Source organism: Pseudomonas sp. Fl5BN2, assembly GCF_009908205.1.
Lineage (GTDB): Bacteria > Pseudomonadota > Gammaproteobacteria > Pseudomonadales > Pseudomonadaceae > Aquipseudomonas.
Genome location: NZ_JAAARL010000006.1, coordinates 223,597 through 279,917, shown reverse-complemented (window position 1 = coordinate 279,917; position 56,321 = coordinate 223,597). Strand labels below are relative to the sequence as shown.

The window sequence follows — 56,321 nt, the reverse complement described above, 5'->3', positions numbered from 1 at the left end:
GCGCAATCACCAGCTGGTTGCCGGGATGAATCTTGGCGATCTGTTCGGTGGCGATGCGGATGTTGGCGCGTTGGTTGTCCGCGGTCATGGGTTCACCACGGCGGAGCAGGGCGTTACCGCCCAGTGCAACGACGATACGCATAATGCAGTCCTTCTAGAGGATCCGTAGCCGCCGGCTTGCCAGTGAGTCGGCCGATGCGGACCATTAACTGGTCCGCAGGCTCGTTGATCGCTGGCTAGCCAACTTCTACAGGTGGCAGGTTAGAGGTCGGCCAGGGTCGAAACCAGGATCGCCTTGATGGTGTGCATGCGGTTTTCCGCTTGCTCGAAGGCGATGCAGGCTGGCGACTCGAACACGTCGTCGGTGACTTCAATGCCGTTGGCCAGGTGCGGATACTGCTCGGCGATCTGCTTGCCGACCTTGGTATCGCTGTTGTGGAACGCCGGCAGGCAATGCATGAACTTGGTCCGTGGGTTGCCGGTGGCTTTCATCAGTTGCGCGTTGACCTGGTACGGCAGCAGTTGCTCGATGCGTTCGGCCCAGGCTTCCACTGGCTCGCCCATGGAGACCCAGACGTCGGTGTGGATGAAGTCCACGCCCTTGACGGCAGCTTTCGGGTCTTCGGTGAGGGTGATGCGGGCACCGCTTTCCTCTGCGTATTTCTTGCAGCGCTGCACCAGGTCGTCATGGGGCCACAGGGCTTTGGGTGCGCAGATGCGTACGTCCATGCCGAGCTTGGCGCCCACCAGCAGCAGCGAGTTGCCCATGTTGTTGCGGGCGTCGCCCAGGTAGGCGTAGCTGATCTCATGGATTGGCTTGTCGGCGTGCTCACGCATGGTCAGTACGTCGGCGATCATTTGTGTCGGGTGGTATTCGTCGGTCAGGCCGTTGAACACCGGGACTCCGGCGAACTTCGCCAGTTCTTCGACGATTTCCTGCTTGAAGCCACGGTATTCGATAGCGTCGTACATGCGCCCCAGCACTCGGGCGGTGTCCTTCATGCTTTCCTTGTGGCCGATCTGCGACGAGTTGGGGTCGATGTAGGTGACGTTGGCACCCTGGTCATAGGCCGCCACTTCGAACGCACAGCGGGTGCGGGTCGAGGTCTTTTCGAAGATCAGGGCGATGTTGTTGCCTTTGAGGTGCTGCTGCTCGGTGCCGGTGTACTTGGCGCGCTTGAGGTCGCGGGACAGGTCCAGCAGGTAGCGCAGTTCGCGTGGAGTGTGGTGTTCCAGGCTCAGCAGGTTACGGTTGTGAATATTGAAAGCCATGATGGATCTCCTTTGATTTCGGTCGTCCACTTGTCGAGGCCCTTTGTGGGGGCAACGACAAGCTGCCATTGCGGATAAGGGGCGCTTAGTAGTCGATTGGGTCGCGGATGATCGGGCAAGTCATGCAGTGGCCGCCGCCACGGCCCCGGCCCAGTTCGCCAGCACTGATGGTGATGACTTCGACGCCGGCCTTGCGTAGCAAGGTGTTGGTGTAGGTATTGCGGTCGTAGCCGATAACCACGCCTGGCTCCACTGCCACCACATTGTTGCCGTCGTCCCATTGCTCGCGTTCGGCGGCGAAGCTGTTGCCACCGGTTTCCACCACGCGCAGGGCCTTGAGGTTGAGGGCCGCGGCAACGGTGTCGAGGAAGCTGGTTTTTTCCTGCTGGATATCGATGCCGCCCGGCTTGCTTTCGTCAGGACGCAGGGTGAAGGCGACGATCTGGTTCACCACTTCCGGGAAGATTGTTACCAGGTCGCGGTCGCAGAAGCTGAACACGGTATCGAGGTGCATTGCTGCGCGGGATTTCGGCAGGCCAGCGACGATCACGCGCTCCACCGCCTTGTGCTTGAACAGGTTCAATGCGAGCTGGCCGATGGCCTGGCGGGATGAGCGTTCGCCCATGCCGATCAGTACCACGCCGTTGCCGATAGGCATCACGTCGCCGCCTTCCAGGGTGGCGTTGCCGTGTTCCTGGTCCGGGTCGCCGTACCAGATCTGGAAGTCGGCGTTGGTGAACTCGGGGTGGAATTTGTAGATGGCGGTGGTCAGCAGGGTTTCCTGACGTCGCGCCGGCCAGTACATCGGGTTCAGGGTCACACCGCCGTAGATCCAGCAGGTGGTGTCGCGGGTGAACTGGGTGTTGGGCAGCGGTGGCAGGATGAAGCTGGAGTGGCCGAGGAAGTCGCGGAACATCTCGATGGTCTTGCCGCCGAAACTGCTTGGCAGGTCGTCGGCCGAAACACCGCCGATGAGGAATTCGGCGACCTTGCGTGGCTCCAGGCTGCGCAGCCAAGAGCCGACTTCGTTGACCAGGCCCAGGCCAACCTGGTTGGCGGTAACCTTGCGCTCCAGGATCCAGTCCAGGGCTTCGGGCATGGCGACGATGTCGGTCAGCAGGTTGTGCATCTCCAGCACATCGATGTCCCGCTCACGCATTTTGGTGACAAAGTCGAAGTGGTCGCGTTTGGCTTGGGCCACCCACAACACATCGTCGAACAGCAGTTCATCGCAGTTGTTCGGGGTCAGCCGCTGATGGGCCAGGCCTGGGGAGCAAACCATGACTTTGCGCAGTTTGCCGGCTTCGGAATGGACGCCGTACTTAACTTTTTCCGTGGTCATTACTGTGATCCTCCAGAGACAAAACAATCAGGGGTGTTGCAAAAAGCAGTGCTTACAGGGTCAGGAAGCCGTCGTAGAGTCCGTAGGCCGCCACTAGGGCGCCCATGACCACTGCGGCAAAAATCAGCTTCTCGACGTTGGTGAAAATCGGTTTGTGCAGTTCCATCTTGGCCTTGGCGAACAGCACCGCGCCGGGGGCGTAGAGCAGAGCCGAGAGCAGCAGGTACTTGACCCCGCCGGCGTACAGCAGCCAGATCGCGTAGAGCAGGGCGATGCTGCCGATGACCAGGTCCTTCTTGCGTTCGGCCAGGGCCTGCTCGTAGCTTTCGCCGCGCACCGCCAGCAGTACCGCGTAGGCCGCCGACCACAGGTAGGGCACCAGGATCATCGAGGTGGCGAGGTAGATCAGCGACAGGTAGGTGCTGGCCGAGAACAGGGTGATGATCAGGAAGATCTGCACCATGGCGTTGGTCAGCCACAAGGCATTGGCCGGTACATGGTTGGCGTTTTCCCGGCGCAGGAACTCCGGCATGGTGTGGTCCTTGGCGGCGGCGAACATGATCTCCGCGCACAGCAGCACCCACGACAGCAGCGCCCCCAGCAGCGAGATGATCAGGCCGACGCTGATCAGCACCGCGCCCCAGTGGCCTACCACGTGCTCCAGCACGGCGGCCATGGATGGGTTCTGCAGCTTGGCCAGTTCCGGCTGAGTCATGATCCCCAGGGACAGCACGTTCACCAGCACCAGGAACAGCAGCACGGTGATGAAGCCAATGACCGTGGCCTTACCTACGTCCGAGCGTTTTTCCGCCCGGGAGGAGAAGATGCTCGCGCCCTCGATGCCGATGAACACCCAGACGGTGACCAGCATCATGTTGCGTACCTGGTTCATCACGCTGCCCAGGTCGGGGTTTTTCACGCCCCAGATGTCGGCGGTGAAGATGTCCAGCTTGAAGGCGAACAGGGCGATCAGCACGAACAGCAGCAGCGGCACCACCTTGGCGACCGTGGTTACCAAGTTGATGAAGGCCGCTTCCTTGATCCCGCGCAAGACCAGGAAGTGCACGGCCCAGAGCAGTACCGAAGCGCCGATCACCGCAGCGGGGGTGTTGCCTTCACCGAAGATCGGGAAAAAGTAACCCAGGGTGCTGAACAGCAGGACGAAGTAGCCGACGTTGCCCAGCCAGGCACTGATCCAGTAGCCCCAAGCCGAGGAAAAACCCATGTAGTCGCCAAATCCGGCCTTGGCGTAGGCATAGACGCCACCGTCCAGGTCAGGCTTGCGGTTGGCCAGGGTTTGGAAGACGAAGGCCAGGGTCAACATGCCGACGGCAGTAATCGCCCAACCAATAAGAACAGCACCGACATCGGCACTGGCGGCCATGTTTTGCGGCAAGGAGAAGATCCCTCCGCCAATCATGGAACCCACTACCAAGGCGACTAATGCGCCGAGTCTTAGTTTACCGGGGGATTCAGACATTGCATGACTCCAATGCAGGAGGAGAGAGACGTCAGAGTAAATCTGCTTGCTATCAAAACAGCTGACTCAGATCAGTTCATTGCTACATTCCGTTGTGAATGAATGACTTAAGATTTATTGCGAGAGGTAGAATGCTGCCCCGAGAGGGCCATTCCAGAGGCGTTGCGATCTCCTTGTCAGTAGTGGTTCTCATTGACGACGCCGTTTGAAACTAGACCGTTTTCAAGAATGTGCAAACCCACGCGAGTGTTCAGTTAATTATTTGGTAGTGATGGCACTTAGTGCATGTTCCAAACAAAACAGTCGGTTATTCAGGGCCTTCTGGAGGGTGTCCAAAGACCTGATGCATAAATGATGAATAATTGACTGTTACTGTTAGACGTAAATTTGAAGAAGTTATTTAATTCCGTGTAGGTTTATCGCCAGATCGGCTCACTGATGCAGAGGTAGGGATGTCACAACCGGCGCAGAAGCTTCAACTCGGTGCACTGATTGCCCTGGTGGTGGGTTCCATGATTGGCGGAGGGATCTTCTCCTTGCCGCAAAACATGGCCGCCCGGGCCGATGCCGGGGCGGTGTTGATTGGCTGGGGGATCACTGCCATTGGCATGCTGACACTGGCCTTTGTTTTCCAGACCCTGGCCAACCGCAAGCCGGAGCTGGATTCCGGGGTCTATGCCTATGCCAAGGCCGGCTTTGGCGACTACATGGGTTTTTCCTCGGCCTGGGGCTACTGGATCAGTGCCTGGCTGGGCAACGTCGGCTACTTCGTCCTGCTGTTCAGCACCCTGGGTTACTTTTTCCCGGTGTTCGGCCAAGGCAACACCCCGGTGGCCATCGGCTGCGCCTCGTTGCTGCTCTGGGCGGTGCATTTCCTGGTGTTGCGCGGGATCAAGGAGGCGACCTTCATCAACCAATTGACCACGGTCGCGAAGATCGTGCCGCTGGTGATGTTCATCGTTATCGCCGCCGTGGCCTTCAAGGCGGACATCTTCACTCGTGATATCTGGGGCCGCAGTAATCCGAATTTTGGTGGGGTGATGGACCAGGTGCGCAACATGATGCTGGTCACGGTGTTCGTGTTCATTGGCATCGAGGGCGCCAGCGTCTACTCGGCCCGGGCGCAGAAGCGCGCGGACGTCGGGCGGGCCACGGTGATCGGCTTTCTCGGGGTGCTGGCGTTGCTGGTGCTGGTGAACGTGCTGTCCCTGGGGATCATGAGCCAGCCGGAACTGGCCAAGCTGCAGAACCCCTCCCTGGCGGCGGTGCTGGAACATATCGTTGGCCCCTGGGGCGCCTTGCTGATCAGCATCGGTCTGGCGGTTTCCCTATTGGGCGCCTTGCTGTCCTGGGCCTTGCTGTGCGCGGAAATCCTCTACGCCACTGCCCGGGACCGGACCATGCCGGCCTTCCTGAAGAAGGAAAACGTCAACCACGTGCCGGTCAATGCCTTGTGGCTGACCAACGTGATGATCCAGATATTCCTGCTGATCACCTTGTTTTCCGCCGGCACCTACACCAGCCTGATCTACCTGGCATCGTCGATGATCCTGGTGCCTTACCTGTGGTCGGCGGCCTATGCGGTGCTGCTCAGCGGCCGCGGGGAAACCTACGAGCAGGCGTCCCGGGAGCGGTTCAAGGACCTCTTGATTGCCGTCGTGGCCCTGAGCTACGCGATCTGGCTGCTGTACGCCGGCGGCTTGAAGTACTTGCTGTTGTCGGCCCTGCTCTACGCCCCCGGCGTGGTGTTGTTCGCCAAGGCCAAGCGTGAGCAGGGCGAACCGCTGTTCACCACGCTGGAGAAGCTGATCTTCACGGCGGTGATCATTGGCGCGTCGTTGGCGGCCTATGGCCTGTACAGCGGCTTGCTGGCGCTGTGAGTGACATGGCAAGCCAGCCCCTGCGGGTGTAGGAGCCGGCTTGCCGGCGAAAGCCGCCCCAGTGCACCCCCAGCACGAGCCTTACACCCGGAACTGGTCCATCAGTTTCATCTGCTGGGTGGCCAGGGCATTGAGCTGGCTGCTGACCTGAGCCGATTCGCTGGCTTGCTCGGTCAAGGTTTCGGTCACGCTGCGGATCGCCGAGACGTTGCGGTTGACCTCTTCGGCCACGGCGCTCTGTTGCTCCGCAGCGCTGGCGATCTGCAGGTTCATGTCGCTGATCACGGTGACCGCATCGCTGATCTTGCCCAGGGCCTGGACCGCTTGCTGGATCTGTCCGGCATTGTTTTGCGCCTGGCTCTGGCTGGCGTGCATGGTGGTCACCACAACGCGGGTGCCGGTCTGGATGCGTTCGATCACCACGCGGATCTCTTCCACCGAGTCCTGGGTACGCTTGGCCAGGTTGCGGACTTCATCGGCTACCACGGCGAAGCCGCGACCGCTTTCGCCGGCACGGGCCGCTTCGATGGCGGCGTTGAGGGCCAGCAGGTTGGTCTGTTCGGCAATGCTGCGGATCACTTCCAGCACCGAACCGATTTGCTCGCTGCTGACGGCCAGGGCCTCGACTTCGCCTACGGCCTTGCTGACTTCGTCGGCCAGCAGGCTGATGTCTTGGGTGCTGCGCTCGATGATGGTCATGCCCTCCTTGGCTGACTGGTCGGCGCCACGGGCCGCCTGGGCGGCGTTGGAGGCGCTGTTGGCAACGTCGTGGGCGGTGGCACTCATTTCGTTGGAGGCGGTGGCGACCTGGTCGATCTCGCGGAACTGCACCTGCATGCCTTCGCTGGTCTGACGGGCGATTTCCGAAGACTTGTCTGCGGTGCCGCGGGCCTCGATGATGCTCTGCTTGATTTGCGTGATGGTCGGTTGCAGCTTGTCGAGGAAGCGGTTGAACCAGCTGACCAGCTCGCCGAGTTCGTCTTTCTTGCTGTAGTTCAGGCGTTGGGTCAGGTCGCCGTCGCCGCTGGCGATGGCCTTGAGCATCTGTGCCACGCTGTTGATCGGCCGGGTCACGCCCGAGGCACTGAGCCAGATCAGCAGCAGGCCCAGCAGGCCGGCGCCGATGGCCACCAGCACGGTTTTCACGGTGCCACTGGTCTGGGCTTCATCCAGCAGGTTCTGCAGCTTTACCGAGTCCGCCAGCAGTGCCTGTTGCGGCAGGTCGATGGTCACGCCCCAGGGCTTGGCATCGGCAATCGGACTGAACGGGTAGACCGCACGGATCAAGTCGCCTTGTTGGAGGATTTTCGACTGGCTGCCAGCGAGCACTGCAAGGATGTCCTTGCCCTGGGTGCCGAGGGTTTCATTGATGTTCTTGCCGACCTGGCCGGCGTCAGCGCCGACGGCTGCCAGCAGGCCGCTGCCGGCGACGATCATCATGTGCCCGGCACCGCCGAACAGGTAGCGCTGGGATTCGCCGGCGGCGGCTTGCAGGGAGTCCAGGGCAATGTCGACGCCAATCACTCCGATCACTTTGCCGTCCACCAGCAATGGCAGGGAGATACTGGTCATCAGCACCTGTTTCTTGTCCTCGCCGATGGTGTCGGCATAGGGGTCGAGCAGGCAGATCCGGCGTGTGTCTCGGGGGCAGGTGTACCAGATGTTGTACGGAGTGCCGCTGAGGTTGAGGGTGGTCTTGGTCAGGTCCTCCTCGACCATCACGGTGTTCAGTTGCTGGCCACCGGAGCGGCTCCAGTAGGTGGCGAAGCGTCCGAGCTCATTGGAGACGCGGGCAGCGTCACTGGCGAACTCGCTGTCCTTGCCATCCAGGGCATTGGGTTCGTAGGCAAGCCAGATGCCGAGCACCTTGGGGTTGCGTTCGAAGGCGGTTTTCAGGCTGTGGTTGAGCTCTTCGCGCAGGGCCGAGGCATCCAGCCCGCGCTTGTTCGCCAGCTCCCGCAGATCGCGCACCTGGTCCGCCAGGGCGGTGATCACCAACTGGCTCTCGCCGAAGGTCTTCTGGATGCGCACGGCCTGGTCCGCAGCCTTGGCCTGCAGCAACTCCTCGACCCCGGCAGTCAGCATTCGCGTGCTGGAGGTGTTGACCAGCTGGTTGTTCTGCTGGCTCTGGTAGAGGTTCATGCCGACGATCAGTGCCACCACGCCCAACAGGCACAGTCCAGACAACAGTACGATTTTCAGGCGAATGGAGAGAGAGTCGAACATGGGGCGATCTCGCGAAAGGACGGATGGAAAGCGCGGAATCGGATGACTCCGCTCGCCAAGTCCATTCAGCGCTATGCCCGGAACATCGGCTTGGCCGGTCTTTGCGTGAGGTGTTGCCGACGAACGGTAGGTGTCGCTGGAAAAGACCCGCCTACGCCAGCCTGCCGGCTCCTACAGGGGTGGAGGGCAAGAGGCTTGTGGTAGAGCCTCGGGACGTGACCAGATCCACAGGTTGCCCAGGGTCATGCCGGCGATTGCGGCGTACATCGTCCAGTGGTGGTTGAGCAGGGTCAGCATCAAGCCGGCGCACAGCAGCATACTCACGGTGGCGCTGATCTTGGCCTTGCGGTTGATGATCCTGCCGTTGCGCCAGTTGCTCAGGATCGGGCCGAACAGGCGGTGGTTCTCCATCCAGGCACTGAGCCGAGGTGAGCTCTTGGTGGCGGCCCAGGCGGCCAGCAGGATGAATTCGGTGGTTGGCAGGCCGGGCACGACAATGGCGATCAGGCCTATGGCCAGGCTGACATAGGCCAGTACGCCGAACAGCAAGCGGGAAATTCTTGACGAGGAGGGAGGAGTGCGGGTCATGGCTTCGATGATGAGGTAACGCGCCTTATGGCTCAATCCGGAGTGCGGGCCGGCCGACAAAATACCGCTGCAGGCAGGGCGGCACTATACAGTGGCCAACCTGCCCGCAACTACGCCGGTCAGGCCGGTTGTGCTGCGCTGGAGTAAGCCTGTTCCAGCAGCACGGTGAAGCGGTTGAAGGCATCCAGGGCGCCTTTTTCTGCTGCGGCTTCTTCTTCGGCAGTGAACTCCAGACCGTCGAGGATGCGGGTGAAGGTTTTCCAGCCTTCGGCACGGCCACCGGCCGGCTCGCCCAGGTGACGGGCACCGAAGGTTTCGCTCATGCCCAGGTTCACGGCGCGCTTGATCAGGAACGCGGCACCGAGCTTGGAACCCTCGGAGACGAAGATCCAGCCCAGGGCTTGGGCCTTGCTCGGATTGCTGACTGCGCCCGTTACCGGTGCCGGGATGTCGGTTTCCAGATCGGCAAGGTCAGCCTTGGCCGCTTCGGCGCGGCAACGCTCGGCCAGGTCCGGGACGATCTTGATCAGTTCGGCATCGTTGTACAGGTCCACCAGTTCCGATTGGAACAGGTACTGGGCTACCACGAAGCGGGCGAAAGCACCTTGGGTTTCAAAAGGCGCGTGGGCCTTGACCAGAGCATCGAGCTTGGCATGCGGCTCATGGGTGATCTGGTTCAAACGCTGGGAACGCAGGTGATGACGCTGGGAGGAATCCTGAGAGGTCATGCAGATGTCCTTGAGAATGAGAGGCACTTAGTGACTAGACGAACAAGAAGACGCGACACAGTAAAAAATCCTCACTGCCCCGGATGAAAAAGAGCAGCGAGGAGCGGATGCATCAGATATCCCAGACCAGGTTGACCGAGAAGTTGCGACCCGGCTGGGTCAGGCGGTCGAGGTTGGCGGGTGCGGTCTGGCCAGCTTCACCGACGCTGTCGTAGCCGCGGACGTCGTCCCAGTTCCAGTATTTCTTGTCGGTCAGGTTGTACAGGCCAGCGTTGACGGTCAGGTCATCGGTGACCTTATAGAACCCGGTCAGGTCGAGGATGCCAAAGCCCGGCGTCTTGAACTGGCTGCTGGTGGCTCGGCCGTCCGGAGCCTTGAAGGTGCTGTCATCGACCCGGTCCTTGTGCTTGACCAGGGTCCAGCTCAGCAGCGCGCCATAGTTGTCCTGGTCGTAGCCCAGGCCGAACACGCCCTTGAGCGGGTTGACGCTGTTGATCGGCTCACCGTTGTCATTGTTGCGACCATAGGCGTAGGCCACCGACCCAATGCTGTACAGCCCTTGTGGAGCGCCAAAGGCGTCGAGGTTGAGGCGACCCTTGGCTTCGGCGCCCTTGATGGTGGCGTGCTTGATGTTGTTGCTCTGGATGACGGTCTGCAGAGCACCGGCGGTAATCGCGTCTTCGTTGATGAAGTCGCGGTATTGGTTGTAGAACACCGAGACGTCGAAATTACCCGCGTCGAAATTACCGCGCAACCCGGTTTCATAGCTCTTGCTTGTTTCCGGCTTGAGGTTGGAATTGGGCTCGACGATGTAGCCGGTGGCGATGTTTTCAAAGCGCCCGTAAAGCGCCTTGGCCGACGGCGTACGGAACCCTTCGGAGTATTGGCCGTAGCCGGTGTAGTGCTCGTCGAAGGCGTAGGTCAGGCCAAACTTGGGTGATACGCGGTGCCAGGTTTTCTTATCGTCGCTGACCGGGAAGGCGCCAGTGGGGTTGGCGACGTTGAGGAATTCCTGGGTCAGCTTCGGCTTGAGTTGGGTGTAGTCGTAGCGCAGGCCTGGGGTGAAGGTCCAGGCATTCCAACTGATCTGATCCTGGGCGAAGAGGCTGTAGGTGTTGATGGTCGGATCGGGGAAGTCGCTGGACTTCTTCACGCTGTCACTGGCGGTCGGGCTTGATGCACCGATGGCCGTACAGCCGGCTCCGACTGTCAGGCAAGTAGCGGTGCCGTAGCGCGAGCCGGTGACTTTCTGCTGCTTGAGGGTGGTGCCGTAGGTCAACTGGTGATCGGTTTTACCCAGGGCGAAAGCCTTTTCCAATTGTGCGTCGAACACCCATTGTTTTTCCTGGTACAGGGTCTGGCGTTCGCGCAGTACGTCGCGGGCAACCGGGGTGTAGATCGATACCGGGTTGTAGCGTTCGGAGGTGGTCTGGTCGGTCTTGGCGATCTGGTAGTTCAGGCTCCACTTGATCCGGTCCGCGATGGGAGCGTTCAGGGCGAAGCTGTTTTCCAGGCCAAAGCGTTCCCGGCTAATGGTGTCGTTGCCGACCCGAGAGCGGTACCAGTTCTGGCCTACGCCGTTGAGGAACAGGCCGCCGACGGCACTTTTCTGGTTGGTGTCGCGGTCGTCCTTGTACTTCTCATAGGTCAGGCCCAGGCGTGCGTCGTCTGCATAGTCCCAGCCGAGCTTGGCCAGGACGTTGGTGGTGCGGGCGTCTTCCGGGTTGGCCGCGGTGCGGTTGAGGCCGGTGCCGTTGTTGCTGCCATAGGATTCTGTTTCGTGGCCGTCGCGCTGGCTCAGGTGCAACAGGCCGTCGAACTCGCCGACCCGTCCGGCGAAGGTACCGGATTTCAGCCAGCTTTCGTCGGCCGAGCTGTAGCCGGTCTTCAGGCGTGCGCCGAAGTCCTGGCCAGGCTTGATGATGTCGTCGGCGTCCAGGGTGTAGTAGCTGACGGCGCCGCCGATGGCGCTGCTGCCGTAGAGCACCGAGGCCGGGCCGCGGAGGATTTCCACGCGCTTGACGATTTCCGGGTCGACGTAGTTGCGGTTGGTCTTGGCATAGGGACCGCTGAAGAAGTGGTCAGGCACTTCGACGCCATCCACCTGGGTCAGGATCCGGTCGCTGTCGATACCGCGGATGTTGTAGCCGCTGATACCCGCACGCTGGCCGGCACCGCCTACGGAAACACCGGGTTCGTAGCGCACCAGTTCCTTGATGGTGTTGACGTTCTGCCGGTCGAGTTCTTGCCGGGTATGCACGCTCACGGTGCTCGGTACCGAGCTGATGTCCTGCTCCTGGCGGGTGGCGCTGATGGTCACCTGCTGCAGGTTCACCACGTTCGCGCCGCTGCGTTTTTCCAGGACGATGTTGTTGTTGCCTAGCTTGCGGTAGTTCAGCCCGGTGCCGCTCAGCAGTCGATCCAGGGCCTTTTCGGGAGACAGTGAACCACGCGCTCCCGGGGAGGCGACGCCTGCACCCAGTTCGGCGGGCAGGCCGACTTGCCAGCCGGTGACCGCGGTGAAGGCATTGAGCGCCGAGACCAGCGGTTGCTGGGCAATGGCGAAGCTGTAGTTGCCCATGCGCTGGCTGGACGCTGCCGGGGCGTCGGCGGCCATGACGGGCGCGGCTTGAGTGCCGGCCAGCAGGATGGCTGCGGTGAGCAGCGACAAGGTGCATTGCTGCAGGCGGGCAGCGGGAACAGGGGATCGGCTGTTGAGGCGAGGGGACATCGAAAACGCTCCGGGTCGCACGAATCTTTTATAGGTGCAGATACGCATGCAAAATGCGAATCACTTGCATTGGCTATAACGAGACGTACGACCCATTGCGATCGCGTAAAAATAATTATTCTCAGTTGAGAATCACCAGCGCTGGGAACTCCGACAACCGCGCCGAGGTGATATGGGCCAGCGAGCGCAGCACGTCCAGAGGCTGGTCCAGGCGGTAGTTGCCGGTCACTGCGACGTTCGCCAGTTGTTGGTTGCTGTTGATGATCCAGCCTGGGTAATAGCGCCGCAGCTCCGCCAGGACCTGGCTGAGAGGGCAGTTCTCGAATACCAGGCGGCCCTCGACCCAGGCCAGGTCCTTGCCGGCATCGAGCTTGGCTCGCTGGTCGAAGCCTTTGGGGCCAACGCGAATGCTCTCTCCGGCGCTCAGGCGAATGCGCTGGTCGGCATGGGTTGCCCGCAGGTCGATGTCACCGCGCTGTACCTGGATCTGAGCGATGCCATCCAGATATCGCACGGCAAATACCGTATCGCGCACGCTGGCCCGCACCGGACCGGCGTCCAGCTCCAGGGGTAGCCCGCGGCTGGCCGGGATCTCGAAGAAGGCTTCGCCCTGGTACAGCCGGGCCACGCGCTGGTGATCGTCGATATCGCTGGAAAATGCCGAATTGGTGTTGAGCAGTACTTTCGAGCCGTCTTCCAGCTGCAGGCGCTGGCGTTCGCCCACCAGGGTCAGGTGATCGGCCTGCAGGCGCAGAGGCAGGTTGCTGAAGCTGAACAGCCCGAGCACCAGTACTGCAGCGGTCGCCAGGGGTTTCCAATGGGGCCGCAAGCGGGCCAGGCGCGAGACTTTCGCTGGGGCGGCCAGAGCCTGGGCGCATTGCGCCACTTGCGGGCCGTTCCAGAGGGCCTGGGCCTTTTCGAAGGCCTGGGCGTTGAGCGGTGAGGCGGCCAGCCACTGATGGAATTGGCGCACTTGCTCTTGGGTCGGATGTTCCAGCTCGATCAGCCAATCCAGCGCCTGATCCATGGCAAGGTTGCTTGAGTGCGGGCCGGCAGGGGTAGGCGGCTCGGCGCTGTGAAAATCCGTCACGGGTGTTCCTCGGCTGCGTCTGTGCGCAACTGTTTTTTCAAGAGAGAGCGAAAGCCGGCCAAGGTTAACAAAGGCCCGGGGCTGACGCAGTCATTCTGCTCGGCAGTTGAGACTCACTGATCGTCCAGGCGTTCGGCGACGCCGATGCAGATGGCCATGATCAGTTTCAATTCCTTTTGCACCGTGCTCAGGGACACGCCCAATTCTTCGGCGATTTCCTGGTAGCTGTGGCCGTGCAGACGGCTGAGGATGAAAATCTGCTGCTGACGTGCACTGAGCTGGCCAAGGCTGACGTTCAGGCGTTCGAGCAATTGTTCGGCATGGGCGGCGTCTTCGGCGCTGCTGACGGGCGCGGCGACGTTCTCCACCACCTCTGCGGGCACATCTTCGAGCAGGGTCCGGCCCTGGATGCGCCGGGCACGCAGATGGTCCAGCGCGAGGTTGCGAGCGGTCTGGAAGACAAAGGGTTCAAGATGAGTGATCGGGCGCTCACCGAGGGCGCGGGTCACGCGCAGGTAGGTTTCCTGCAACAGGTCTTCGGCGGTGCTGTGGTTATTGACCATCCGCTCCAGCGTTCGCAGCAGAGAAATACGTTGGGTGAGGAAGACGTGATTGAAGTGCGATTGACTCACAGCAAGGCCTGATCCAATTTTGTGCAGTAGATGATAATGATTGTCATCTACGTCTTTGGTCAAGCCTTGTGTGAATTATCCTCTGCCAGCCAGGTATGCCTGGTAGTCAGGAATCCGGTGTTCGTGGGCTTGATTCATCAGCGGGCTGCTGAGCAGGTAGTCGGCACTGCACTCGTTGCAGGCCACCGGAATATTCCACACCGCTGCTACGCGCAGCAGCGCCTTGATATCCGGATCGTGGGGTTGGGGTTCGAAGGGGTCCCAGAAGAACACCAGCAAATCGACCTTTTGCTCGGCAATCTGTGCGCCCAACTGTTGATCGCCCCCCAGCGGGCCGCTGATCATGCTTTCCACCGGCAGCCCGAGGCGTTTGTTCAGCAGCAATCCGGTGGTGCCGGTGGCTACCAGTTGATGTTCGGCCAGGCGGGTTTTTTGGCGTTCGGCCCATTCCAGGAGAAAGGCCTTGCAGTGATCGTGAGCGACCAGGGCGATGCGCTTGCGCGCCGCCATGGTCTTTTGCGTGAAGCTGATACCGATCATCGACGAGTACCCGCTTACTCCGCGTTGCACAGGGCCAGGCAGTTATCCAGCATGCGGTTGGAGAAACCCCACTCGTTGTCGTACCAGGCCAGGACCTTGAGCAGGCGGCCGCCGCTGACCTTGGTGTGGTTGGCGTCGAAGATCGATGACAGCGGGTTGTGGTTGAAGTCGCTGGAGACCAGCGGCAGGGTGTTGCAACCGAGGACCTTGGAGTGCTGGCTGGCGCTCTTGAACAGGGCATTGACCTCTTCGGCGGTGGTGTCGCGCTTGAGGGTCACGGTCAGGTCCACCAGGGAGACGTTGATCACCGGCACCCGTACCGCCATGCCCGTCAACTTGCCTGCCAGTTCCGGCAGCACCAGGCCCACGGCTTCCGCGGCGCCGGTCTTGCTCGGGATCATGTTCTGGGTGCCCGAGCGGGCGCGGTAGGGGTCGGTGTGATAGACGTCGGTGAGGTTCTGGTCGTTGGTGTAGGCGTGGATAGTGGTCATCAGGCCGTTGTCGATGCCCAGTTCACGGTGCAGCACCTGGGCCACCGGGGCCAGGCAGTTGGTGGTGCAAGAGGCGCTGGAGATGATCTGGTGCGACTGGCGCAGAATATCGTGGTTGACCCCATAGACCACTGTGGCGTCGGCGCCTTTGGCCGGGGCCGAGATGATCACTTTGCGGGCGCCGGCAGTAAGATGGGCGGCAGCCTTGGTGCGGTCGGTGAACAGGCCGGTGCATTCGAAGACCACGTCGATCTTTTCCGCAGCCCAGGGCAGTTCGGCCGGGTTGCGGATGGCGCTGACGGCGATGCGGTCGCCATTCACGGTCAGGCTTTCCTGATCGTGCTCGATGTGTGCATCGAAGGTGCCGTGGACGGTGTCGTACTTCAGCAGGTGGGCATTGATCGCGCTGTCTCCCAGATCGTTGATGGCGACGATCTGCAAATCTTGACGATAGCCTTGGGTATAAAGTGCGCGCAGGACGTTACGGCCAATACGGCCAAAACCATTGATTGCGATTCGAAGAGTCATGTGCAAACGCCTGTCGTTGAATTTGTTGTTGGAATTACAAGATTATTCGCATAGAAATAGAAAACAAGCCTTTTTAGTGGCAATATTTTGTTTTATCTACAACGAGTGACCTGAATCAACTGGTCCAAATGGTCAGAAATTTCCTCCATTCTCCCTGAGCGGCGGTGCTTCTGATCAGCATAGACAAACAGGTCGCCACATCCGTTAGCCTGGAGTTCTACACATGCATCCCCGCGTTCTTGAGGTCACCGAACGGCTTATCGCCCGCAGTCGCGCCACTCGCCAGGCCTATCTCGCTTTGATCCGGGGTGCCGCCAGCGACGGCCCGCAGCGGGGCAAGCTGCAGTGTGCAAACTTCGCCCACGGCGTGGCCGGTTGCGGGGCCGACGATAAGCACAACCTGCGGATGATGAATGCGGCCAACGTGGCAATTGTTTCGTCATATAACGACATGTTGTCCGCCCACCAGCCGTACGAGCACTTTCCAGAACAGATCAAGAAGGCCCTGCGCGAGATCGGTTCGGTGGGCCAGTTCGCTGGCGGCACCCCGGCCATGTGCGACGGCGTGACCCAGGGCGAGGCCGGCATGGAGCTGAGCCTGCCGAGCCGCGAGGTGATCGCACTGTCCACCGCTGTGGCGCTGTCGCACAACATGTTCGATGCCGCGCTGATGCTGGGAATCTGCGACAAGATCGTTCCGGGCCTGATGATGGGCGCCTTGCGCTTCGGTCATCTGCCGACCATTTTCGTCCCGGGCGGGCCGATGGTCTCGGGGATTTCCAACAAGCAGAAAGCCGATGTGCGCCAGCGCTATGCCGAAGGCAAGGCCAGCCGCGAGGAGTTGCTGGAGTCGGAAATGAACTCCTACCACAGCCCGGGCACCTGCACCTTCTACGGCACTGCCAACACTAACCAGCTGCTGATGGAAGTCATGGGCCTGCACCTGCCGGGGGCCTCTTTCGTTAACCCGAACACGCCGTTGCGTGACGCCCTGACCCATGAAGCGGCGCAGCAGGTCACCCGCCTGACCAAGCAGAGCGGCAATTTCATGCCGCTTGGTGAAATCGTCGACGAACGCGTCCTGGTCAACTCCATCGTTGCCTTGCACGCCACCGGCGGTTCCACCAATCACACCCTGCACATGCCGGCCATTGCCCAGGCCGCGGGCATCCAGTTGACCTGGCAGGACATGGCCGACCTTTCCGAAGTGGTGCCGACCCTGTCCCACGTCTATCCCAACGGCAAGGCCGACATCAACCACTTCCAGGCAGCAGGGGGCATGTCGTTCCTGATCCGCGAACTGCTGGAAGCCGGCCTGCTGCATGAAGACGTCAACACTGTGGCCGGTCGCGGCTTGAGCCGCTACACCCAGGAACCGTTCCTCGACAACGGCAAGCTGGTGTGGCGCGACGGCCCGATCGAAAGCCTCGACGAAAACATCCTGCGGCCAGTGGCCCGGGCCTTCTCGCCGGAAGGCGGGCTGCGGGTCATGGAGGGCAACCTGGGGCGCGGCGTGATGAAGGTTTCCGCCGTGGCCCCGGAGCACCAGATTGTCGAAGCCCCAGCTGTGGTGTTCCAGGACCAGCAGGACCTGGCCGACGCGTTCAAGGCCGGCCTGCTGGAGAAGGACTTCGTCGCGGTGATGCGCTTCCAGGGCCCGCGTTCCAACGGCATGCCCGAACTGCACAAGATGACCCCGTTCCTCGGCGTGTTGCAGGACCGTGGCTTCAAGGTGGCGCTGGTCACCGACGGACGCATGTCCGGTGCCTCGGGCAAGATCCCGGCGGCCATCCATGTCAGCCCCGAGGCCCAGGTGGGAGGCGCCCTGGCCCGGGTGTTGGACGGCGACATCATTCGCGTGGATGGCGTCAAGGGCACCCTTGAGCTTAAGGTGGACGCCGCAGAATTCGCGGCCCGCGAGCCGGCCAAGGGCCTGTTGGGCAACAACGTCGGCACCGGCCGCGAACTCTTCGCTTTCATGCGCATGGCCTTCAGCTCGGCAGAGCAGGGCGCCAGCGCCTTTACCTCTGCTCTGGAGACGCTTAATTGAAACTGGCCCTGGTCGGTGACATCGGTGGTACCAACGCGCGGTTCGCGTTGTGGAAGGACCAACAACTGGACGCGGTCCAGGTCCACGCCACGGCGGACTATCGCTGCCCGGAAGACGCCATCAAGGCGTACCTGCAGGAGCAGGGCCTGGCCCTGGGTGACATCGGCTCGGTGTGTCTGTCGGTGGCCGGTCCGGTCAGCGGCGACGAGTTTCGTTTCACCAACAACCACTGGCGCCTGAGCCGCCAGGCCTTCTGTCAGGCCTTGCAAGTGGAGCAGTTGCTGCTGGTCAACGACTTCTCGGCGATGGCCCTGGGCATGACCCGCCTGCAACCCGACGAGTACCGCGTGGTCTGTGAGGGCGTTGCCGAGCCCTTGCGCCCGGCGGTGGTGATCGGCCCGGGTACCGGCCTGGGAGTGGGCACCTTGCTGAATTTCGGTGATGGCCGCTACATGGCCTTGCCGGGGGAGGGTGGCCATGTCGACCTGCCCTTGAGCAGCCCGCGGGAAACCCAGCTGTGGCAGCACATCCACGACGAGATCGGCCATGTCAGCGCCGAGACCGCCCTCAGCGGTGGCGGCCTGCCCCGGGTGTACCGGGCGATTTGCGCGCTGGACGGCCATGAACCACGCCTCGATACCCCGGAAGCCATCACCGCTGCCGGGCTGGCCGGCGACCCGATTGCCCGCGAAGTGCTGGAGCAGTTCAGCTGCTGGCTGGGGCGAGTGGCGGGCAACAATGTGCTGACCACTGGCGCTCGGGGCGGGGTGTATATCGTCGGCGGGGTGATTCCCCGTTTCGCCGACTTCTTCATCCACAGCGGCTTCGCCAAGAGCTTTGCCGACAAGGGTTGCATGAGCGATTACTTCAAGGGCATCCCGGTGTGGCTGGTGACCGCGCCCTATTCCGGGCTGACCGGTGCCGGCGTGGCCCTGGAGCAGGCCCAGGGTTGACGCCTGGCAGCCAGCTGTAGGAGCCGGCTTGCCGGCGAAGAGGCCGTAACAGGCCTGCCACCATCAGGCATAATCGCGCTCCCTGCCTAACAATAAGGACCGCCCCGGTGAGTTCAGTCAGTAAGTCGATTTTGTTGGTTGACGACGATCAGGAAATTCGCGAGCTGCTGGAAACCTACCTCAGCCGCTGCGGTTTCCAGGTGCGCACTACGGCTGACGGCGCCGGCTTTCGCCAGGCCTTGAATGACGCGCCCAGCGACCTGGTGATCCTCGACGTGATGCTGCCTGACGAAGACGGCTTCAGCCTGTGCCGCTGGATCCGCCAGCACGCCAAGCGCAGCCAGGTGCCGATCATCATGCTCACCGCCAGCTCCGACGAAGCCGACCGGGTCATCGGTCTGGAGCTGGGCGCCGACGACTACCTGGGCAAGCCCTTCAGCCCCCGTGAACTGCAGGCGCGGATCAAGGCCCTGCTGCGCCGCGCCCAGTTCGCTCAAGAGCGGATTGCCGGTGAAGTGCTGTGCTTCGACGAATGGCGCCTGGATGTGATCAGTCACCGACTGTTCCACAACGACGGCGAGGAAGTGATTCTCTCCGGCGCCGATTTCGCCCTGCTCAAGCTGTTTCTCGATCACCCCCAGGAAATCCTCGATCGCGACACCATCGGCAATGCCACCCGCGGCCGCGACTTGATGCCCCTGGACCGCATCGTCGACATGGCGGTGAGCCGCCTGCGTCAGCGCCTGCGAGACACGGAAAAACCGCCGCGGCTGATCCGTACCGTGCGCGGCAGCGGTTATCAATTGGCAGCCAATGTGGTTGCCGGCAATGGCCACTGAGGCGTTGCGCAGAGTGCTTCGGCGCCTGCCGGTGCCTCGCTCGCTGCTGGGGCGGATGCTGCTCCTGACTCTGCTGGCGGTGCTGTTCGCCCAGGCCCTGTCCAGCGTGATCTGGGTTTCGCAGTTGCGTGCCACCCAGCTCGAAGGGCTGGTGACCAGTGCCCGCAGCCTGGCCCATTCGATGACTGCCAGCGTCAGTTACCTGCGTTCGTTGCCGGTGGCCTATCGGCCTCTGGTGCTGGACCAGTTGCGCAGCATGGGCGGTACCCGGTTTGTCGTGACCCTCAATGACAAGCCCCTGGGCATGCAGGTGCTGCCGGCCACCCCGCGCAAAGAGGCGGTGCTGCAAGCGGTGGAGCAGGTGCTGCGCCAATCCTTGGGCAACGACGCGGATATTTCCGTGACCTTTGTCAGCCCCGACGACCTGCGGATCTTCAATGGCGGCCTCAAGCTCGACGAGTTGCCGCGTTCCTGGGCCCATTACGCCCTGACCCTGGAACCGGTGAACCCACCGGTGCTGGTGACCCAGATCCAGATGGCCCCGGGGGAATGGCTGTACATCGCCTCGCTGCTGCCCGAGCCCTACACCAGCCTCGAAGAACAGGGCCTGCCGGCTCAGCAGGTGTGGTTCATCTTGCTCACCAGCGGCTTCCTGCTGCTGTTCATTGGCCTGCTGGTGCACTGGCAGAGCCGGCCCCTCAAGCGCCTGGCCCGGGCCGCGCGGGACATGTCCCTGGGCGCCGATGTCGAGCCGGTGGCGGAGGGCGGTGGCAGTGAAGTGGTGGAAGTCGGCCGGGCCTTCAACAGCATGCGTGAGCGCATCAGCCGCTACCTGACCGAACGCAGCCAACTGTTCAGCGCCATCTCCCATGACCTGCGCACCCCCATCACCCGTCTGCGCCTGCGGGTCGAATTACTGGAGGACGAGCAACTGCAAGCCAAGTTCGGCCGCGACCTGGATGAACTGGAACTGCTGGTCAAAGGCGCACTGCAATGCGTCAAGGACACCGATATCCACGAGAACATCGAACCGGTGGACCTCAATCAGGTACTCGACTGCCTGGTGGAGCCTTACCTGGCGCCCCAGGGTAATGGCCGGGTGACCCAGCAGGGCCGGGCGCTGGCCAGCTACCCGGGCAAGCCCCTGGCGCTCAAGCGCTGCATGGGTAACCTGATCGACAACGCCCTGAAGTACGGGCAGAACGCCCATCTGCACATCGAAGACGACGATAGCGGCTTTGTCCTGCACGTGGATGACGAAGGCCCGGGTGTACCGGAGCAGCGCCTGGAACAGGTGTTCGAGCCGCACTTCCGCCTGGCTGGGCAGCAGCAGGGTTATGGCTTGGGCCTGGGCATCGCGCGCAACATCGCCCATAGCCATGGCGGCGAAGTCAGCCTACAGAACCTGCGCGAAGGCGGCTTGCGGGTGACCCTGTACCTGCCTCGGACCTTCGACTGAACGGTCGTCCGTGTCGGCGCTGACTTGCGTAGGAGCTGGCTTGCCAGCGAAGGCGTCCTCAAAGGCACTACAAGGCTCAAGGGCCTCTTCGCCGGTAAGCCGGCTCCTACGGGGTGGTGGAATGTCACCGGTCAGTGACATTGTGCTGGTCCTTCGTTACCTGCGGTTGCGCATGGCTTGATTAGACTCAAGCCTTCGATAAAAACAACAACAGGTCACCCATGGACGCTCTTTCCCTGCCATTCAGTAGCTGGCTGAATGCACCTGCACATCAGGCCTGGCTTGCCGCCGAAGGCCTGCGCCTGCTGGATTTTGCCAAGGCCTCACGGCTCGCCGAAGGCTTCGGTAACCTCGATGCCCAGGGTCGCCTGTCCGCTGGCGCCCAGGCCGAAAGCATGAACACCGCGCGCCTGACCCACAGCTTTGCCATGGCTCACATCCAGGGCCTGCCGGGTTATGCCGGGCTGGTGGACCACGGTATCGCCGCGCTCATGGGCCCGTTGCGCGATGCCGAGCACGGCGGCTGGTTTGCCGTGGCAGGGCAGGCGGATGGCAACAGCATCAAGGCTGCCTATCTGCATGCCTTTGTCGCCCTGGCCGCCAGCTCCGCGGTGGTGGCGCGGCGGCCCGGGGCCGAGACCTTGCTCGCGGAAGCGATCCGGGTCATTGACGGGCATTTCTGGAGCGAAGAGGAGGGCGCCATGGGCGAGTCCTTCAACCGCGACTGGAGCGAACAGGAAGCCTATCGCGGCGCCAACAGCAACATGCACGCCACCGAGGCCTTTCTCGCCCTGGCCGATGTCACCCAGGACCCGCGCTGGCTCAATCGGGCGCTGCGCATCGTCGAGCGGGTGATCCATCAGCATGCCGCTGCCAATGACTTCATGGTGATCGAGCATTTCGATCCGTTCTGGCAGCCTTTGCCGGACTACAACCAGGCCTTTCCCGCCGACGGTTTCCGGCCCTTCGGCACTACGCCGGGCCACGGTTTTGAATGGGCGCGCTTGCTGCTGCACTTGGAAGCGTCGCGGGTTCAGGCCGGCATGCTGACTCCGGGGTGGCTGGTGCTGGATGCGCAACGGTTGTTCGAGAACAACTGTCGCAACGGCTGGGACGTGGACGGCGCCCCGGGCATTGTCTACACCCTGGACTGGGACAACCGGCCGGTGGTTCGCCAGCGCCTGCACTGGACTCACGCCGAGGCCAGCGCTGCCGCCAGTGCCTTGCTCAGGCGCACCGGCCAGGAGCAGTACGAGACCTGGTACCGGCGTTTCTGGGAGTTCTGTGAAGCACATTTCATCGATCGCCAACAGGGCAGCTGGCATCACGAGCTGGGCAGTGACAACCGCCCGGCTGCCGAGATCTGGGGCGGCAAGCCGGACCTCTATCACACCTGGCAAGCCGTACTGATTCCCCGTCTGCCCCTGGCACCGAGCATCGCCTCGGCTTTGGCCCAAGCGTCTGTTCCGGGCCTTGTGTAACCATGTCGTGACATTTCACCGTCGCTTCGTTACCCGAACGTTCGACTAGGCTGTTTAGACTCGTGTGCAGCGCAAGCACCAGACTTGCATGCATAACAACAAGAAAGGTACTTCAAATGAATGCGATTTCTCGCCTCGCCACTGTCATTTCCCTTGCCTCTCTGTTTCCCCTGAGTGCCCTCGCCGCCGACTCCAAAGGTTCCGTGGAAGTTGTCCATTGGTGGACCTCGGGCGGTGAAAAAGCGGCCGTCGATGTGCTCAAGGCCCAAGTGGAAAAAGACGGCTTCACCTGGAAGGACGGTGCCGTGGCTGGTGGTGGTGGTTCCACCGCGATGACCGTGCTGAAAAGCCGCGCCGTGGCCGGCAACCCGCCGGGTGTGGCGCAGATCAAGGGCCCGGATATCCAGGAGTGGGGCAGCACTGGCCTGCTCAGCACCGACACCCTCAAGGATGTGGCCAAGGCGGAAAACTGGGACGGCCTGCTCTCGTCCAAGGTGGCCAACACCGTCAAGTACGAAGGTGACTACGTGGCCGTGCCGGTGAACATCCACCGGGTCAACTGGCTGTGGATCAATCCCGAAGTGTTCAAGAAAGCCGGGATCGACAAGGCACCGACCACCCTCGAAGAGTTCTATGCCGCCGGCGACAAACTCAAGGCTGCCGGCTTCATCGCCCTGGCCCATGGCGGCCAGCCGTGGCAGGACAGCACCGTGTTCGAAGACGTGGTGCTCTCGGTGATGGGCGCCGAGGGCTACAAGAAAGCCCTGGTGGACCTGGACCAGAAAACCCTCGCCGGCGCGGAAATGGTCAAGGCCTTCACCGAGCTGAAGAAGATCACCGGCTACATGGACCCCAACCGCGCCGGGCGTGACTGGAACATCGCCGCCGCCGACGTGATCGGTGGCAAGGCTGGCATGCAGATGATGGGCGACTGGGCCAAGAGCGAGTGGACTGCGGCGAAGAAAATCGCCGGCAAGGACTACCAGTGCGTGGCGTTCCCAGGCACTGACAAGGCCTTCACCTACAACATCGACTCCCTGGCGGTGTTCAAGCTCAAGGCCGATCGCAAGGGTGACATCGCTGCCCAGCAGGACCTGGCCAAGGTCGCCCTGGGCAAGGACTTCCAGAAAGTCTTCAGCATCAACAAGGGCTCGATTCCGGTGCGTACCGACATGCTCAATGACATGAGCGCCGAAGGCTTCGACTCCTGTGCCCAGGCGTCGGCCAAGGACTTCCTGGCGGACGAGAAGACCGGCGGCCTGCAGCCGAGCATGGCGCACAACATGGCCACTTCCCTGGCGGTGCAGGGCGCGATCTTCGACGTGGTGACCAACTTCATGAACGACAAGGATGCGGATCCGGCCAAGGCCAGTGCGCAACTTGCCTCGGCGGTCAAGGCCGCGCAGTAGAGTCCGGCGCCGCAGGCACGCCTGCGGCCCCTTGTTCACCTCTCCCCCTGTAGGAGCCGGCTTGCCGGCGAAGCGCTGTGCCCGGCACAGCGTGTCGTGTCGTTCGCCGGCAAGCCGGCTCCTACAGGCTGAGGTTCCATTTCTTCAACCGGGTTATTGCGATGAGCTCTGTGGCGGTTTTCAGCAAGGCCTCACCCCTGGACGCACTGCAGCGCTGGCTGCCCAAGCTGGTGCTGGCGCCGAGCATGGTCATCGTGCTCGTGGGTTTCTACGGCTACATCATCTGGACCTTCATTCTGTCCTTCACCAACTCCAGCTTCATGCCGAGCTACAAGTGGGTTGGCCTGCAGCAGTACGCCCGCCTGATGGACAACGACCGCTGGTGGGTGGCGAGCAAGAATCTTGCGGTCTTCGGTGGCATGTTCATTGGCATCAGCCTGGTGCTGGGGGTCTTCCTGGCGGTGCTGCTGGACCAGCGCATCCGCAAGGAAGGCTTTATTCGCACTGTGTACCTGTACCCCATGGCCCTTTCGATGATCGTCACCGGCACGGCCTGGAAGTGGCTGCTCAACCCCGGCCTGGGCCTGGACAAGATGCTGCGTGACTGGGGCTGGGAAGGCTTTCGCCTGGACTGGCTGGTGGATCAGGACCGGGTGGTCTATTGCCTGGTGATCGCTGCGGTATGGCAGGCCTCGGGGTTTGTCATGGCGATGTTCCTCGCTGGGCTGCGCGGTGTCGACCAGTCGATTATTCGCGCTGCCCAGGTGGATGGCGCGAGCTTGCCGACCATCTACCTGAGGATCGTCCTGCCGAGCTTGCGCCCGGTGTTCTTCAGCGCCTTCATGATCCTTGCGCATATCGCGATCAAGAGTTTCGACCTGGTGGCGGCAATGACCGCGGGCGGCCCGGGTTACTCCTCCGACCTGCCGGCGATGTTCATGTATTCCTTCACCTTCAGTCGCGGCCAGATGGGCATCGGTTCGGCCAGCGCCATGCTGATGCTCGGCGCAGTGCTGACCATCCTGGTGCCGTACCTGTACTCCGAGCTGCGAGGCAAGCGCCATGACTGATTCGTTGCTCAAGCCACGGCTGAACTTCAGCCGCATCGCCATCTACGCCACCCTGCTGCTGGCGGCGGCGGTGTACCTGATACCGCTGGTGGTGATGCTGCTCACCAGCTTCAAGACTCCGGAAGATATCCGTACCGGCAACCTGCTGAGCTGGCCCCAGGTGGTCGACGGCATCGGCTGGATCAAGGCCTGGGACACGGTGGGCGGCTACTTCTGGAACTCGGTGAAGATCACCGTGCCGGCGGTACTGATCTCCACTTTCATTGGCGCGATGAACGGTTACGTGTTGTCGATGTGGCGCTTTCGCGGTTCGCAGTTGTTCTTCGGCCTGCTGCTGTTCGGCTGCTTCCTGCCGTTCCAGACGGTGTTGCTGCCGGCCTCGTTCACCCTCGGCAAGTTCGGCCTGGCCAACACCACCACCGGCCTGGTGCTGGTGCACGTGGTCTACGGCCTGGCGTTCACCACCCTGTTCTTTCGCAACTACTACGTGAGTATTCCGGATGCGCTGGTCAAGGCCGCGCGCCTGGATGGCGCGGGTTTCTTCACCATCTTCGGCAAGATCCTGCTGCCGATGTCGGTGCCGATCATCATGGTCTGCCTGATCTGGCAGTTCACCCAGATCTGGAACGACTTCCTCTTCGGCGTGGTGTTCGCCAGTGGCGATGTGCAACCGATCACCGTGGCCCTGAACAACCTGGTGAACACCAGCACCGGGGTCAAGGAATACAACGTTGATATGGCGGCGGCGATGATCGCTGGGCTGCCGACACTGCTGGTCTACATCTTCGCCGGCAAGTATTTCCTGCGCGGGCTGACGTCCGGCGCGGTCAAGGGGTAAGGCATGGCAACTCTCGAATTACGCAACGTCAACAAGACCTACGGTGCCGGCCTGCCGGACACCTTGAAAAACATTGAACTGAAGATCGACGACGGCGAGTTCCTGATCCTCGTCGGCCCGTCCGGCTGCGGTAAATCCACCCTGATGAACTGCATCGCCGGGCTGGAGAACATCAGCGGCGGGGCGATCCTGGTGGACGATGCCGACATCAGTGGCATGAGCCCCAAGGACCGTGACATCGCCATGGTGTTCCAGTCCTACGCGCTGTACCCGACCATGAGCGTGCGCGACAACATCGCCTTCGGCCTGAAGATCCGCAAGATGCCCACCGCCGAGATCGACGCGGAAGTGGCGCGGGTAGCCAAGCTGCTGCAGATCGAGCACCTGCTGACCCGCAAGCCGGGCCAGCTTTCCGGTGGCCAGCAACAGCGGGTGGCCATGGGCCGGGCCCTGGCGCGGCGGCCGAAGATCTACCTGTTCGACGAACCGTTGTCCAACCTCGACGCCAAGCTGCGGGTCGAGATGCGCACGGAAATGAAGCTGATGCACCAGCGCCTGAAAACCACCACGGTCTACGTCACCCACGACCAGATCGAAGCCATGACCCTGGGGGACAAGGTGGCGGTGATGAAGGACGGGATCATCCAGCAGTTCGGCACGCCGAAGCAGATCTACAACGACCCGGCCAACCTGTTCGTGGCGAGCTTCATCGGTTCGCCGCCGATGAACTTCATCCCCCTGCGCCTGCAGCGCAAGGACGGCCGCCTGCTGGCCCTGCTGGACAGTGGCCAGGCCCGTTGCGAGTTGCCCCTGGGCATGCAGGACGCAGGCCTTGAGGATCGTGAAGTGATCCTCGGCATTCGTCCGGAACAGATCTCCCTGGCCCCGGCCGAAGCCAATGGTCTGCCGAGCATTCGCGCCGAGGTCCAGGTGATCGAGCCTACCGGTCCTGACACCCTGGTCTTTGTCACGCTCAATGGCACCAAGGTCTGCTGCCGCCTGGCTCCGGACCAGGCGCCCGAGGCGGGGGAAACCCTGACATTGCAGTTCGATCCGGCCCGGGTGCTGCTGTTCGATGCCCAGAGCGGTGAGCGCCTGGGGGCGGCCGGTGCGTCGGCTCCAGAGGCCCGTAGCGGCAACGTGGCGCAGTTCAAGGGGCGTTGAATCCGTGGCGGATGGCCTGTCATCTGTCGTAATTGCTGTAAACCACGTTGGATAAATCGTTAATAACAATAAAGACGAGGATGTAGGGATGAAGAAGCAACACAGCACTACCCGGCGGCTCTGTCAGTTGTCGGCAGTGGCGGCGCTGGTCCTGTCCGGCAATGCGATGGCCGATGAAGCATTCAGCGCCGATTCCAAGTGGATGACCGGCGACTGGGGCGGTGAGCGCACCAAGCTGATCGAGCAGGGTATCGACATCAAGGCCGACTACGTTGGTGAGATGGGTGCCAACCTGCGCGGCGGCTACAACGACGACAAGACCGGGCGCTACAGCGACCAGTTTGGCCTGGGTGTGGCGCTGGATCTGCAAAAGCTCTGGGGCTGGGATAACACCCAGGCCAAGATCCAGCTCACCAACCGCAATGGTCAGAACATTTCCAATGACCGTGTCGGCGACCCGCGTGCCGGCACCTTGAGCTCCTCCCAAGAGGTCTACGGCCGTGGCCACATGGTGCGCCTGACCCAACTGTGGATCCAGCATCAGTTCCTCGACGGCAAGCTGGACGTGAAGGCCGGTTACTTCGGCGAAGGCGAAGACTTCAACACCTTCCCCTGCGAGTTCCAGAACCTGGCGTTCTGCGGTTCCCAAGTGGGCAACTGGGCGACCGGTATCTGGTACAACTGGCCAGTCAGCCAGGCAGCGCTGCGCATCAAGTACAACATCACCCCCGAGCTGTATGCGCAGATCGGCGCCTACAACCAGAACCCGTCGCAACTGGAGCACGGCAACGGCTTCAAACTCAGCGGCAGCGGGACCAAGGGCACGGTGCTGCCGATCGAGCTGGTCTGGTCGCCGAAGGTCAACAACCTGCCGGGCGAATACCGCGTCGGTTACTACAAGAGCACGGCGGATGCCAATGATGTGCGCAAGGACGTCAACGGTCAGGATGCTGCGGACACGGGTGATGCCTATCGCGTGCACAACAGCAAGCACGGCTACTGGTTCGTCGGGCAGCAGCAACTCACCACGCACAATGGTGACGCTTCCCGTGGTCTGAACATCGCCGCCAACGCCACCTTCCACGACAAGGACACCAACGTCGTCGACAACTATCAGTCGCTGATGTTCGTGTACAAGGGGCCGTTCGATGCGCGTCCGAAAGATGACGTCGGCATCGGTTTTGCGCGGATCCACGTCAACGACGATGTGCGCAAGAATGCCCAGCTGATCAACGAGGACAACGGCATCAGCAGCTACGACAACCCGCTGTACATGCCGCTGCGCGACACCGAATACAACTACGAGATCAACTACGGCTTCCACGTCACCAACTGGCTGACCGTGCGTCCCAACCTGCAGTACATCACTCACCCGGGCGGTGTGGATCAAGTTGATAACGCGCTGGTGGCCGGCCTGAAAATTCAGTCGGTGTTCTAAGGCTGTTGCGATAAGCTCCTGCTCTATGTGCGCATTTTGCGGATGGCCTGGCCGTCCGCTTTTTTTTGTCGGGAGTGCGCCTCCCTCATGAGTAGCGAGACAGCATTGATTTTCAGGACTGCGGCCCATGCATGAGCATCCGCTACAACGCTTTTTCATATCCTTGCGCGAGCGCCCGGTGTTTGCCTGGGAGCGCTATCAACTGCGCGACGTACTGGTGATCGATCACCCGCTGTGTCAGGCGGTGTTCAGTCGCCAGGGCGCGCAGTTGCTGCACTTTCAACCTAGCGGACAAAAGCCCTGGTTGTGGTGCGCGTCGAAGTGGCCGCAGGTGGGGGCGATCCGTGGTGGGGTGCCGGTGTGCTGGCCCTGGTATGGCCGCCACCCCAGCGAAAATGCCTGGCCTTCCCATGGCTGGGCGCGGCTGCTGGACTGGAAGCTACTGGACAGCAGCAGTGATGAGGACGGCGTGCGCCTGCACTGGCAGTTGCAACTGTGCGACTGGAAGGTCGACCTGCATGCGCACCTGGGCCAGAGCATGGATCTGCGCCTGAGCACCGAGCACCAGGACACTGAACCCTGCCAATTGAGCCAGGCTCTGCACGCCTACTGGCGTATTGGTGATGTTGGTGAGATAGCGCTGTCTGGGCTCGATGGCGCTCAGGGTTATGACCAACTGAACCGTCAGGCTTGCCAGCAGCAGGGCGAGTTGCGGGTGCAGGGCGGGTGTCAGCGGGTGTTCCAGCATGAAGGCGAATTGCAGCTCAAGGATCACGCCTGGCAGCGCGAATTGTGCATCGATACCGGTGACGATGCCGACACCGTGGTCTGGCATCCCGGCACCCGGCCTTTGCTGGGAGTGAGCTGGAATGAGGTGTCGCGTTTCGTCTGTGTCGAAGCGGCTGTCGGGGGCACCGACAGCCTGTGCCTGGCGCCGGGAGAGCAGGCGCACCTGAGCTTGCAGGCGCGGGCGGCGGGGTAGGCTTCAAGGAGGCTTGCGCCGGCAGGCCGACTCCCACAACTGATGGTGTGGGAGTGGCCGGGCGTTGTTGCGCTGGTCAGCGAATGGAATCGACTCAGTTGAACTCGTCGCCCACCGGGTAACGGCTGGCGTTGAGGCTTTCCTTGATCTTGCGCAGGTGCGGCTGGAAATCCACGCCCCGGCGCAGGGTCATGCCGGTGGCCAGCACGTCGAGCACGGTGAGCTGAATGATCCGCGAGGTCATCGGCATGTAGATGTCGGTGTCTTCCGGCAGCGGGATGTTCAGGCTCAAGGTACTGGCCTTGGCCAGTGGCGAGTTTTCCGCGGTCAGCCCCAGTACCGAGGCGCCGTTTTCCCGGGCGATACGCGCCACTTCCACCAGTTCGCGGGTGCGGCCGGTGTAGGAAATGATCACGAACAGCTCGCCGGTATGGGCCACCGACGCGATCATCCGTTGCATCAGCACATCGGCGTGTGCGGTGACGGCGAGGTTGAAGCGGAAGAATTTGTGCTGGGCGTCCAGGGCCACCGGGGCCGAAGCGCCGAGACCGAAGAAGTGGATCTGCCGGGCCTGGATCAACAGGTCAACGGCCTTGCTGATCAGGTTCGGGTCCAGGGCCTGGCAGGCGCTGTCCAGGGAGGCGATGGCGCTGCCGAAGATCTTTTGCGTGTAGGCTTCGGGGTTGTCGTCGGCCTCGACCGCGCGGCTGACATACGCTGCACCGCTGGCCAGGCTCTGGGCCAGTTGCAGCTTGAGTTCCGGATAGCCGCTGACGCCGAATGACCGGCAGAAGCGATTGACCGTCGGTTCGCTGACCGAGGCAGCCTGGGCCAGTGCGGCGATGCTGAAGCGAGTCGCCTGCTGCGGGTTGAGCAGGATGACTTCGGCGACTTTACGTTCCGCCTTGTTCAGTTCTTCAAGGCGGTTCTGGATGTGTTCCAGAAGATTGCGCATGCGGTCCATTAAGGTTTCCTAGGTCGGCAATGCAGGGAAGCCAGGCTTAGCCGGGCTTCGGCGGTGGCCTATCCTACTGATGGCCCGGAACGACCACCACCGGGAATCTGTATTTTGTAAAAATGTTGTGTTTATTACTACATTTTTCCTTGAGTGATGCCTTGAAAAAAGGTATTTGTAGCTTAACTTGATAAAAGAACAAACATCATGCCTTCGATTACGGTTGAACCCTGCACCTTTGCCTTGTTCGGCGCGCTGGGCGATCTGGCACTGCGTAAGCTGTTTCCTGCCTTGTACCAACTCGATGCCGCGGGTCTGCTACACGACGATACGCGCATCCTGGCCCTGGCACGTGAGCCGGGCACTGAGCTGGAGCACCTGGCGAATATCGAAACCGAATTACGCAAGTATGTCGGTGACAAGGAACTCGATGCCGAGGTTCTGCAGACCTTTCTCGCTCGCTTGAGCTACCTGCATGTGGATTTCCTCAAGGCCGAGGATTATCTAGCCCTGGCGGAGCGCGCCGGTAGCGAACAGCGGCTGATCGCCTACTTTGCCACCCCGGCAGCGGTGTACGGCGCCATTTGCGAGAACCTGTCCAAGGTCGGGCTCAATCAGCACAGCCGCGTAGTCCTGGAAAAACCCATCGGCTCGGACCTGGATTCCTCGCGCAAGGTCAACGATGCCGTGGCGCAGTTTTTCCCGGAAACCCGCATTTACCGTATCGACCACTACCTGGGCAAGGAGACGGTGCAGAACCTGATTGCCCTGCGTTTCGCCAACAGCCTGTTCGAAACCCAGTGGAACCAGAACTACATCTCCCACGTGGAAATCACCGTGGCCGAGAAGGTCGGCATCGAAGGTCGCTGGGGTTATTTCGACAAGGCCGGCCAGCTGCGGGACATGATCCAGAATCACCTGCTGCAACTGCTGTGCCTGATCGCCATGGACCCGCCGGCCGACCTTTCCGCGGACAGCATCCGTGACGAGAAGGTCAAGGTGCTCAAGGCCCTGGCGCCCATCAGCCCGGAAGGCCTGACCACCCAGGTGGTGCGCGGCCAGTACATCGCCGGTCACAGTGAAGGCCAATCGGTGCCGGGCTATCTGGAGGAGGAAAACTCCAACACCCAGAGCGACACCGAGACCTTCGTCGCCCTGCGCGCCGATATCCGTAACTGGCGCTGGGCCGGGGTGCCGTTCTACCTGCGTACCGGCAAGCGCATGCCGCAAAAGCTGTCGCAGATCGTCATCCACTTCAAAGAGCCGTCGCACTATATCTTCGCCCCCGAGCAGCGCCTGCAGATCAGCAACAAGCTGATCATCCGCCTGCAGCCGGATGAAGGTATCTCGTTGCGGGTGATGACCAAGGAGCAGGGCCTGGATAAAGGCATGCAGCTGCGCAGCGGTCCGTTGCAGCTGAATTTTTCCGATACCTATCGCAGTGCGCGGATTCCCGATGCCTACGAGCGGTTGTTGCTGGAAGTGATGCGTGGCAATCAGAACCTGTTTGTGCGCAAAGATGAAATCGAAGCCGCGTGGAAGTGGTGTGACCAGTTGATTGCCGGTTGGAAGAAATCCGGTGATGCGCCCAAGCCATACGCGGCTGGGTCCTGGGGGCCGATGAGCTCTATTGCACTGATCACGCGGGATGGGAGGTCTTGGTATGGCGATATCTGAATTGCAACTGCCGGTGGGTGTGCGTGCCCACGAATTCCGCAGCCCGGCCTTGCTGGCCGAGGGGCAGGCGCTGAAAGTCGCTTCGCTCCTGCGCGAGGCTATTGCCGCGCGGGGTAATGCGACCCTGGTGGTGTCCGGCGGCCGCAGTCCGGTGGCGTTTTTCCAGGTCCTGGTCAAGCAGGAGCTGGAATGGTCCAAGGTGCTGATCACCCTGGCGGACGAGCGTTGGGTGCCGGTGGAACATGCCGACAGCAATGCCGGCCTGCTCAAGCGTTATCTGCTCCAGGGGCCGGTGGCCAAGGCGCGTTTCCTCAGCCTCTACAGCGCTGCGCCGAGTCTTGAAGAGGCGGCCCAGCAAGCGGATCGCCTGCTGGCCGAACTGCCGGGCATCGACGTGCTGGTCCTGGGCATGGGCGATGACGGTCACACCGCCTCGCTGTTCCCCAACAGTCCGAACCTGGCCGAGGCGCTGAAGGCCGATGGCACTCGTCGCTGCTGGGCGATGCTGGCGCCGACGGTGCCCCATCAGCGCCTGAGCATGAGCCGGGCCTTGCTGGCGTCGGCGCGCAACAGCCTGTTGTCGATTTCCGGTCAGTCCAAATTGACCACCCTGAGTGCCGCACTGGCTGGTGACGCTGTCGCCGAAATGCCGATTCGCGCCTTCCTGCAAACCCCGTTAGAGATTTACTGGTGCCCATGAGCCAAGGATCAGCCGCTATGACAAACCTCTCCCCGACCGTTTCCATGGCGGACAAAGTTGCCCTGATCGACAGCCTTTGCGCCAAGGCGCGGATCCTGCCGGTGATCACCATTGCCCGTGAGCAGGATGTGCTGCCACTGGCTGACGCCCTGGCAGCCGGCGGCCTGACCGCTCTGGAAGTGACCCTGCGTTCGCAGTTCGGCCTCAAGGCCATCCAGATCCTGCGCGAGCAGCGTCCGGAACTGCTGACCGGCGCCGGCACCGTGCTCGACCCGCAAATGCTGACTGCTGCAGAAGTGGCGGGCTCGCAGTTCATCGTCACCCCGGGTATCACCCGGGATCTGCTGCAAGCCAGTGTCGCCAGCCCGATCCCGCTGTTGCCGGGGATCAGCAATGCCTCCGGAATCATGGAGGGTTATGCCCTGGGCTATCGCCGCTTCAAACTGTTCCCGGCGGAAGTCAGCGGTGGCGTAGCGGCGATCAAGGCCTTGGGCGGTCCGTTCGGCGAAGTGAAGTTCTGCCCGACTGGCGGCGTTGGCCCGGCCAATATCAAGAGCTACATGGCCTTGAAGAATGTGATGTGCGTGGGCGGCAGTTGGATGCTGGATCCGGAGTGGATCAAGAACGGCGACTGGGCGCGGATTCAAGAGTGCACGGCAGAGGCCCTGGCCCTGCTGGACTGAAGGTTTACCCGATTCGTTGGTGTGTTCTACGGCTTTACGGTGCGCTTGGTCGGTGCACCGTTTTTTTTGCTTGAAGAAAAGCACAGCCTCAGCAGACTCGTGTTGCGGCCGTTGCAGGCTGCGATCGGCGTCGCCAGAGACATGCCTCCAAGGTGCTTTGAGCCTTGTCCCAACTTGTCGCAGCGGCTACAGGTCGAGAGGCGTTGCAGGGCATTACGGCTTATTGGCCGGCCAGTTCGCCGAGCGCCGCAATCAGTTTCTGGATATGTTCAAGCGGTGTCACCAGCCCCGGGGTAATGCGGATGCAGGGGCCGAAGCCGGCGCCATTGCGGGTGACGGTGAACAGGTTGTATTCCTGCAGCAGGCGATCCACCAGGACTTGCTGATCCTGGTGCCGAGTGAAGCGCAAGGCGCTGATCGCGCAGCACAGGCGCGGGTCCTGTGGAGTCAGGACTTCGATTCCCGGGATCTCGCGGGCCGCTTCGGTCCAGGTGTTGCGCAGGTAGTTCAAGCGCGCGCCCTTGACCGCTGAACCGCCCATGGCTCGGTGCTCTTCGAACACCAGGGGCAAGGTCATCAGCGCGGGAATGTTGGGCGTGCTATAGGGCGTGCGGGCACGGATGTCGTCAGCCGGGAAGTGGAACTCGCCCATGTCCGGATCGATGTCCTCCAGGCGCTCCGGGTGGATATAGATGAAGCCCAGGCTCAGCGGTGCGCCTATCCATTTGTGCAGGTTGAAGCCGGCAAAGGCGATGCCTAGTTGTGGCAAGTCGAAATCGATCTGGCCCAGGGCGTGGGCACCGTCAAGAATGATATCGACCTCGTGTTCCCGGGCGGCGCTGGCAATGGCCTGGACCGGCATCACCAGACCGCTGCGGTGGGTCACGTAGGTCAGGGGCATCAGCCTGATTCGCGGGTAGCGCTCGAAAGCGTCTCTGTAGGTGTCGACCAGGCTGTCAAAACTGGCTGGATGCTGGTGCTGGATTTCTATCACCTCGACCCCACGATGTCGCGCCAGCCAGCGCACGGCGCTTTTCACCGTGTCGTATTCCAGGTCGCTGAGTAGCACCTGGTCCCCGGGTTGCAGGCGGTTGTAGTTGCGGATCAGCGATTGCAAGGCATCGGAGGCGCAGCGGGTGAGGGCCACGGCGGTCTCCGGAGCCTCCAGCAGTTCGGCCAGTTGCCGACGAATCTGCAGAGCTTCGAGCTGTTCGAAGCGCTGGCGCACATGCACCGAGTTGCTGCGGTTCACCCACTGGATATTGTGCTGGTACTCCTCGACCACCTTGCGGGTCATGCGCCCGAAGTAGCCGTTCTCAAGATTGATCGGCCCAGGATCGATGTCGAATTGTCGGGCGACGCCTTGCCAATAGTCTTCGTCGCGGGCAAGTAATGCGGCAGATGTTGGCATGGCGGGCTCTTTTCAGTGGCGGGGCTTGGGTTTGCCGTGTTTGGCGCGCAGCGGGTCCAACAGGTCGGAGAGACCGTTGTGGTCGATTTCCTGCATCAGGGCCAGCAGGCCGCCGAGCTCGCCCTTGGGGAAGCCTTCACGGGCGAACCAGTTGAGGTATGGGCCGGGCAGGTCGGCCAGGATGCGCCCCTTGTATTTGCCGAAGGGCATTTCCCGGGTGATCAGCAGTTCAAGTGTCTCAGGGGTCATGACGCAACTTTTTTCATGTGATTCGAACGCCATGGAAAATACAGGCATTCTGCATGCAGGCCAAATGACAGATCATGCAAATAACGCGGATACAGATGCGTTTAAAAATATTAACTTATTGAAAAGTAAGGAAAAAATTCAGATAAAAATCTGGCATGACGGGTGCAACAGTCAGTCCAACTCTCGCAACCCGTAAGGAACCAGAAAATGCCTGACATGAATAAAGAAGCAATTTCGGTACTCAACAGCCTGATCGAGACCAGCAAGGATGGTCAGGAAGGGTTCAAGACCTGTGCCGAAGACATCAAGCATCCAGAGCTCAAGGCACTGTTCATCAAGCGCTCCACCGATTGCGCCACAGCCGCTGCCGAACTGCAGTCGGTAGTGCGGTCCATGGGCGGCGATCCGGAAACCTCTACTAGTGTCAGCGGTGATCTGCACCGTCGCTGGGTCGATCTCAAGGCACTGGTGACTGGCAAGGACGAAGAATCGGTTCTGAATGAGGCCGAACGTGGTGAAGATCATGGGTTGAAGGCCTACAAGGAAGCCCTGGAGAAAATCACCAAACACAATCTGCTGAGCATCCGTGACGTGGTGGAGCGCCAGTACCATGGTGTGCAACGCAATCACGATCAGGTCAAAGCCTTGCGTAACCAGGCTCGTGCCCGTTCGTAATAGGTAAAGCCTGTCGAAAACGCCAGCCAGTCTGGCGTTTTTTTATGCGTGTGATTTAGTACTGGACGATATTTAGTTAGCTAGCTAATAATTAGCCTGTGCTCGCTCGTAGCCATCGCGACTATCGTTAATCTGTCCCTCCAAGAGTTTCTGTTCGTGCCTATTACCCTGCAGGCCTTGCTTGCTCCCAATCGTCCCGCGTTGCAATTCGCGATCAAGACCCTGCTCGGCGGCGGTCTGGCGTTGTGGCTGGCGTTGCGTTGGGGGCTGGAGCAGCCTGCCTGGGCATTGATGACCGCTTTCATTGTTGCTCAGCCGTTGTCCGGGATGGTTTTGCAAAAAGGCTTGGCACGACTGTTGGGGACGTTGATCGGTACCATCATGTCGGTGCTGTTTATGGGCTTGTTCGCCCAGACGCCCTGGCTGTTCCTGCTGGCCCTGGCCTTGTGGTTGGGGCTCTGCACCGCCAGTTCGACTTTGCTGCGCAGCGCCTGGTCCTATTCCTTCGTGCTGGCCGGCTACACCGTGGCGATCATTGCCCTGCCTGCGATCAGTCATCCTTTGGGGGTGTTCGATCAGGCGGTGGCGCGCTGTACGGAAATCTCCCTGGGGATCATCTGTGCCACCGCCAGCAGTGCGCTGATCTGGCCGATGCGGGTGGAGCGCCAGTTGGCTGACCAGGCCCGTTCCGCCTGGCAGAGCGGGATGCAAGCGGCTCGTGCCACCCTGGCCGGCGACGCTCTGGCGCGCAAGGGGCTGTTGGAGATTCTCGGGCGCATTGTCGCCGTGGATTCCCAGCGCGAACATGCCTGGTTCGAAGGTCCTCTGGGCCGCCAGCGGGCTCGGGCGATCAGTGGCCTGAGCCAGAAGTTGCTGATGTTGTTGCGCATTGCCCGTTCGGTGCGACGCCAGTGGAAGCAACTGGACGCCGATGAAACTCGGCAATTACAGCCTTGGATGGATGAGGTGCAGGAGGCCCTGTCTGCAGAGGGCAGCGTCAGTCTGCAAGCGCTGCGGCCACGCTTGGCGGAGGCGTCCCACGATCCGTCGATCAGTCCGGCGCAGGGTTTCTGCCTGGCGCGTTTGGTCTTGTTGCTGGATACCGCCATGGCGGCGACTCAGGCCCTGGACGCAGTGCAACAGGGGCGGGCACCGGTGGAGCAGCCAGCGACCCTGACGCCTCACCGGGATCTGTCATTGGCCCTGGTGTTCGGTGCCCGCAGTGCCTTGGCGTTCTTGACCGTAGCCAGTTTCTGGATGGCCACCGCCTGGCCCGCAGCTTCCGGCGCGATGCTCCTGACTTGCGTGGTCTGCAGCCTGTTCGCCAGCCGCGAGAATGGTGCGCAGATCGGCATGAGCTTCATGCGCGGGATCTTCCTGGCGGTCCCGGCGGCGTTCGTCGTGGGGCAGATCCTGTTGCCTCAGTGGAGCGGTTTCCCAATGTTGGCGATGGCCATGGGCGTGCCCTTGTTTTTTGGCGCCCTGGGTATGGCCAACCCAAAGATAGGCGCGACTGCGACCTCGTTCTGCCTGCACTTCATTGTTCTGATTTCGCCGATGAACCGGATGAGCTTCGACGTTGCCAGCTTCTTCAACAACGCCCAGGCCATGGTGCTGGGCGTGGGCGCTGCGGTGCTGGCCTTCCACTTGCTGATTCTGCGTAACCCAGCCTGGCACAGTAGGCGCTTGTTGGCGGCGACCTTGAGTGATCTGGTGCGTTTGACCCGGCGTAACCTGCGCGGGGCGGAAAGTTGGTTCGGCGGGCGCATGGCCGACCGCCTGCTGCAGTTGGCCCGGCACTACCCGGAATTGCCGGAGCCGGCACGCAGTCGTTGGGACGACGGCTTGCTGGGCCTGGATATCGGCGATGAACTGATGCACCTGCGTTTGAGCCTGGCGGTGGCCCAGGTACCGGTCAGCGCGGCCCAGCGGGAATATTTCGAGTACCTGCAACGCACCCTGGAGCAAGGCCCGGCGGGGATTCGCGAAGATGCCCTGGTGGCGCCCAGCGCGGCGTTGCTCGACGCCTTGGGCCAACAGCCTCCCAGTGATGCGCTGAAACTGGCGAAGGGCGCGGTGCTGCAATTGCAAAATAGCTGGCGCAGTTGGTGCCAGCAGCAGGAGGAACATCATGGGGCTGCGTGAGTGGTCATTGGGCGGGGTGCTGCTCAGCCCGTTTCTGATTTATGTGGTGCTGGCGCTGGTTGTCACTGGCGTCCTGCGGGTACTGGTACGGGTCACCGGACTGGGACGCTGGATCTGGCACGAAGCACTTTTCGATTGTGCCCTGTACGTCTGTGTATTGACGGTGATCACTGTGGTCCTGGGACCTTTATAAGGAGTTGATTATGCGTACACCCGTACGTGTCGCGTTTACCCTGAGCCTGGTGGCGGTGGCGATCTTTGCCGGTTATCACCTGTGGCAGTACTACATGCTGACCCCCTGGACCCGTGACGCGCGGATTCGTGCCGACGTGGTGATCGTGGCCCCGGATGTGTCCGGCTGGGTGCGCGAGCTCAAGGTGAAGGACAACCAGCAGGTAAAGGCCGGTGAACTGTTGCTGAGCATCGACCGCGAGCGTTTCGAAGCCGCCCTGGAAAAAGCCCAGGCGGTGGTGCAGACCCGCCAGCAGCAACTGAGCCTGCGTGAGCACGAGGCCAGTCGCCGTGCTGCCCTCGGCCCTCAGGCCATCAGTGCCGAGCTGCGGGAGAACGCCCAGATCAACGCCGGTATCGCCCGTGGCGAACTGCGTCAGGCCCAGGCCGAAGCCAAGGTTGCCGAACTGAACCTGGCCCGCAGCCAGGTGCACGCACCCCGTGACGGGCATATCACCAACCTGCGCCTGGCCGAGGGCAACTACGTCAACGCCGGGCAGCCGGTGATGGCGCTGATCGATGATTCGACTTTCTACGTACAGGCTTATTTCGAGGAGACCAAGCTGCCGCGGATTCAGGTCGGCGACCCGGTCAAGGTCTGGCTGATGAGCGCCGGCGATGCCTTGCAGGGCCACGTCGAGAGCATCAGCCGGGGGATCACCGACCGCAATGCCACGCCGGACGGACAACTGTTGGCGGAAGTGGAGCCGACCTTCAACTGGGTGCGCCTGGCGCAACGGATTCCGGTGCGGGTCAAGCTCGACAAGGTGCCCGAAGGCATCAACCTGAGCGCCGGCATGACCGCCAGCGTTCAGGTAGAGGAGGGGGGTAAATTGTAGGCGCCGGCTGGCCGGCGAATGTGGCGGCAGATCAGGACCAGGGTCGGTCGCCGGCAATCCAGCACCTATGGTGCATCAGCCGATGCTGATGGCCGGCAGCGTCGGCAGGGTCACGGTCTGTTGCTTGCGCGGGGCAAGGATCTCGGCCTCGCCGTCCACCACCAGCTCATCGCGCTGGTTGAACACACGGGTGGCGATGCGTACGCGAAATTTCGGTAGCTTTTCGAGTATTTCCAAGCGCACGGTCAGGGTGTCGCCAATCTTCACCGGTTTCTGGAAACTCATCTGCTGACCGATGTAGATGGTGCCCGGCCCAGGCAATTCACAGGCCACCGCGGCACTGATCAGCGCGCCGCTAAACATGCCGTGGGCAATACGCTCCTTGAACATGGTGGTGGCGGCGAACTCGGGGTCCAGGTGCACCGGGTTGTGGTCGCCGGACATGGCGGCGAACAGCTGGATGTCACGCTCCTCGACGGTTTTGCTGTACTGGGCGGTCTGACCGACTTCCAGGGCTTCGTAAGGGGTGTTGGTAACCTGGGTCATCTTGCTGAAATCCTCTGACAGATAAATGAACGCACTGACTTCACGCCAGCTTATTCCGCTCGGGGTGGCCGGCGGTGTTGCAGCGCCTGATCCAGCCAGGCCAGTACGTCGTGGGTCACTTGGTCACGGTTGCTTTCGTTGAACAGCTCATGCCGTGCTTGCGGGTAGATATTGAGTTGCAGGCACTGGCTGCCGGCCTCGCGCAATGCGTTGGCCAGATCCTTGAGACGCTTGCCAGCGCTTACCGGATCACATTCGCCGCCCATCACCAGCAATGGCAGGCCCGGATCGATCTGCACCAGGTTGGCAATCTTGCTGATCTGTTGCAGACCGCCCAGCAAATCGATCCACAGCTGGTTGGTGCAGCGGTAGCCGCATAGCGGGTCATTGACGTATTTGTCGACTTCCGCCGGATCCCGGCTGAGCCAGTCGAAGGCAGTACGATTGGGCTTGAAGGCCTTGTTGAACGAGCCGAAGGACAGCCACTCGATCAGCGCGCTGCGCCCCTGGCCGCCCTGGCGCCAGCGTTCGACACGGGCAATCAGGCTGGCGGCGCGGTACAGGGCCACCGGCTGGAAGTTCGAACCGCTGAGAATTGCCCCGTGCAGACTGGCGCTGTGGTGCTGCAGGTAGGCCTGGGCGATGTAGCTGCCCATGCTATGGCCCAGCAGCACGATAGGCGTGCCAGGGTGTTGCTGGCCGATATGCTGGTTGAGGCTGGCCAGGTCACCGACCACTTTGTTCCAGCCACCCTGGTCAGCGTAATGGCCGAGTACCCCGTGCTCTGCGGTTTTGCCATGGCCGCGCTGGTCCGGAGCATAGAGTCCATAACCCTCAGCGCACAGAGCGGCGGCCAGGCGGGCATAACGGCCACTGTGCTCGGCCATGCCGTGAGACAACAGGATCACCGCCTTGAGTGGGTTTTCAGGTAGCCACTGGTTGACGAATAGACGCTGGTGGTCGTTCGTGGTCAACCAGAACGTATCGTGGGTCATGGCGATTCCTTTGCTCGTCGACGCTGCACTTTATAGCGCATCGGTGCGTGCACGTCTGATTCGCAGGTCGGTTGGACACTAGATTCACAAAATTAATGACACACTTACGCATATTTGCCTGCGCCGCCATAGCTGCTAACGTCCGTGGAGCCCCGCCGCTGGCAGCGTTACAGAGGCGGCCCGGATCGTTCAGGTATTGAGAGGACAAGAATAATGCAACCTGATTTCTGGAATGATAAGCGCCCCGCCGGCGTCCCCAATGAGATCGACCTGGGGGCCTACAAGTCGGTGATCGAGGTGTTTGAGCGTTCCTGCAAGAAATTCGCCGATCGCCCGGCCTTCAGCAACATGGGGGTGACCCTCACCTACGCCGAGCTGGAACGCTACAGTGCGGCTTTCGCCGGTTACCTGCAAAGCCGTACCGATCTGGTTCCGGGGGATCGTATCGCGGTGCAGATGCCCAACGTCCTGCAATACCCGATCGCGGTATTCGGCGCCCTGCGGGCCGGCCTGGTAGTGGTTAACACCAATCCGCTGTACACCGCGCGGGAGATGCGTCATCAGTTCAAGGACTCCGGGGTCCGGGCGCTGGTCTACCTGAACATTTTCGGGCAGAAGGTCCAGGAAGTGCTGGGGGATACCCAGATCCAGTTCCTGATCGAGGCCAAGATGGGCGACCTGATGCCCACCGCCAAGGGTTGGCTGGTCAATACGGTGGTGGACAAGATCAAGAAGATGGTGCCGGCCTACCACCTGCCCCAGGCCATTTCCTTCAAGAGCGCTTTGCGCCTGGGGCGTGGCCAGGGGATCAAGCCGCTGCAGGTGGGGCTGGAAGATGTCGCTGTGCTGCAATACACCGGCGGCACTACTGGCCTGGCCAAGGGCGCGATGCTGACTCACGGCAATCTGGTGGCCAACATGCAGCAAGCCCGCGCCTGCCTCGGCCAGCATGGGCCTGACGGTCAGACCCAATGGCGTGAAGGCCAGGAAGTGATGATTGCGCCGTTGCCGCTTTACCATATCTATGCTTTCACCGCGAACTGCATGTGCATGATGGTCACCGGCAACCACAACATACTGATAACCAACCCGCGGGATATCGGTGGTTTCATCAAGGAGCTGAAGAACTGGCGTTTTTCGGCCCTGCTGGGGCTCAACACGCTGTTCGTGGCGCTGATGGATCATCCGGACTTCAAGCACCTGGATTTCTCCAACCTCAAGCTGACCAACTCCGGAGGCACGGCTCTGGTCAAGGCCACGGCTGAGCGCTGGCAGAAACTCACCGGATGCCGGATCACCGAAGGCTACGGCCTCACCGAAACCTCGCCGGTAGCCTGTACCAATCCGTATGGCGACCGATCGCGCCTGGGCACCGTTGGCTTGCCGGTGCCGGGCACTACCTTGAAGGTCATCAATGACGAGGGAGTGGAGCAGCCTCTGGGCGAGCGCGGAGAGTTGTGCATCAAGGGACCGCAGATCATGAAGGGCTACTGGAACAACTCCGAGGCCACAGCAGAAGTGCTGGATGCCGAGGGCTGGTTCAAGTCCGGTGATATTGCGGTGATCGACCCGGACGGTTTCGTGCGCATCGTCGATCGCAAGAAGGACATGATCATCGTCTCGGGTTTCAACGTGTATCCGAACGAGATCGAGGACGTGGTCATGGCTCACCCGAAGGTCGCCAACTGCGCGGTGATCGGGGTGCCGGACGAGCGCTCCGGCGAGGCGGTGAAGCTGTTTGTCGTGCCCCGTGAAACAGGGGTCAGCCTTGAAGAGCTCAAGGCCTACTGCAAGGAGAATTTCACCGGCTACAAAGTGCCCAAGCACATTGTCCTGCGTGACTCTTTGCCAATGACGCCGGTGGGCAAGATCCTGCGTCGCGAGTTGCGCGACATCGCCTGATCCCTGGCGTCTTACCTCGAGGGCAAGCCGGTTGTGCAACGGCTGCCCACGATTCCTCTGGAGGGCGCAAAGCCCCGGGCCAGAGCGGAAATCAAGGCTATAGATTTTTTACTCTAAAAATGACCATTAAATGGTCTTGAGTCATTTATGTGACTATTCAGGTCTTTTTTGGCTCTAGGCGGCTTTTTCCAAAGCTGCTACTCTCGGCGCGCTTTGTGACTTCTCGGCCTAGGTAAAGTCAGACTCGCCGACAAAAGACACTAATAAAAAACACAGACAAATAATAATCGCATCAAATGCGATGATGAATTCGCGTTGCTGAGGAGTGGGCTTCCATGATCGAAGACTTTTGGAAGGATAAGTACCCAGCTGGGATTGCTGCCGATATCAATCCAGACGAGTATCCGAATATTCAGGCGGTGTTGAAGCAGTCCTGCCAACGTTTCGCTAACAAACCGGCCTTTAGCAACCTCGGCAAGACAATCACCTACGGTGAGCTGTATGAACTGTCGGGAGCCTTTGCCGCGTACCTGCAACAGCATACCGATTTGCAGCCCGGTGATCGAATCGCGTTGCAGCTGCCCAACCTCCTGCAATATCCGATCGCAGTATTCGGTGCGATTCGCGCCGGCCTGATCGTGGTCAACACCAACCCGCTGTACACCGCGCGGGAAATGGAGCACCAGTTCAATGATTCCGGGGCCAAGGCCTTGGTCTGTCTGGCCAACATGGCCCATCTGGCAGAGGCCGTAGTGCCCAAGACCGGGGTCAAGCACGTGATCGTCACCGAAGTGGCGGACCTCTTGCCACCGCTCAAGCGCCTGCTGATCAACAGTGTGGTCAAGTACGTGAAGAAGATGGTGCCGGCCTATCACTTGCCCCAGGCCGTCAAATTCAATGACGTACTGAGCAAGGGCCGTGGCCAGCCGGTGCAGGAAGCCAACCCTGCCAGTGGCGATGTGGCGGTGCTGCAATACACCGGCGGTACGACCGGGGTGGCCAAGGGCGCGATGCTGACCCACCGCAACCTGGTGGCCAACATGCTGCAGTGCAAGGCGCTGATGGGCTCCAATCTCAATGAAGGTTGCGAGATCCTCATCACCCCGCTGCCGCTGTACCACATCTATGCGTTCACCTTCCATTGCATGGCCATCATGCTCATGGGCAACCACAACATCCTGATCAGCAATCCGCGGGACCTGCCGGCGATGGTCAAGGAGCTGTCGAAGTGGAAGTTCAGCGGTTTTGTCGGCCTCAATACCCTGTTCGTCGCCCTGTGCAATAGCGAAGCCTTCCGCAAGCTGGACTTCTCTGCGCTGAAAGTCACGTTGTCCGGTGGCATGGCCTTGCAACTGGCGGCCGCCGAGCGTTGGAAATCGGTGACCAACTGCCCGATCTGTGAAGGTTACGGCATGACCGAGACCAGCCCGGTGGCCACGGTCAACCCGATCCAGAACATCCAGATCGGCACCATCGGCATTCCGGTGCCTTCGACCCTGTGCCGGGTGATCAACGACGCGGGCGACGAATTGCCCCTGGGTGAAGTCGGCGAGTTGTGCGTCAAGGGCCCGCAAGTGATGAAGGGCTACTGGCAGCGCCAGGACGCCACCGATGAAGTCCTCAGTAGCGAAGGCTGGCTGAAGACCGGTGACATCGCCCTGATCCAGCCGGATGGCTACATCCGTGTCGTCGATCGCAAGAAAGACATGATCCTGGTCTCTGGTTTCAACGTGTATCCCAACGAACTGGAAGACGTGCTGGTCTCGCTGCCGGGCGTTCTGCAGTGCGCGGCGATCGGCATACCGGACGAGAAGTCCGGCGAGACCATCAAGATCTTCATCGTGGTCAAGCCGGGGGTGACCCTGACCAAGGAGCAGGTGATGCAGCACATGCGGGCTAACGTCACTGGCTACAAGGTGCCCAAGGCGGTGGAGTTCCGCGATGCGCTGCCGACCACCAACGTTGGCAAGATCCTGCGCCGCGAACTGCGTGACGAAGAGCTGAAGAAACTTGGCCTGAAGAAGTAGACGTCAGTGCTCAAAAAAAGCCCCGCCAATGCGGGGCTTTTTTATTGCGGTGTAGCCTGCGTGGGTCTTACTGCTGGAACTGCGCGAAGCTCACGCCAGTGCCGGCCGGGCGTACGTCCTTGAGAAAGGAGTCCTTGTCGGCGCTCAGTTCCAGACTCAGGGCCGCCTTGCGCTTGCCTTCATTGCGCACCACCAGGCCTTCGGTTTTTTCCCGCAGGAATACGGTCGGCACTTTCAGGTGCAGCAACTGGTCGGTGTCCGGGGTGTGCAGCAGCAGGTGCACCCACTCGTACTGACCAATGGCCAGGCGGGTCACCAGGATATCGAACCACCAGATATTGCGGTTGCGGTTCAGCTCCGCGAAATGGCAGTTGTTGACGCCCAGCACCGCACCACCCAGTTCCTGGTTTCTACGGGCGATGGCCTGCTTTTTATCGAGTTTCATAACATTCCTACGGAGATTGGATCTTCAGTGCTTGGCCTGAACAGGTCGAGCATTCTCCCGGGTTGCCCGGCAAACATAAAGCCTAACCTCGGATCTGCGATGAAATGCCGGGCGAAAATAATTGAAACTCTGCGCGATGGCCGCGAGTCAACCTTGGGTAACGACGCAAACCCCCTTTGTTCGATCAATGAATGTTCTACGGAGAAATACCATGGGCAGCACAGCGGATAAGGCAAAAGGTCTGGCTAACGAAGCCATCGGTAACATCAAGCAGGGTATTGGCAAAGCGACCGACAACAGCAAGCTGCAGGCTGAAGGCAAGCTGCAGGAGAAAAAAGGCGAAGCCCAGCAAGCAGTGGGCAAAGCCAAGGATGCGGTGAAAAAAACCATCGACAAGGCCTGAACACGCCGCGATCGTTGACGCACCAAAGCGGCCATCCATGGATGGCCGTTTTCATGTGCAGGTTACGGTTTAACCTGGGCGATCAATCAATGGAATTGTTTGCAGTTCGCCAACTAAGCTAATTTGTTGTAGAAAACGGCCTCTGAGTCGCCATCGACTTCAACCTTTTTGCGGCGAAAGGAGACGCTATGATTTTTCCGGACCTCAAGGGGTTGCCCCTGCACCGTGTGCTGATACGCACGGTCAATGAGTTCATTGCGGACGAAATGTCCACCTATGCTTCGGCTCTGGCCTACCAGATGCTGTTTTCGTTGTTCCCCTTCATCCTGTTTCTCATCGCCCTGATTGGTTTCCTGCACTTGCCGGATTTCTTTACCTGGCTGCGCCTGCAATCGGAGCTGGTGCTGCCGCCAGAGGCGCTGGAGCAGGTGAATCCGGTGATCGACCAATTGCAGCAGTCCAAGGGCGGATTGTTGTCGGTGGGTATCGTCATCGCTCTGTGGACCGCCTCGGCGGGTGTGCGGCTGATGATGAGCGCGATGAACGCGGCCTACGACGTGGTCGAGGGGCGGCCGATCTGGAAGCGTTTCCCGCTGTCGATCTTCTACACCGTGGGCATTGCCGGCATGCTTCTGGCCGCTGCGGCGTTGATGGTTCTGGGGCCGCAGGTCATGACCTGGCTGGCGGGGCAGGTGGGCCTGGAAGAGTTCATCGTCACCCTGTGGACTATCCTGCGCTGGCCGGTGATTGTGCTGCTGATGATGGTAGCGGTGGCCCTGATGTATTACGTGATGCCCGATGTGAAGCAGAAATTCCGCTTTATCACCCCGGGTTCGGTGCTGGCGGTGGTGGTGTGGATCGTTGCCTCGCTGGGCTTTGCCTACTACGTGAAAACCTTCTCTAACTACAACGCCATGTATGGCAGTATCGGCGCGATCATTGTGCTGTTGCTGTATTTCTATATCTCCTCTGCGGTGCTGTTGCTGGGGGCGGAGATGAACGCGGTGATCGAACACATGTCGGCCGAAGGCAAGGACCCTGGCGAAAAGGGCGTTGACGAGCACGACGAAAAACAACACGTTTCGGGACTGGGCCGGGACCACTCGCTCAAGCCGACCACTGACGAAGCCTGAACATGATTCGTGAAATCCTCAAAATGGGCGATGAACGCCTGCTGCGCATCGCCCCTGCGGTTGCGCCCGAGATGTTCGACAGCCCGGAGTTGTGGCAACTGATCGACGATATGTTCCAGACCATGGAAAGCGTCGGAGGGGTGGGGCTGGCGGCGCCGCAGATCGGCGTCGACCTGCAGTTGGTGATCTTCGGCTTCGAGCACAGCGAGCGTTATCCGGAGGCCGAAGCGGTGCCTCAGACCATCCTGATCAATCCGCTGATCACCCCGTTGAGTCCGGTGCTGGAAGAGGGCTGGGAGGGCTGTCTATCGGTCCCTGGCCTGCGGGGCGCGGTGCCGCGCTATCAACACATTCGCTACGAAGGCTTCGACCCCAGGGGCGAGCCTATCGTGCGTGTGGCCTCGGGCTTCCATGCGCGGGTGGTGCAGCATGAGTGCGATCACCTGATTGGCCGGCTGTATCCGTCACGGATCAGTGATTTCAGCAAATTCGGTTTCACCGAGGTGTTGTTTCCCGAGCTTGATCCCAGCGCCGACGAGTAAGGCGGCACATCATTACTCCTGAGGGCGGCTTTCGGTACTCATGGCCAGTAGCGGTTTATTGCGACGGTAGCGCGCCAGCCGCTCGCCCAGTGCCCGCGGCAACTGGGTGGCGGTAGAGAAACTCATGCGTTGATACAAAGTTTCCAGATCAGGGTGACAGAACAGCCAGACTGGCCCTTCGATCTCCTTCAGCGCCTGCTCTACCAGCTGCGCGGCCAGCCCTTGGCCACGGCTTGCCGGAGCGACGAACAAACCCGTCAGCCAATGCCCATGTTCCACCGGGGCCAGGCTCATTCCGGCAATGATCTCGGTGTCCCTGACCACCCAAAGTTGACCCTTGGCCGAGGCCCGCATGGATGACTGATGCTGGCGATAGAATTTGTCCAGCAAGGGGCGCGAGGCTTCGGCGAGTAGGCTGATCTGGAGGCTGGACATGGGTTTCCGGGGTTGGCAACAGGGAGCGGCGGATTATAAAGGAACCTCGGATGGTTATAGGTGCTATACCTGAAGACTATCCCGTAACAGTGGAGTGAGGCTCATGTCCAAAGGTATGAACGCGAAGAAGAATGCCAAGAAGAAGCCGGCAAAGAGCGCAGACGAGAAACGCGCCGAGAAAAAGGCCAAGAAAACCGAAGTGAACATCTTCGGCCACTGATCACTTTGACGAAGCCCGCCATGCGGGCTTCGTTTTATCCGCTCTGCAGTGGCCGTCAGGCGCTCTGCTTGTACCCGCATCGACTCTCAGTTTTTCATTCCGGGCCTAAGCCATCTCCAGCGCCAGCGCCTCTCGTACCGCCGGCCGTTGCTCTATCCGGGCCTGAAATCTCACCAGTGCCGGCCAGGTCGCAAGGTTGATGGCAAACATCGGTGTCCAGCGCAGCACGGTGAAGAGATAGGCATCGGCAACCCCGAACTCTGCGCCTTGCAGATAGTCCTGGCGCTCCAGGGTCTGTTCCAGCATGGCAAAACGCTTGAACAGCTTCTGCCGGAATATCTCCTTCACGTTGTCGTCGAAGCCCGGGTTGAACAGCCAGCCCATGGTTCCGTGAACTTCGCTGGTGATGAAGTTCAGGGTTTCCTGCAACCGTACCCGTTGCCAGCTGCCATTGGTCGCCGCCAGCCCGGCCTCGGGCTTGAGGTCGGCAAGGTATTGCAGGATCGCCGGGCCTTCGGTGAGCACTTCGCCATTGTCCAGTTGCAGGGCTGCCACGTAGCCCTTGGGGTTGATGCTGAGGAAATCCTGACCGTCGGCGGTACGTTTGCTGCGGTTGTCGACACGGATCGCCTGGAATGGCAGTTGCAGTTCCCGCAGTACGATATGAGAGGCCAGGGAACAGGCTTGAGGGGCGTAGTAGAGTTTCATCGGCAGGTCTCTGGTGAGGGTTCGAGCCAGTGTCGGGGATGGCGCCAGCATGGGTAAAATTAATCTTTCAGAAAGCACCATAAGGATAGCTACTGCCATGATGAACCTGATGCATTGGCGCCTGTTGGTAGCGATTGCCGAGTGCGGCACCATCACCCGCGCCGCCGAGCAGGTAGGCATGACCCAGTCCGGGGCCAGCCAGGCGCTGGCGCAGATGGAGGGCATGCTCGGTGTGCAGTTGTTCATTCGCGAAAGCCGACAGGCGTTGCCCACGGCAGTCGGCTTGCAGGTATTGGAACAGGCACAGGTGATGCTCGGCGCCCTGGCACAGGTCCACCGGCAGGTGGACGCCGCTCGCGGGATGCTTCAGGGCAGTTTGCGTCTGGCAGGGTTCCCCATGGTCCTGGCTAAGTTCCTGCCGCCTTTGCTGCAGCGCTTCAAGCAGATGTACCCGGGAATCGAGGTGGTGCAGTTGGAGGTCAGCGACGATGAGGTTGAAGCCCTGCTCGATGCGCAACTGGTGGATCTGGGCGTGGTACTCAATCCGACACCAGGGCGCCGTTCGTGGTTGTTGGGGCGCGATTCATGGGTGGCGGTGTTGCCTCAGGAACACCTTTGGCAGGCTCCGACCATCGACCTTGAGACCTTGCTGGCGCAGCCCTTCATCCTGGCCACCGGCGGCTGTTCAGTGAACGCCCGAAGTCTGGCTGCCGAAGCCGGCATGCAGCTGGCAGACGTGCGGATCGAAGTACGCGAGTGGAACAGCGCCTTCAGCCTGGTACGTGAACGGCTGGGAGTGACCCTGGTGCCCCAGAGCACCTTGCCGGAGCAGCGCCAGGGGTTGCGGGTCTTGCCGTTGACTGCAGTGATCGAGCGCGAGTTTGCCCTGGTGCCGGCCCGGGGGGGGGAGGTCAATGGGCTGGTTCAGGCCTTTCTGGCAACCCTTAGCGAACTTTCGTACAGAACCTAGCGCGGGCCGCCAAAAGGTCCGGTGATAAGCAATATTTATGTCTTATTTGATACTTATCGCGAATGCATTCCAACACCCTGGAAGTTGTGAAAACGGACTGACTAGTGGCCTTGCATAGAGTCTGCGGCTGTCTATGCTCAGTTGTGAAATTCATATCAATTGGCCTGTTGGTATCTGCCCGTGATGTTTCGGCAGTTTTAATCGGCGTTTGTGCAATCTTCATCCCGAGGAAGATTGAGATCGTGAATAAAGGCGAGAGTGCGCAACTAGAGGCATCGCAATATTAGGAGCATTTAATTAGATGGAATTTCTTGGTTTTGTTAGGTTCGACCCGGTAGCGGGTCATCAAGAAAAGGATGGCTTGATAAGAGCGTTGCAACAAGGGCTCTCCGATTAAACATCATTTATCACCTGACACTTCCTCTCTCATATGGAGGGAGGCGCTTGCACTGTTTTATGGAACGTTGTGGTGGATCAGTTGAACGACTAGGAACTTCCGTCAATTAAAAGACAGCGTTGAAGGTGATACAACCATGTTTAACCTACATCACAAGGCTGACCTGCTGGAGATCGAGCGATTCAATTGTGCGCTGAGCGAGGCCAACGCCAAATTGGCAGCGATCAGTGCTTCCATGGCGATGATCGAGTTCTCTCCTGACGGCATCGTGCTCGATGCCAATGAGAATTTTTGCCTGACCATGGGCTATTCGGCTGACGAGGTACGCGGCAAGCACCACCGGATTTTCTGCGAGGAAGAGTTTTATCGCAGCGAGGAGTACACCAAGCTATGGCGTGACCTGTCCCGGGGGGAGCCCATCAGCGGTACCTTCCTGCGGCTGAACAAGCGCGGTGAGGAGATCTGGCTCGAGGCCAGCTACATGCCGGTGTTCGATGCCAATCGCCAGGTCAGGAGTGTGATCAAGGTGGCCTCGGACATCTCCAGGCGCGTTCATGTTGAACACGAGAACCAGAGCCTGCTGAACGCTATTGGGCGCTCGATGGCGATCATCGAATTCAGTCCGGATGGCAGGATCATTAACGCCAACGACAACTTCCTCAAGACCATGCAGTACTCCCTCAATGAAATTGTCGGCCAGCACCACAGCATGTTCTGTCACCGCGCTGAGGCCGAGTCTTCCGAGTACAAGCAATTCTGGGCTTCGTTGAACCGGGGCGAATATCACTCCCACCGTTTCGAACGGGAGAACAAATACGGTCAGACCGTGTTCCTGGAGGCTTCCTACAACCCGTTGTTCGACGCTAAGGGCCGTCTGTACAAGGTGGTCAAGTTCGCCAGTGATATCACCCAGCAGATGACTACCTTGCAGTCCGCCGCCGATTCTGCCCACAGCACGTCGGTGCAAAACGACGCCTGTGCGCAGAAGGGTTCGGAGGTGGTACAGCAGACGGTGCAGATCATCGAGCAGATTTCCAATGACCTCAATGAAGCAGCGCGCAGCATCGATGCGGTGAGCAAGCAGTCGGAGATCATTGGCAGCATCGTCCAGACCATCCGCGGGATTGCCGATCAGACCAACCTGCTGGCGCTCAACGCCGCTATCGAGGCAGCCCGGGCCGGGGAGCACGGACGAGGGTTCGCGGTGGTGGCGGACGAGGTGCGTAGCCTGGCCGCGCGGACCAGTCAGGCGACGGTGGAAATCGTCGAAGTAGTGCGCAAGAACCACGACCTGTCCATGAGCGCGGTCACCAGCATGCAGTCAAGCCTGAGTCGTACCGGGCTGGGGGTCGAGTTGGCCAATGAGGCGGGGGAGGTGATCCTGGAGATCCAGCAGGGTTCGCGGCATGTGGTGGATGCCATCAGCCAGTTCAACTCGACTTTGCAGTTGCAGTAGCGGCTGCAGGCCAGGCACAAAAAAGGGTTCCCGTTGGGAACCCTTTTTCGTGGAGCCCGATTACAACGAGGCGAGGAACTTCTCGTCGATCGGTTTTGCGCTGTCCTTGATCTCTTTCGCTTCTTTGGCCAACTGCATCTTGTCCTGCAGGCGCTGGGCGATTTCCTGGTTGATCGCCAACTGCCGTTCTGGAGGCATGCTCTTCAGGTCCTCTTCGGTCAGGCCCAGTTCTTTCAGGATGCTGTCGCGCAGCCTCTGCTCGGGAGTCTTGCTCATGTAGTCCTTGAACTCACCCAAGGCACCCGTTTCCGTAGCGCTGTTGGCCTGCGCAGTGCTGGCGGTCGGTGGAGTGGCCTGGAGCAGGACGCGGGTCTTGGCAAAAGCTGCGTTGACGTTGTCGTCCACGCTATTGGCTTGCTGGCTTGGCTGGGACGCTGGATAGGTCACAGAGTTCTGGGCCTGCTGCAGCATGCCGCTGTACAGCGCACTGGCTGCAGCAGTGGTCGGGTCCATATCGGTGCGCGAGGTGGGCTGCACCGCAATGGATTTCTGGGCGTTGACCAACATGATAGGGAACCTGTGTTAGGGATCTAGGGTGATGATTTAGCAAATTCCATGCCGATAATAGAAGCCTTTTAAATCAAGGCGTTAGTGGATGGATTCAGGCCGGGCTGCCAGTAAGCGGACAAGTGTTGCCGCTTTCTGGCAAATGTAGCCCGGGGGGGCGGTCAAGCGTGCGCAATATCTTCCAGAGTGAGGCAGACGCCCCTGCTGGCTCAGTAAGTGATGGGAATGCCGAAGTCTTCCTGGAAGGCATCGTCCACCGGCTCATACCCGAGGACCCGAGTGGTCTCGCTGAGGTCCAGGCGCTTGAAACGGTTGTTGGAGATGCCATGGCCGATCAGGTAGTGCACCCCTGGGGTTTCCACCGCCCGTTGCAACAATTGCAAGGCGTCTCGTGGGCTTAGCCAGGCGCTCAGGTCGCGGGTGGTGGTCAGTTCGTGGTGCTGCGGGTCCTCGAATGCGCCAATGCGCAGGGCGATGCAGGACAGCCCGCGTCTGGCGGCATAAAAGGCGCACAGCGCTTCGCCGTAGCACTTGCTCACGCCGTACAGGTTGGCCGGCATCACCGGCATGCCCGGGGTGATCTGTCGGTCCACCGGATAGCCTTCGATGGTCTGCGCGCTGCTGGCAAATACCAGTCGCCGGCAACCGGCATTCACTGCGGCTTCGAACAGGTAGGTGGTGGCGAGGATATTGTTGGGCAGCAGTTCGTCGAACCCGGCGCTGGCGTGGGGAATGCCGGCCAGGTGCACGATGACATCGATCCCCGGCAGCAGGCGGCTGATGGCCTGCTGATCGTCGAGGTCCAGGCGCACAAAGCGATGGGGGGCGGGGATCTCGAAGTCTGGTTCGATGCGGTCGGTGAGGGTGAAGCGGTAGCGCTCCTGGGAGCCCTGGAAAAACATTTTGCCGATCCTGCCGCAGGCGCCGGTCAGTAGTACGTTGAGTCCATCCATGTCGAATCTCCGGTGGGCTGAAAAAGTGCTAGTCAGGTTAGGGCGTGCCATTGCGTCCGTGCAGAAGAAACCCCGGACGCTGGCTGAGGCGCTCGTAGTATTGGGCTACGGCGGGAAAGTTCGGGTGCTCCATGGGCGTCATCTTCCAGCGATTGACCGAGAGGCCAAGGACGATATCCGCCAGAGTGAAGGTTGCTCCGAGGGCATAGGCCCCAGAGTTTTCAAGCTGCTGTTCGAGAATCGCCATCTTGGCGTTCCAGGCCAGGAGGCTGGCACCGATACGCCGATCGTCCTGGTAATCCGGATGCTCGCGCACCAGGCCCATGAAGGCGTAGCTCCAGGCCGGATTGAGTTCGGTGGCCTGCCAGTCCATCCACTGTTCCACCAGGGCTCGGGCCCGCGGGGCAATGGGCAGCAGGCCGCTGCCGGGATGCAGATTGCTCAGGTAGCGGCAGATGCTGTTGGATTCCCACAGGACGCCGGCGTCATCGATCAGCACCGGGACCTGGGCATTGGGGTTGAGGGCAAGAAACTCGGAACTGTGGGTCGACTGGAAGCCGTTGCCCCAGTCTTCCTGCTGGTAGCAAAGCCCCAGCTCCTCACAGGTCCATAGGACTTTCCTGACGTTGATGGACGAGGCTTTACCGAGAATTCTGCAGGGGGTTCCCATGACGCTTCCTTGTTCGTGGCACCGGTGGCCATGGGAATCTATCAGCGTGGCGGGCCCTCGGCGACGGTCAATTTGCCTCCAGGCATGTTTTGCCTTGGCTCAGACCGGGTCGGGCAGGGCCGAGGCCGGCAGGCCGAAGACCCGGTCGAACAGCCAGTTGAAGGCGAAGGTGTAGCAGGGGATGAACAGGATCAGCGCCAGGTCCAGGAGAAACGCCTGCACCAGGCTGATGTGCATCCACCAGGCAATCAGCGGGATCAGGAACACGATCAGCGTCAGTTGAAATCCCACGGCATGGGCGATGCGCCGCTTGACGGTGCGGGTGCGTGATGGCTGGCGGCTTTCCCAGCGCTCGAACAGCGTGGTGTAGATGAAATTCCAGGACACCGCGATGCTGGTGATGACCACGGCCAGTGGGCCGGTGCTGCTGGGGGAGGTGCCGGACAGCAGGGCCAGGCCCAGGGCCGAGAAGGTCATACCGAACACTTCGAATAGGGCCACATAGACCAGTTTGCGTTTCACGCCTTGCATGGAGGTTCCTCGGTATTGAAGGTGGATGGCCAGTACCTGACTGGCGAGGGGCGCAGAAGATAGCTTCAATATGAGTGATAGAAAAAGTCAGTAGCTTTCAGTTTTTCTGATAGGTTGGCGCCCATGAATTTTTCCAGCGACAGCATCCAGTTGTTTCTTGCCGTGCTTGAGCGCGGTTCCTTTTCGGCCGCCGCCCGCTCCTTGGGCAAGGTGCCTTCAGCCGTGAGCATGGGCATCGCCAACCTGGAGGCCGAGTTGGGGTATGCGTTGTTCGATCGCAGCCATCGGGAGCCGGTGCCTACACCACTGGCCCTGTCCCTGGCGCCGCATGCACGGTTGATCGCCGACCAGCTCAAGCAGTTGCAGGTGCACGCCATCGAGCTGTCCCTGGGGCTGGAGAGCAAGCTGTCGATCGCAGTGGTGGACGACATCGACAAGCAGCGGGTGCTGGCGGCAATCAAGCTGATTGCCGAGCGTTATCCGCTGCTGGAAGTGGAGGTACTCAGTGCTCCTCAAGATGATGTGCTGCAGTTGTTGCACAGTGGCCGAGTCAGTGTCGGCGTGGCCTTTGCTGGCCTGAGCGTCAATGCCCTGGAATATTTCCAGTACATCGGCAGCGAGCGGGTCATTGCCTGCATCTCGCCTCGGCATCCGTTGTGTCTGGCCGGCGATGGTTCGCTGTACCTGGAGGAGTTGATCAGGGTCCGCCAAGTGGTCGTGGCCAGCCGCGACCTGCCCATCAGTGATACTCGGCCGCTGGTGGGGGAGTCTTTGTGGCGCACCGACAGCCTGGCAATGGCTCAGCACATGGTGGAGGCAGGCATCGGCTGGGGCAATTTCCCGTTATCAGTGATTCAGCCCTTGCTGACGGCGGGGCGCTTGCAGCGTATGAAGTTCAAGAACATCGATAACGGCCTGGTGCTGCCGGTGCATGCGGTGTGGCTAAAGCAGCAGGCGTTGCAGAAGGGCGCCCTGGCCCTGGTGCAGTTGCTCAGTGGTGAGGACCCGGCGCTGGGAGCGGCAAGCCCAACCGTGTAAGGCGTTATTCCAGGGCTTGCTCACGCAACCAGTGGAGCATTTGTCCGGCCGCGGAGTCCTCGCTGATTGCCTGAGGTGCGAGCAGGTAATAGGCGCTGCCATCGGCGAGAAAACCAAAAGGCGCGCACAGCAGACCGTTGGCCAGATCGTCCCGCACCAGTTGCCACGGCGCGATGGCCAACCCCAGGCCCGCCACTGCTGCTTGCAGGCTGAAGTAGAAGTGTTCGAAAACTTGCTCCTGCGGCGCGGGATCACCCGGTATCTGCTTGAGTTTGAGCCACTGTTCCCAGGCTTGTGGCCGGGTGGCACTGTGCAGGCGTGGCGCCTGGGCGCTCAGGTGAGGCTGGTCGTGTTGCTGCGGTGTCCAGTTGGCTTGTTGCTGCGGGCGGCAGACCGGGCCTATGGCTTCGTCGAACAGCCAGTTGGCCTGGGTGTCGGCGCTCCAGGCAAAGTCGTTGCGCCGGATCGCCAGGTCAATGCCCGCATTGAACGAGAAGGGGCCACCCCCGGCCACCAGTTGAATCGACACCTCGGGGTGGGCGGCATGAAAGCTCGGCATCCGCGGGATCAGCCAGCGCATCATCAGGGTTGGCTCACAGGACAGCACCAGTAGCGCCTTGGGCTCGGGCGCCCGCAGGCGGCTGGCAGTGCTTTCTATCAAGTCCAGAGCTTGGGTCACGCTGTGCAGCAACTCGGCCCCGGCGGCGGTGAGAAACACCCGGTGGCTGCGGCGTTCGAATAGCACCGTGCCCAAGTCTTCTTCCAGGGCGCGTACGGCGCGGCTGATGGCGCCATGGGTCAGGTGCAGGGCAGCGCCGGCTTTAGTGAAACTTTCCAGGCGGGCCGCCGCTTCAAAGCAGCGCAGGGCGCTCAAGGGCGGCAAGCGTCGCGCTAATGTCTGTGAGTTTTTATCACCGTGATTGTCAGTTTTCATCGTTGGCTGTCCAGGTGCAGATCCACATAAAGTAGCGCCTTATTCTATAACCAAGGCGTATCTGATGTGACTGAACTGTTAGTGGTAATCACCATCACCGTTCTCGCGGTGCTCAGCCCCGGGGCCGACTTTGCCCTGGTTACGCGCAACAGCCTGATGCTCTCGCGCCGTCACGGCGTGCTGACCGCGCTGGGTATCGGGCTTGGGGTCATGTTGCATATCGGCTACAGCCTGCTGGGTGTGGGCGTGCTGTTGCAGCAGTCGGCGTTGTGGTTCAGCGGGTTGAAGATGGCCGGGGCGATCTACCTGGTCTACCTCGGCATCAAGCTGTTGCGCAGCCCTGCACAAGGCTCGGGGGAGGTGCGGCCGTCCGGGGGCGGGATGTCGTCCTGGGCCGCTTTGCGCAGTGGCTTTCTGACCAACGCATTAAATCCCAAGACGATGATTTTCATCCTCAGCCTGTTCATGCAGGTGATCCAGCCGGGCACGGGGTTGGCGGTGCAGATCGGCTATGGCGCGATCATCGTCCTGGCTCATGTGCTGTGGTTTGTGATGGTGGCACGGTTTTTTTCGGCCCCGGCCATCGCCAGTCGCCTGATGAGTTACAGGCGTCGAATCGATCAACTGTTCGGCGCCGTACTGGTGGGTTTTGGCCTGTTGCTCAGTGCTCTGA

At 61.0% G+C, this 56,321-nt stretch carries 53 protein-coding genes and 1 pseudogene (2 of these 54 only partly in view); 29 read left to right on the top strand and 25 right to left on the bottom strand.

Annotated elements, in window-relative coordinates:
• The 4 genes from arcC to arcD (GV819_RS11130) all read right to left on the bottom strand — a co-directional run.
• Nucleotides 1–142 carry the start of a carbamate kinase gene (gene arcC, locus GV819_RS11145; RefSeq protein ID WP_161756124.1) on the bottom strand. Its footprint begins 788 nt before the window's first position, so the window shows 142 of its 930 coding nt (coding positions 1–142); it begins with the start codon at nt 140–142; the stop codon falls past the left edge of the window.
• Between the two features lie 119 nt (nt 143–261).
• Complete coding sequence (locus tag GV819_RS11140) at nt 262–1,272, bottom strand: ornithine carbamoyltransferase (RefSeq protein WP_025126828.1); 1,011 nt, start codon at nt 1,270–1,272, stop codon at nt 262–264.
• A gap of 85 nt (nt 1,273–1,357) precedes the next feature.
• Nucleotides 1,358–2,614, bottom strand: a complete 1,257-nt coding sequence (gene arcA / locus GV819_RS11135; RefSeq protein WP_161756123.1) for an arginine deiminase — start codon at nt 2,612–2,614, stop codon at nt 1,358–1,360.
• 52 nt (nt 2,615–2,666) lie between these two features.
• Entirely contained in the window at nt 2,667–4,094 is a 1,428-nt protein-coding gene (arcD, locus tag GV819_RS11130; protein ID WP_161756122.1) for an arginine-ornithine antiporter, read from the bottom strand.
• Nucleotides 4,095–4,546: 452 nt separating this feature from the next.
• Here arcD (GV819_RS11130) and arcD (GV819_RS11125) point away from each other — a divergent pair, with 452 nt between their 5' ends.
• Nucleotides 4,547–5,974 (top strand): arginine-ornithine antiporter, encoded by a 1,428-nt coding sequence (gene arcD, locus GV819_RS11125; protein WP_161756121.1) that lies wholly within the window; start codon nt 4,547–4,549, stop codon nt 5,972–5,974.
• Nucleotides 5,975–6,055: 81 nt separating this feature from the next.
• On the opposite strand, the gene GV819_RS11120 is transcribed toward arcD (GV819_RS11125), so the two are convergent.
• The 8 genes from GV819_RS11120 to gap all read right to left on the bottom strand — a co-directional run bounded on the left by GV819_RS11120 (nt 6,056) and on the right by gap (nt 15,528).
• Nucleotides 6,056–8,200, bottom strand: a complete 2,145-nt coding sequence (locus GV819_RS11120; protein ID WP_161756120.1) for a methyl-accepting chemotaxis protein — start codon at nt 8,198–8,200, stop codon at nt 6,056–6,058.
• Nucleotides 8,201–8,371: 171 nt separating this feature from the next.
• Nucleotides 8,372–8,788 (bottom strand): YbaN family protein, encoded by a 417-nt coding sequence (locus GV819_RS11115; protein WP_161756119.1) that lies wholly within the window; start codon nt 8,786–8,788, stop codon nt 8,372–8,374.
• A 119-nt stretch (nt 8,789–8,907) separates the two neighbouring features.
• Nucleotides 8,908–9,516, bottom strand: coding sequence for a biliverdin-producing heme oxygenase (locus GV819_RS11110; protein ID WP_161756118.1), 609 nt, complete (start codon nt 9,514–9,516; stop codon nt 8,908–8,910).
• A 112-nt stretch (nt 9,517–9,628) separates the two neighbouring features.
• A complete protein-coding gene (locus GV819_RS11105; RefSeq protein ID WP_161756117.1) occupies nt 9,629–12,247 on the bottom strand; it encodes a TonB-dependent receptor in 2,619 nt (872 codons plus the stop codon).
• A gap of 121 nt (nt 12,248–12,368) precedes the next feature.
• Entirely contained in the window at nt 12,369–13,337 is a 969-nt protein-coding gene (locus GV819_RS11100; protein WP_161756116.1) for a FecR family protein, read from the bottom strand.
• 113 nt (nt 13,338–13,450) lie between these two features.
• Nucleotides 13,451–13,969 carry an RNA polymerase sigma factor gene (locus tag GV819_RS11095; protein WP_161756115.1) on the bottom strand — a complete coding sequence of 173 codons (519 nt, stop codon included), beginning with the start codon at nt 13,967–13,969 and terminating at the stop codon, nt 13,451–13,453.
• Between the two features lie 75 nt (nt 13,970–14,044).
• A complete protein-coding gene (locus tag GV819_RS11090; RefSeq protein WP_161756114.1) occupies nt 14,045–14,509 on the bottom strand; it encodes a methylglyoxal synthase in 465 nt (154 codons plus the stop codon).
• A 14-nt stretch (nt 14,510–14,523) separates the two neighbouring features.
• Entirely contained in the window at nt 14,524–15,528 is a 1,005-nt protein-coding gene (gene gap, locus GV819_RS11085) for a type I glyceraldehyde-3-phosphate dehydrogenase (RefSeq protein ID WP_161756113.1), read from the bottom strand.
• Nucleotides 15,529–15,751: 223 nt separating this feature from the next.
• On the opposite strand from gap, the gene edd reads away from it, so the two are divergent.
• The 11 genes from edd to GV819_RS11030 all read left to right on the top strand — a co-directional run bounded on the left by edd (nt 15,752) and on the right by GV819_RS11030 (nt 29,211).
• Nucleotides 15,752–17,578: a phosphogluconate dehydratase gene (gene edd, locus GV819_RS11080; protein WP_161756112.1), complete on the top strand. Its 1,827-nt coding sequence runs from the start codon at nt 15,752–15,754 to the stop codon at nt 17,576–17,578.
• Nucleotides 17,575–18,531 (top strand): glucokinase, encoded by a 957-nt coding sequence (locus tag GV819_RS11075; RefSeq protein ID WP_161756111.1) that lies wholly within the window; start codon nt 17,575–17,577, stop codon nt 18,529–18,531. The genes edd and GV819_RS11075 overlap by 4 nt, the downstream gene beginning before the upstream one ends.
• A gap of 107 nt (nt 18,532–18,638) precedes the next feature.
• Nucleotides 18,639–19,370 (top strand): response regulator, encoded by a 732-nt coding sequence (locus tag GV819_RS11070; RefSeq protein WP_161756110.1) that lies wholly within the window; start codon nt 18,639–18,641, stop codon nt 19,368–19,370.
• Nucleotides 19,360–20,829: an ATP-binding protein gene (locus GV819_RS11065; RefSeq protein ID WP_161756109.1), complete on the top strand. Its 1,470-nt coding sequence runs from the start codon at nt 19,360–19,362 to the stop codon at nt 20,827–20,829. The genes GV819_RS11070 and GV819_RS11065 overlap by 11 nt, the downstream gene beginning before the upstream one ends.
• 221 nt (nt 20,830–21,050) lie before the next feature.
• Nucleotides 21,051–22,310, top strand: a complete 1,260-nt coding sequence (locus GV819_RS11060) for an AGE family epimerase/isomerase (protein ID WP_161756108.1) — start codon at nt 21,051–21,053, stop codon at nt 22,308–22,310.
• Between the two features lie 116 nt (nt 22,311–22,426).
• Complete coding sequence (locus GV819_RS11055) at nt 22,427–23,719, top strand: ABC transporter substrate-binding protein (protein ID WP_161756107.1); 1,293 nt, start codon at nt 22,427–22,429, stop codon at nt 23,717–23,719.
• Nucleotides 23,720–23,880: 161 nt separating this feature from the next.
• Nucleotides 23,881–24,789, top strand: a complete 909-nt coding sequence (locus GV819_RS11050; RefSeq protein ID WP_161756106.1) for a carbohydrate ABC transporter permease — start codon at nt 23,881–23,883, stop codon at nt 24,787–24,789.
• Nucleotides 24,782–25,627, top strand: coding sequence for a carbohydrate ABC transporter permease (locus tag GV819_RS11045; protein ID WP_161756105.1), 846 nt, complete (start codon nt 24,782–24,784; stop codon nt 25,625–25,627). The genes GV819_RS11050 and GV819_RS11045 overlap by 8 nt, the downstream gene beginning before the upstream one ends.
• A gap of 3 nt (nt 25,628–25,630) precedes the next feature.
• Nucleotides 25,631–26,791 (top strand): ABC transporter ATP-binding protein, encoded by a 1,161-nt coding sequence (locus tag GV819_RS11040; protein ID WP_161756104.1) that lies wholly within the window; start codon nt 25,631–25,633, stop codon nt 26,789–26,791.
• Nucleotides 26,792–26,879: 88 nt separating this feature from the next.
• Nucleotides 26,880–28,229, top strand: coding sequence for a carbohydrate porin (locus tag GV819_RS11035; RefSeq protein ID WP_161756103.1), 1,350 nt, complete (start codon nt 26,880–26,882; stop codon nt 28,227–28,229).
• A 127-nt stretch (nt 28,230–28,356) separates the two neighbouring features.
• Nucleotides 28,357–29,211 (top strand): D-hexose-6-phosphate mutarotase, encoded by an 855-nt coding sequence (locus tag GV819_RS11030; protein WP_161756102.1) that lies wholly within the window; start codon nt 28,357–28,359, stop codon nt 29,209–29,211.
• 94 nt (nt 29,212–29,305) lie between these two features.
• On the opposite strand, the gene GV819_RS11025 is transcribed toward GV819_RS11030, so the two are convergent.
• Complete coding sequence (locus GV819_RS11025; RefSeq protein ID WP_178124811.1) at nt 29,306–30,166, bottom strand: MurR/RpiR family transcriptional regulator; 861 nt, start codon at nt 30,164–30,166, stop codon at nt 29,306–29,308.
• 207 nt (nt 30,167–30,373) lie between these two features.
• Here GV819_RS11025 and zwf point away from each other — a divergent pair, with 207 nt between their 5' ends.
• The 3 genes from zwf to GV819_RS11010 are packed head-to-tail and all read left to right on the top strand — an operon-like array spanning nt 30,374 to nt 33,226.
• Nucleotides 30,374–31,843 (top strand): glucose-6-phosphate dehydrogenase, encoded by a 1,470-nt coding sequence (zwf, locus tag GV819_RS11020; protein WP_161756100.1) that lies wholly within the window; start codon nt 30,374–30,376, stop codon nt 31,841–31,843.
• On the top strand, nt 31,830–32,543 hold the full coding sequence (gene pgl, locus GV819_RS11015) for a 6-phosphogluconolactonase (RefSeq protein WP_161756099.1): 714 nt from the start codon (nt 31,830–31,832) through the stop codon (nt 32,541–32,543). The genes zwf and pgl overlap by 14 nt, the downstream gene beginning before the upstream one ends.
• A 17-nt stretch (nt 32,544–32,560) precedes the next feature.
• A complete protein-coding gene (locus tag GV819_RS11010; protein WP_161756098.1) occupies nt 32,561–33,226 on the top strand; it encodes a bifunctional 4-hydroxy-2-oxoglutarate aldolase/2-dehydro-3-deoxy-phosphogluconate aldolase in 666 nt (221 codons plus the stop codon).
• 220 nt (nt 33,227–33,446) lie between these two features.
• On the opposite strand, the gene GV819_RS11005 is transcribed toward GV819_RS11010, so the two are convergent.
• The gene (locus tag GV819_RS11005; RefSeq protein WP_161756097.1) at nt 33,447–34,637 is read right to left on the bottom strand and encodes an aminotransferase class V-fold PLP-dependent enzyme; all 1,191 of its coding nucleotides are present in this window, start codon (nt 34,635–34,637) and stop codon (nt 33,447–33,449) included.
• A 12-nt stretch (nt 34,638–34,649) separates the two neighbouring features.
• A complete protein-coding gene (locus GV819_RS11000) occupies nt 34,650–34,886 on the bottom strand; it encodes a DUF3820 family protein (protein ID WP_025126856.1) in 237 nt (78 codons plus the stop codon).
• 207 nt (nt 34,887–35,093) lie between these two features.
• On the opposite strand from GV819_RS11000, the gene GV819_RS10995 reads away from it, so the two are divergent.
• The 4 genes from GV819_RS10995 to GV819_RS10980 all read left to right on the top strand — a co-directional run bounded on the left by GV819_RS10995 (nt 35,094) and on the right by GV819_RS10980 (nt 38,776).
• Nucleotides 35,094–35,561: a ferritin-like domain-containing protein gene (locus GV819_RS10995; RefSeq protein WP_161756096.1), complete on the top strand. Its 468-nt coding sequence runs from the start codon at nt 35,094–35,096 to the stop codon at nt 35,559–35,561.
• 156 nt (nt 35,562–35,717) lie between these two features.
• A complete protein-coding gene (locus GV819_RS10990; RefSeq protein WP_161756095.1) occupies nt 35,718–37,706 on the top strand; it encodes an FUSC family protein in 1,989 nt (662 codons plus the stop codon).
• Entirely contained in the window at nt 37,693–37,899 is a 207-nt protein-coding gene (locus tag GV819_RS10985) for a DUF1656 domain-containing protein (protein ID WP_102860611.1), read from the top strand. The genes GV819_RS10990 and GV819_RS10985 overlap by 14 nt, the downstream gene beginning before the upstream one ends.
• Nucleotides 37,900–37,909: 10 nt before the next feature.
• Complete coding sequence (locus GV819_RS10980) at nt 37,910–38,776, top strand: efflux RND transporter periplasmic adaptor subunit (RefSeq protein WP_161756094.1); 867 nt, start codon at nt 37,910–37,912, stop codon at nt 38,774–38,776.
• Between the two features lie 75 nt (nt 38,777–38,851).
• Here the strand turns inward: GV819_RS10980 and GV819_RS10975 are convergent, their stop codons facing one another.
• A complete protein-coding gene (locus GV819_RS10975; RefSeq protein ID WP_161756093.1) occupies nt 38,852–39,322 on the bottom strand; it encodes a MaoC family dehydratase in 471 nt (156 codons plus the stop codon).
• A gap of 50 nt (nt 39,323–39,372) precedes the next feature.
• Nucleotides 39,373–40,317: an alpha/beta hydrolase gene (locus GV819_RS10970; RefSeq protein ID WP_161756092.1), complete on the bottom strand. Its 945-nt coding sequence runs from the start codon at nt 40,315–40,317 to the stop codon at nt 39,373–39,375.
• A 213-nt stretch (nt 40,318–40,530) separates the two neighbouring features.
• On the opposite strand from GV819_RS10970, the gene fadD2 reads away from it, so the two are divergent.
• Both fadD2 and fadD1 read left to right on the top strand, forming a co-directional pair.
• On the top strand, nt 40,531–42,219 hold the full coding sequence (gene fadD2, locus GV819_RS10965; RefSeq protein ID WP_161756091.1) for a long-chain-fatty-acid--CoA ligase FadD2: 1,689 nt from the start codon (nt 40,531–40,533) through the stop codon (nt 42,217–42,219).
• Between the two features lie 335 nt (nt 42,220–42,554).
• Nucleotides 42,555–44,246: a long-chain-fatty-acid--CoA ligase FadD1 gene (gene fadD1 / locus GV819_RS10960; protein WP_161756090.1), complete on the top strand. Its 1,692-nt coding sequence runs from the start codon at nt 42,555–42,557 to the stop codon at nt 44,244–44,246.
• 67 nt (nt 44,247–44,313) lie between these two features.
• On the opposite strand, the gene GV819_RS10955 is transcribed toward fadD1, so the two are convergent.
• Complete coding sequence (locus GV819_RS10955) at nt 44,314–44,691, bottom strand: hypothetical protein (protein WP_161756089.1); 378 nt, start codon at nt 44,689–44,691, stop codon at nt 44,314–44,316.
• A 211-nt stretch (nt 44,692–44,902) separates the two neighbouring features.
• On the opposite strand from GV819_RS10955, the gene GV819_RS10950 reads away from it, so the two are divergent.
• The 3 genes from GV819_RS10950 (at nt 44,903) to def (ending at nt 46,769) form a co-directional block, all read left to right on the top strand.
• On the top strand, nt 44,903–45,094 hold the full coding sequence (locus tag GV819_RS10950; RefSeq protein ID WP_161756088.1) for a CsbD family protein: 192 nt from the start codon (nt 44,903–44,905) through the stop codon (nt 45,092–45,094).
• Nucleotides 45,095–45,282: 188 nt separating this feature from the next.
• Nucleotides 45,283–46,227 (top strand): YihY/virulence factor BrkB family protein, encoded by a 945-nt coding sequence (locus GV819_RS10945; protein WP_161756087.1) that lies wholly within the window; start codon nt 45,283–45,285, stop codon nt 46,225–46,227.
• Nucleotides 46,228–46,229: 2 nt separating this feature from the next.
• Nucleotides 46,230–46,769, top strand: coding sequence for a peptide deformylase (gene def / locus GV819_RS10940; protein ID WP_161756086.1), 540 nt, complete (start codon nt 46,230–46,232; stop codon nt 46,767–46,769).
• A gap of 12 nt (nt 46,770–46,781) precedes the next feature.
• Here the strand turns inward: def and GV819_RS10935 are convergent, their stop codons facing one another.
• Together GV819_RS10935 and gstA are read right to left on the bottom strand one after the other, a co-directional pair.
• Nucleotides 46,782–47,204: a GNAT family N-acetyltransferase gene (locus GV819_RS10935; RefSeq protein ID WP_161756085.1), complete on the bottom strand. Its 423-nt coding sequence runs from the start codon at nt 47,202–47,204 to the stop codon at nt 46,782–46,784.
• Nucleotides 47,205–47,529: 325 nt separating this feature from the next.
• Nucleotides 47,530–48,132, bottom strand: a complete 603-nt coding sequence (gene gstA / locus GV819_RS10930) for a glutathione transferase GstA (protein WP_161756203.1) — start codon at nt 48,130–48,132, stop codon at nt 47,530–47,532.
• 97 nt (nt 48,133–48,229) lie between these two features.
• On the opposite strand from gstA, the gene GV819_RS10925 reads away from it, so the two are divergent.
• The 3 genes and pseudogenes from GV819_RS10925 to GV819_RS33720 all read left to right on the top strand — a co-directional run bounded on the left by GV819_RS10925 (nt 48,230) and on the right by GV819_RS33720 (nt 50,955).
• Nucleotides 48,230–49,102 (top strand): LysR family transcriptional regulator, encoded by an 873-nt coding sequence (locus GV819_RS10925; protein WP_161756084.1) that lies wholly within the window; start codon nt 48,230–48,232, stop codon nt 49,100–49,102.
• Between the two features lie 533 nt (nt 49,103–49,635).
• A pseudogene (locus GV819_RS33725) lies at nt 49,636–50,409 on the top strand (PAS domain-containing protein); the annotation flags it as partial.
• 6 nt (nt 50,410–50,415) lie between these two features.
• Nucleotides 50,416–50,955, top strand: coding sequence for a methyl-accepting chemotaxis protein (locus GV819_RS33720; protein WP_372242079.1), 540 nt, complete (start codon nt 50,416–50,418; stop codon nt 50,953–50,955).
• Nucleotides 50,956–51,015: 60 nt separating this feature from the next.
• On the opposite strand, the gene GV819_RS10915 is transcribed toward GV819_RS33720, so the two are convergent.
• From GV819_RS10915 to GV819_RS10900, 4 genes are all read right to left on the bottom strand, one after another.
• A complete protein-coding gene (locus tag GV819_RS10915) occupies nt 51,016–51,522 on the bottom strand; it encodes a hypothetical protein (protein WP_161756082.1) in 507 nt (168 codons plus the stop codon).
• Between the two features lie 209 nt (nt 51,523–51,731).
• Nucleotides 51,732–52,475: an NAD-dependent epimerase/dehydratase family protein gene (locus tag GV819_RS10910; RefSeq protein ID WP_161756081.1), complete on the bottom strand. Its 744-nt coding sequence runs from the start codon at nt 52,473–52,475 to the stop codon at nt 51,732–51,734.
• A gap of 37 nt (nt 52,476–52,512) precedes the next feature.
• On the bottom strand, nt 52,513–53,145 hold the full coding sequence (locus tag GV819_RS10905; RefSeq protein WP_161756080.1) for a glutathione S-transferase family protein: 633 nt from the start codon (nt 53,143–53,145) through the stop codon (nt 52,513–52,515).
• 99 nt (nt 53,146–53,244) lie between these two features.
• Nucleotides 53,245–53,676, bottom strand: coding sequence for a PACE efflux transporter (locus tag GV819_RS10900; RefSeq protein ID WP_161756079.1), 432 nt, complete (start codon nt 53,674–53,676; stop codon nt 53,245–53,247).
• A gap of 123 nt (nt 53,677–53,799) precedes the next feature.
• Here GV819_RS10900 and GV819_RS10895 point away from each other — a divergent pair, with 123 nt between their 5' ends.
• The gene (locus GV819_RS10895) at nt 53,800–54,714 is read left to right on the top strand and encodes a LysR family transcriptional regulator (protein WP_161756078.1); all 915 of its coding nucleotides are present in this window, start codon (nt 53,800–53,802) and stop codon (nt 54,712–54,714) included.
• A 4-nt stretch (nt 54,715–54,718) separates the two neighbouring features.
• Here GV819_RS10895 and GV819_RS10890 read toward each other — a convergent pair whose 3' ends face one another.
• Complete coding sequence (locus GV819_RS10890; protein ID WP_161756077.1) at nt 54,719–55,648, bottom strand: LysR family transcriptional regulator; 930 nt, start codon at nt 55,646–55,648, stop codon at nt 54,719–54,721.
• A 66-nt stretch (nt 55,649–55,714) separates the two neighbouring features.
• Here GV819_RS10890 and GV819_RS10885 point away from each other — a divergent pair, with 66 nt between their 5' ends.
• Nucleotides 55,715–56,321, top strand: the 5' portion of a protein-coding gene (locus tag GV819_RS10885; protein ID WP_161756076.1) for a LysE family transporter. 14 nt of this gene lie beyond the right edge of the window; 607 of the gene's 621 nt are visible here — the first part of the coding sequence; its start codon is at nt 55,715–55,717; its stop codon lies off the right edge, out of view.

Bases quoted from the DNA above. Each gene is read 5' to 3' on its own strand.
- GV819_RS11140 (WP_025126828.1), bottom strand. From the start codon at position 1,272: ATGGCTTTCAATATTCACAACCGTAACCTGCTGAGCCTGGAACACCAC.
- arcA (WP_161756123.1), bottom strand. From the start codon at position 2,614: ATGACCACGGAAAAAGTTAAGTACGGCGTCCATTCCGAAGCCGGCAAA.
- arcD (WP_161756122.1), bottom strand. From the start codon at position 4,094: ATGTCTGAATCCCCCGGTAAACTAAGACTCGGCGCATTAGTCGCCTTG.
- arcD (WP_161756121.1), top strand. From the start codon at position 4,547: ATGTCACAACCGGCGCAGAAGCTTCAACTCGGTGCACTGATTGCCCTG.
- GV819_RS11120 (WP_161756120.1), bottom strand. From the start codon at position 8,200: ATGTTCGACTCTCTCTCCATTCGCCTGAAAATCGTACTGTTGTCTGGA.
- GV819_RS11115 (WP_161756119.1), bottom strand. From the start codon at position 8,788: ATGACCCGCACTCCTCCCTCCTCGTCAAGAATTTCCCGCTTGCTGTTC.
- GV819_RS11110 (WP_161756118.1), bottom strand. From the start codon at position 9,516: ATGACCTCTCAGGATTCCTCCCAGCGTCATCACCTGCGTTCCCAGCGT.
- GV819_RS11105 (WP_161756117.1), bottom strand. From the start codon at position 12,247: ATGTCCCCTCGCCTCAACAGCCGATCCCCTGTTCCCGCTGCCCGCCTG.
- GV819_RS11090 (WP_161756114.1), bottom strand. From the start codon at position 14,509: ATGATCGGTATCAGCTTCACGCAAAAGACCATGGCGGCGCGCAAGCGC.
- gap (WP_161756113.1), bottom strand. From the start codon at position 15,528: ATGACTCTTCGAATCGCAATCAATGGTTTTGGCCGTATTGGCCGTAAC.
- edd (WP_161756112.1), top strand. From the start codon at position 15,752: ATGCATCCCCGCGTTCTTGAGGTCACCGAACGGCTTATCGCCCGCAGT.
- GV819_RS11065 (WP_161756109.1), top strand. From the start codon at position 19,360: ATGGCCACTGAGGCGTTGCGCAGAGTGCTTCGGCGCCTGCCGGTGCCT.
- GV819_RS11060 (WP_161756108.1), top strand. From the start codon at position 21,051: ATGGACGCTCTTTCCCTGCCATTCAGTAGCTGGCTGAATGCACCTGCA.
- GV819_RS11055 (WP_161756107.1), top strand. From the start codon at position 22,427: ATGAATGCGATTTCTCGCCTCGCCACTGTCATTTCCCTTGCCTCTCTG.
- GV819_RS11050 (WP_161756106.1), top strand. From the start codon at position 23,881: ATGAGCTCTGTGGCGGTTTTCAGCAAGGCCTCACCCCTGGACGCACTG.
- GV819_RS11045 (WP_161756105.1), top strand. From the start codon at position 24,782: ATGACTGATTCGTTGCTCAAGCCACGGCTGAACTTCAGCCGCATCGCC.
- GV819_RS11040 (WP_161756104.1), top strand. From the start codon at position 25,631: ATGGCAACTCTCGAATTACGCAACGTCAACAAGACCTACGGTGCCGGC.
- GV819_RS11035 (WP_161756103.1), top strand. From the start codon at position 26,880: ATGAAGAAGCAACACAGCACTACCCGGCGGCTCTGTCAGTTGTCGGCA.
- GV819_RS11030 (WP_161756102.1), top strand. From the start codon at position 28,357: ATGCATGAGCATCCGCTACAACGCTTTTTCATATCCTTGCGCGAGCGC.
- GV819_RS11025 (WP_178124811.1), bottom strand. From the start codon at position 30,166: ATGCGCAATCTTCTGGAACACATCCAGAACCGCCTTGAAGAACTGAAC.
- zwf (WP_161756100.1), top strand. From the start codon at position 30,374: ATGCCTTCGATTACGGTTGAACCCTGCACCTTTGCCTTGTTCGGCGCG.
- pgl (WP_161756099.1), top strand. From the start codon at position 31,830: ATGGCGATATCTGAATTGCAACTGCCGGTGGGTGTGCGTGCCCACGAA.
- GV819_RS11010 (WP_161756098.1), top strand. From the start codon at position 32,561: ATGACAAACCTCTCCCCGACCGTTTCCATGGCGGACAAAGTTGCCCTG.
- GV819_RS11005 (WP_161756097.1), bottom strand. From the start codon at position 34,637: ATGCCAACATCTGCCGCATTACTTGCCCGCGACGAAGACTATTGGCAA.
- GV819_RS11000 (WP_025126856.1), bottom strand. From the start codon at position 34,886: ATGACCCCTGAGACACTTGAACTGCTGATCACCCGGGAAATGCCCTTC.
- GV819_RS10995 (WP_161756096.1), top strand. From the start codon at position 35,094: ATGCCTGACATGAATAAAGAAGCAATTTCGGTACTCAACAGCCTGATC.
- GV819_RS10985 (WP_102860611.1), top strand. From the start codon at position 37,693: ATGGGGCTGCGTGAGTGGTCATTGGGCGGGGTGCTGCTCAGCCCGTTT.
- GV819_RS10980 (WP_161756094.1), top strand. From the start codon at position 37,910: ATGCGTACACCCGTACGTGTCGCGTTTACCCTGAGCCTGGTGGCGGTG.
- GV819_RS10975 (WP_161756093.1), bottom strand. From the start codon at position 39,322: ATGACCCAGGTTACCAACACCCCTTACGAAGCCCTGGAAGTCGGTCAG.
- GV819_RS10970 (WP_161756092.1), bottom strand. From the start codon at position 40,317: ATGACCCACGATACGTTCTGGTTGACCACGAACGACCACCAGCGTCTA.
- fadD2 (WP_161756091.1), top strand. From the start codon at position 40,531: ATGCAACCTGATTTCTGGAATGATAAGCGCCCCGCCGGCGTCCCCAAT.
- fadD1 (WP_161756090.1), top strand. From the start codon at position 42,555: ATGATCGAAGACTTTTGGAAGGATAAGTACCCAGCTGGGATTGCTGCC.
- GV819_RS10955 (WP_161756089.1), bottom strand. From the start codon at position 44,691: ATGAAACTCGATAAAAAGCAGGCCATCGCCCGTAGAAACCAGGAACTG.
- GV819_RS10950 (WP_161756088.1), top strand. From the start codon at position 44,903: ATGGGCAGCACAGCGGATAAGGCAAAAGGTCTGGCTAACGAAGCCATC.
- GV819_RS10945 (WP_161756087.1), top strand. From the start codon at position 45,283: ATGATTTTTCCGGACCTCAAGGGGTTGCCCCTGCACCGTGTGCTGATA.
- def (WP_161756086.1), top strand. From the start codon at position 46,230: ATGATTCGTGAAATCCTCAAAATGGGCGATGAACGCCTGCTGCGCATC.
- GV819_RS10935 (WP_161756085.1), bottom strand. From the start codon at position 47,204: ATGTCCAGCCTCCAGATCAGCCTACTCGCCGAAGCCTCGCGCCCCTTG.
- gstA (WP_161756203.1), bottom strand. From the start codon at position 48,132: ATGAAACTCTACTACGCCCCTCAAGCCTGTTCCCTGGCCTCTCATATC.
- GV819_RS10925 (WP_161756084.1), top strand. From the start codon at position 48,230: ATGATGAACCTGATGCATTGGCGCCTGTTGGTAGCGATTGCCGAGTGC.
- GV819_RS33720 (WP_372242079.1), top strand. From the start codon at position 50,416: ATGACTACCTTGCAGTCCGCCGCCGATTCTGCCCACAGCACGTCGGTG.
- GV819_RS10915 (WP_161756082.1), bottom strand. From the start codon at position 51,522: ATGTTGGTCAACGCCCAGAAATCCATTGCGGTGCAGCCCACCTCGCGC.
- GV819_RS10910 (WP_161756081.1), bottom strand. From the start codon at position 52,475: ATGGATGGACTCAACGTACTACTGACCGGCGCCTGCGGCAGGATCGGC.
- GV819_RS10905 (WP_161756080.1), bottom strand. From the start codon at position 53,145: ATGGGAACCCCCTGCAGAATTCTCGGTAAAGCCTCGTCCATCAACGTC.
- GV819_RS10900 (WP_161756079.1), bottom strand. From the start codon at position 53,676: ATGCAAGGCGTGAAACGCAAACTGGTCTATGTGGCCCTATTCGAAGTG.
- GV819_RS10895 (WP_161756078.1), top strand. From the start codon at position 53,800: ATGAATTTTTCCAGCGACAGCATCCAGTTGTTTCTTGCCGTGCTTGAG.
- GV819_RS10890 (WP_161756077.1), bottom strand. From the start codon at position 55,648: ATGAAAACTGACAATCACGGTGATAAAAACTCACAGACATTAGCGCGA.